Raw genomic sequence first — 57,671 nt, 5'->3', positions numbered from 1 at the left:
AAGATTGTGGAAAATTTCCGTTCCCATTTTTATTGCTTCTGAAAAGCTTTCAGCTTTTACCGGCATAATCATGAATTCCTGAAAAGCGATAGGAGCATCACTGTGAGATCCACCATTAATAATGTTCATCATTGGAACAGGAAGCGTGTTTGCACTTACACCACCAACATAACGATATAACGGAAGACCAAGTTCATTTGCAGCTGCTTTAGCAACAGCAAGGGAAACACCTAGAATTGCATTGGCCCCTAATTTAGATTTGTTTGAAGTCCCATCTAATTCGATCATTGTCTGGTCAATTAGATTTTGTTCAAAAACTGAATAGCCTAAAAGTTGCTCTGCAATCTTAGTATTTACATTTTCAACGGCAGTAAGAACGCCTTTACCCATAAAGTCATTTCCACCATCGCGAAGTTCTACAGCCTCATGCTCGCCTGTAGAAGCTCCAGAAGGAACAGCTGCCCTTCCTAATATTCCGTTCTCTGTGATTACATCTACTTCAACTGTTGGGTTACCTCTAGAGTCAAAAATTTGACGCGCATGAATATTTACTATAGCACTCATAGTCTGTATTATAATTTAATTAATTGATTAGTCTGCAAGATACGAATACAGCAATAAAAAAACGAGGAATAATTTATAATATAACAAGTATTTTACCTAAAACGTTTTCGAAAAAACATCATTCTTAATCTTATAATAGCAATCTATTAACGTCATAAAATTTGGCATCAATTTCCCAAAGAATACACCCAAACAGTATTTTAAATCAACAGATTTTTAAGTGCAAAAAGAGAGGAAATAAACTTTGAATATTTATCATTGGACGATCCTAAAATAAAAAAGCCGGAATTTTTCCGGCTTTAAATATAAATTAGGCTTTTGCCTGTTTGATACGATCTATAAATTCATCGAACAGATAACTTGCATCGTGCGGACCTGGACTGGCTTCAGGGTGGTATTGCACTGAAAAACAATTCTTGTTGGTCATTTGTAATCCACCTACAGTACCATCATTTAAACAAATATGGGTAATCTCTACATCTGGATGGGATTCTGTAGCTGTTTTATCTACAGCAAAACCGTGATTCTGCGAGGTAATCTCTCCTTTACCAGTCTTTAAATTTTTAACCGGGTGATTAATCCCCCTGTGACCGTGGTGCATTTTATAGGTAGGAATTCCATTGGCCAAAGCAATAATTTGGTGCCCCAGGCAAATACCAAATAATGGATGATCTTTCGCTATAATGTCTTTCGCTAATTGAATGGCGCCATTTAAAGGTTGCGGATCGCCCGGTCCATTAGATAAAAAATAGCCGTCTGGATTCCACTCACTCATTTCAGCATAAGTCGCATTATAAGGAAATACTTTTACGTAAACATCACGTTGTGCAAGGTTTCTTAAAATGTTTCTTTTAATGCCTACATCTAATGCAGCAACCTTATAAGTCGCATTTTCATCACCAAAATAATAAGCTTCTTTAGTGGAAACTTTAGAAGCTAGTTCCAGACCATTCATGTCTGGGACTTCGGCTAGCTGAGTCTTTAAAGATTCGATATTATCTACATCTGTAGAAATAATCGCATTCATTGCTCCATTTTCACGAATATAGGTCACTAAAGCCCGTGTATCGACATCTGAAATAGCAAATAAATTACTATCCTCTAAGAACTCTTCTAAAGTTTGATCTGCTGCCGGTCTGGATTGGTCGTAGCTAAAATTTTTACAAATTAAACCCGCGATTTTGGCTCCATCAGACTCATTTTCATCTTCACTTGTACCATAATTACCAATATGAGCGTTGGTGGTTACCATCAACTGGCCGAAATAAGATGGATCTGTAAAAATTTCTTGATAACCGGTCATCCCGGTATTAAAACATACCTCGCCAACAGCACTACCTTCTTTGGTTCCCACCAATTTGCCATGAAAAATAGTTCCGTCTGCTAATAGAATGATAGCTTTTTTTCTTGTTTGATATTTCATACTAAAAAAATAATACGACCTAAATTTAAGGAATATTAAAAAATGTATACTTATTAGATATAAAAAAAGGACAAACCCGGTGAGTTTATCCTTTTAAAAATTATTGATAGTAAAGAATCATTTATTCTTCTTTTTTATCGTCTTTTTCTTCTTGCTTTGTTTCTTCAGCTTTTGGAGCTTCGGTAGTTTCAGCAGTGCTTTTCTTACCAGCTCTACGAGTTGATTTCTTCTTAGCAGACTTATTAACGTTATAAGTTTCGTTAAAATCTACTAATTCGATCATCGCCATATCAGCGTTATCCCCTAAACGGTTACCTAATTTGATAATACGGGTATATCCACCTGGACGATCTCCTACTTTAGGAGCTACTTCACGAAACAATTCACTTACAGCATACTTATCACGTAGTTTACTGAAAACGATTCTTCTATTATGAGTAGTATCTTCTTTAGACTTAGTTACTAATGGCTCTATAAAAACTTTTAAAGCTTTTGCTTTAGCCACAGTAGTATTAATACGCTTATGCTCAATTAGTGAAGACCCCATATTTGCCAACATCGACTTACGATGAGCGGTCTTTCTACCTAAATGATTTATTTTCTTTCCGTGTCTCATTACTATTCTTTTTAGAGTAATTCACTAACGTGAATTAGTCCTTATCCAATTTATATTTTGAAAGATCCATACCAAAGTTCAATCCTTTGTTACTTACAAGCTCTTCAAGCTCCGTTAATGATTTCTTACCGAAGTTACGGAACTTCATAAGATCATTTTTATTATAAGAAACAAGATCCCCTAAGGTATCAACTTCAGCCGCTTTTAAACAATTTAGTGCTCTTACTGAAAGGTCCATATCTACTAATTTAGTTTTTAGTAGCTGTCTCATGTGAAGAGATTCTTCATCATAAGTTTCAGTTTGAGCTATTTCATCAGCCTCTAGCGTAATACGCTCATCAGAGAACAACATGAAATGGTGAATTAAAGTTTTGGCAGCTTCAGTTAATGCATCTTTAGGATGAATAGAACCGTCACTAATAATTTCGAAAACAAGTTTTTCGTAATCAGTTTTTTGTTCTACACGATAATTTTCGATACTATATTTTACATTCTTAATAGGAGTGTAAATAGAATCGGTAAAAATAGTTCCTAAAGGAGCATTGGCCTTTTTATTTTCTTCTGCCGGAACATAACCTCTACCCTTTTCAATAGTAATTTCCATGTTGATATTAACTTTACTATCAAGATGACATATCACCAACTCAGGATTTAAGACCTGAAAACCAGAAATAAATTTCTGGAAATGACCAGCGGTTAATTCTTCTTCACCAGAAACAGAAATTGTAACGGCTTCGTTATCTATTTCATCAATTTGCCTTTTGAATCTAACTTGTTTAAGATTCAATATTATTTCTGTTACATCTTCTACAACTCCAGGAATTGTTGAGAATTCGTGATCCACACCTTCGATACGAACCGAAGTGATCGCGAATCCCTCTAAAGATGATAACAGCACTCTTCTTAAAGCGTTACCAACGGTTAACCCATATCCAGGCTCCAAAGGACGAAATTCAAATTTCCCTTCGAAATCTGTAGAGTCAATCATTATAACTTTATCGGGCTTCTGAAAATTTAGTATTGCCATATTACGACTTCTGTGAATTATTATTTCGAATATAATTCGACGATGAATTGTTCATTTATGTTTTCTGGAATCTGAACTCTTCCAGGTACAGAAACAAAAGTTCCTTGTTTTGTTTCATTATTCCAAGTAATCCATTCGTAAACATTGCTATTGTTAGCTAATGCATCCTGAATTACTTGTAGAGATTTAGATTTCTCTCTTACTCCAACAACATCACCAGCTTTCAATTGGTAAGAAGGAATATTTACTAATTCTCCATTTACAGTAATATGTCTGTGAGAAACAAGCTGTCTAGCGGCTCTTCTTGATGGAGCAACACCTAATCTAAAAACAACATTATCTAATCTTGATTCACAAAGCTGAAGTAAAACCTCACCGGTAATCCCCTGAGATCTTGTAGCTTTTTCGAACATATTTCTAAACTGACGCTCTAAAATACCATAGGTATATTTCGCTTTTTGCTTCTCCATTAACTGGATAGCATATTCAGATTTTTTACCTCTACGACGGTTATTACCGTGTTGTCCCGGAGGATAATTTCTTTTTTCGAAAGATTTATCATCTCCGAATATAGCCTCGCCAAATTTACGAGCTATCTTAGTCTTAGGACCAGTATATCTTGCCATTTAAAATAGATTTATAGAGAGGGATTATGAATTAAGGCATACGTCCTTCGATAATCGTAATTTCCTCTCTTAATTATATAATTAATTATACTCTACGTCTTTTAGGAGGACGACATCCATTATGAGGTAGTGGAGTAACATCAACGATTTCGGTTACTTCGATACCACTATTGTGGATAGATCTGATAGCAGATTCTCTACCATTACCAGGTCCCTTTACATAAACTTTAACCTTACGAAGACCAGCTTCGTGCGCTACTTTAGAAGCATCTTCAGATGCTAACTGCGCAGCATAAGGAGTATTTTTCTTAGATCCTCTAAAGCCCATTTTACCGGCAGACGACCAAGAGATAACATCTCCTTTTTTGTTAGTCAAAGAAATGATAATATTGTTAAAAGAAGCAGTAACATGAGCTTCTCCAATAGACTCAACGTTTACTTTACGTTTCTTTTGAGCAGTTTTTGTTGACTTTGCCATATTACTTATTATTTAGTTGCCTTTTTCTTATTAGCAACAGTTTTTCTTCTTCCTTTTCTAGTTCTAGAGTTGTTTTTAGTTCTCTGACCTCTTAAAGGTAACCCAGATCTATGACGAATACCTCTGTAACATCCAATATCCATTAGACGTTTGATACTCATTTGAACTTCAGTACGTAATTCTCCTTCGATTGTGTAGTTACCTACAGCTTCACGGATACGACCAATTTCATCATCGTTCCAATCTGAAACTTTTTTACTCTCATCAACTTTAGCTTCAGCAAGTATTTCCTGAGCCCTGCTTTTGCCAATTCCGAAGATATAGGTCAATGCTATAACTCCTCGCTTTTGTTTAGGTATATCTACCCCTGCAATTCTTGCCATAATTAGCCTTGTCTTTGTTTAAATCTAGGATTCTTTTTGTTAATCACGTAAAGGCGCCCTTTTCTGCGAACTATCTTGCAGTCGGCACTTCTTTTCTTTATTGATGCTCTAACTTTCATCTTTCTAATTTTTTATAACGCCAGATGCAAAAATAAAATTCACATAAGGCTTTTTTGCCTAATAATTTTTTCAGTGTGCAAAAGTAATGAAAAAATTATTAATAGCTTAATTTACTTCTTAGTATCTGTAAGTTATGCGCGCCTTGCTTAAATCGTAAGGGCTCATTTCCAATTTCACCTTATCTCCAGGCAACAATTTTATATAATGCATACGCATCTTACCCGAGATATGAGCGGTCACCACGTGACCATTTTCTAACTCTACACGAAACATTGCATTAGATAATGCTTCGATAATCGTTCCATCTTGTTCAATTGCTGGTTGCTTTGCCATAATTAAGCTACTGCTTTTCTGTTTTTACCTGTTTTCATTAATCCGTCATAGTGTCTATTCAACAAGTAAGAATTTACCTGTTGCATAGTATCGATTGCAACTCCAACTAAAATTAATAGAGAGGTACCTCCAAAAAACAGTGCCCATCCTTGCTGAACTCCAAGTATAGAATAAACAAATGCAGGGAACACTGCAATTAAAGCTAAGAAAACAGATCCAGGAAGTGTAATTTGAGACATGATACGATCTAAATACTCAGCAGTTTCAGTTCCTGGACGAATACCAGGAATAAAACCTCCACTACGTTTAAGATCATCTGCCATTTTATTGGTTGGCACCGTAATCGCAGTATAGAAATAAGTAAATACTATAATTAATAAGGCGAATACTAAATTATACCAGAAACCAAAAATATTACTAAATGCAGCAGTCACACCTTGTGCCGCATCAGAATCTGAAAGACCAGCTAAAGCCACTGGAATAAACATAATAGCCTGAGCAAATATAATTGGCATTACTCCTGAAGCATTAAGCTTAAGAGGAATATATTGTCTTGATCCAAATACATTTTTCTCATAGCCTCCAGTAGCAGATCTTCTTGCATACTGCACCGGTATTTGGCGAACCGCCATTACCAACATTACAGCAGCCAGAATAATTGCAAACCAAATTGCCAACTCGATCAATACCATAATAAGTCCACCACTACCATCAAACCTAGAAGCAAATTCCTGAAGGAATGCCTTAGGTAGATTAGCAATAATACCTACCATAATTAATAGAGAAATACCATTACCTATACCCTTATCTGTAATCTTCTCTCCAAGCCACATAGCAAAGATCGTTCCTGTTGTAAGGATGATAACAGAAGATATAATAAAGGATAAGCTATCTCCTAAAAGAAAAGCACTTTGTGGCAAGGTATTAAACAGATTATAAATATAACCTGGACCCTGAACTAAGGTAATTGCTATGGTTAACCATCTGGTAATCTGATTTATCTTCTTACGCCCACTTTCACCTTCTTTTTGAAGCTTTTGCAAATAAGGAATTGCAATCCCCATAAGCTGAACAACAATAGAAGCCGAGATATAAGGCATAATACCTAACGCAAAAATAGAGGCATTAGAAAAAGCACCTCCGGTAAATGAGTTAAGCAAACCTAATAAACCACTATCTGTCTGATTAGCTAAGTTTGCTAACTGACTAGCATCTATCCCAGGAAGTACAACCTGAGTTCCAAAACGATAAACTAAAAGTAAACCGAGGGAAACTAAAATACGGTTTTTTAGTTCCTCGATTTTCCAAATATTTTTTATAGTATTGATGAATTTCATTTGGCTATCTATTATAAAGTAACAACTTCACCTCCTGCAGCTTCAATAGCTTCTTTGGCTGAGGCCGTAAATTTATGAACAGATACTTTTAATTTGGCCTTTAATTCACCTCTACCTAAAATTTTAACTAGCTCATTCTTTCCAGCTAAACCGTTTTCCACAAGTACACTTAGGTCTACCGTATCCTTTACTTTACCATTATCAACTAATGTTTGTAAAGTATCTAAGTTAATACCTTGGTATTCTTTACGGTTTCTGTTGTTAAAACCAAATTTTGGTACACGGCGTTGAAGGGGCATCTGCCCTCCTTCAAAACCTATTTTCTTAGAGTAACCAGAACGTGATTTAGCCCCTTTGTGACCACGAGTAGCGGTCCCACCTTTACCGGATCCTTCTCCACGGCCAACACGTTTATTGTTACTTTTAACTGAACCTTTTGCAGGTTTTAAGTTACTTAAATCCATGTAAACCTATTATTTTGTTTCCTCTACAGAAACTAAGTGTTTAACTTTATTTATCATACCAAGGATGTTTGGTGTATCCTGGTGCTCTACAGTATGTCCTATTTTTCTAAGACCTAGTGCTTCTAGAACTCTCTTTTGGTTCTGAGATCTATTAATCGCACTTTTTACTTTAGTTACCTTTATCTTTGCCATCTTATCCCTGATTTTATCCTTTGAAAAGTTTTTCCAACGTGATTCCTCTTTGTTTCGCTACTGTATCTGCACTTCTTAACTGTAATAGTGCATCAAAAGTAGCTTTAACAACGTTATGAGGGTTAGAAGAACCTTGGTTCTTAGAAAGTACATCATGTACTCCTACAGACTCTAGTACCGCACGGATCGCACCACCGGCAATAATCCCTGTACCAGTTGCAGCAGGTAAAAGTAAAACTCTCGCTCCACCATATTTACCTTTTTGCTCGTGTGGTAAAGTACCTTTATGTAAAGGAATACGTACCAAATTCTTTTTTGCATCTTCAACGGCTTTTGAAATAGCATCGGCAACCTCTTTAGATTTACCTAAACCATGTCCAACAACACCATTTTCGTCACCAACTACTACAATTGCAGAGAAACCAAATGCTCTACCACCTTTAGTAACTTTAGTAACACGTTGCACTCCTACCAAACGATCTTTAAGTTCAAGACCTCCTGGTTTTACATGTTCTACGTTTTTATAATCTTGATACATATCTTCTTAGAATTTTAGTCCTCCTTCACGAGCACCTTCTGCTAATGATTTAACTCTACCGTGATACAAGTAACCTCCTCTATCGAAAGAAACAGTTTCAACTCCGGCCTTTTTTGCTCTATCTGCCAAATTTTTACCTACCAACTCAGCAATATCACTTTTAGTACCTGAAGCATCTTTCACTTCCTTATCTCTAGAAGAAGCTGCAGCTAAAGTTTTTCCAGCTACATCGTCTATAATCTGAGCATAAATTTCTTTATTACTTCTATATACAGACAATCTTGGACGGCTTTCAGTTCCGCTAATATTCTTGCGAATACGCTTTCTTATCTTTAATCTTCTTTTTTCTTTTGAAAATGCCATAACTAAACTTTATTAAGCTGATTTACCTGCTTTTCTTCTAATTATTTCTCCTTTAAATTTAATACCTTTTCCTTTGTAAGGTTCAGGTACTCTGAAAGAACGAATCTTTGCAGCAACTTGTCCTAAAAGTTGTTTGTCATGAGAAGTAAGTTTAACAACTGGGTTCTTTCCTTTTTCTGATATTGTTTCAACTTTAACCTCTGGAGCTAAATCTATAACAATATTATGGGAGTACCCAACAGCCAAATCTAATTTTTGTCCCTGATTAGAAGCTCTATAACCTACACCTACTAACTCTAATTCTTTAGTAAATCCATTAGTTACACCTTCAATCATATTATTCACTAGTGCACGGTATAAACCATGCTTAGCTTTTTGATCACTTTTATCAGAAGAACGCTCAAAAGATATTACATTATCCTCTACATTAACATCTATATCGCTAATTTCTTGCTTAAGTTCTCCTAATTTTCCTTTTACCGTTACAAAACCATCTTTAAAGTCTACATTAACACCTTCTGGAATTGTAATTGGGCTTTTACCTATTCTTGACATTTCTTCTTATTTTAAGAATTAGTAAACGTAACACAATACTTCACCACCAACATTCTCTGCTCTGGCCTGCTTATCTGTCATTACTCCGTGAGAAGTACTGATAATAGCAATACCTAAACCATTTAATATACGTGGTAATTCTCCAGCACCGGCATATTTACGTAAACCAGGTTTACTTATTCTCTGGATATCTTTTATTACAGAGTCTTTAGTATCCTTATCATACTTAAGAGCAATCTTGATAGTACCTTGCGCAGTAGTATCTTCAAACTTGTAACTTAAGATATATCCCTGATCGAATAAAATCTTAGTAATTTCTTTTTTAACGTTAGAAGCCGGAATTTCAACAACTCTATGGTTTGCTGCTACCGCATTTCTAATACGCGTTAAAAAATCTGCAATTGGATCTGTATTCATTTATATTAATTTGCGATTATGGTTTTCCTATTTAATTTGGAACCTATAATCAATTTATAATTTACCAACTAGCCTTCTTAACTCCAGGAATAAGACCATTATTAGCCATTTCTCTAAACATTACACGAGAAACACCAAATTGTCTCATATATCCCTTTGGTCTACCAGTTAGCTTACAACGATTATGCAAACGTACCGGAGAAGAGTTTTTTGGTAATTTTTGCAATGCTTCATAATCACCAGCTTCTTTTAAAGCCTTTCTTTTTTCAGCATATTTTTCTACCAATTTCTGTCTCTTCACCTCACGGGCTTTCATTGATTCTTTAGCCATGTCTTAATTCTTTTTAAAGGGTAAACCTAGTTCAGTTAATAAAGATTTCGCTTCTTTATCAGTATCAGCAGTAGTAACGAAAGTAATATCCATACCTGCGATTCTGTTTACCGCATCGATATCAATCTCAGGGAAAATTATCTGCTCAGTAATTCCTAAGTTATAATTCCCTCTACCATCAAAACCGTTAGCTTTAATCCCATTAAAATCACGTACACGTGGAAGTGCAGAGGTAATTAATCTATCTAAAAATTCGTACATTCTGTAACCACGTAAAGTAACTTTTGCACCAATTGGCATTCCTTTACGAAGTTTAAATGTAGCAACATCTTTCTTTGAAATAGTTGCAACTGCCTTTTGACCAGTAATAGCTGTTAATTCATCTACTGCATGATCAATTAATTTCTTATCTGCAACAGCGCCTCCAACTCCTCGGCTTATAACGATTTTCTTAAGCTTAGGCACTTCCATTACATTGCTGTAACTATATTCTTCTATAAGAGATGATTTAATTTTATCATCATACTCTTTTCTAAGTCTTGGTACGTATGCCATAACTATAATACTTCATTTGATTTTTTAGAAAATCTCACCTTTTTCCCATCCTCTTCTTTAAAACCTACTCTGGTAGCCTTACCATCTTTGGTAGTTAAAGAAAGATTAGAAATATTTATTGGAGCTTCTTTCTTAGTAATTCCGCCTTGTGGATTAGAAGCACTAGGCTTCTCATGTTTAGAAATCGTATTGATTCCTTCCACAATAGCTTTATTCTTGTCTGGAAATACTTTTTGAACTTTACCTTGCTGACCTTTATGATCACCAGCAATAACTAGAACTGTATCTCCTGATTTTATTTTAAGCTTTGTCATTTTTTTAATGTATTAAAGCACTTCAGGTGCCAATGATACAATTTTCATGAATTGCTTATCACGAAGTTCTCTTGCTACAGGACCAAAAACACGTGTTCCACGCATCTCTCCAGCTGGGTTTAGAAGCACACACGCATTATCATCGAATCTAATATAAGATCCGTCTGGTCTGCGCACTTCTTTCTTGGTACGAACAACAACTGCTGTAGAAACCGCACCTTTTTTAATGTTTCCATTAGGTGTAGCTTCTTTAACGCTGACAACAATCTTGTCTCCAACAGAAGCGTATCTTTTCTTTGTACCTCCTAATACTCTAATAGCTAAAACTTCTTTAGCCCCAGTATTATCTGCTACTTTTAGTCTAGACTCTTGTTGTACCATAATTACTTCGCTCTTTCAATTATTTCTACTAATCTCCAACACTTAGATTTACTCATAGGTCTAGTTTCCATGATCCTTACAGTATCTCCTTCGTTGCAGTCGTTTTTTTCGTCGTGAGCTACGTACTTCTTAGTTTTCAATACGAACTTTCCGTACATAGGGTGTTTTACTTTTTTAACCTCAGAAACCACTATAGATTTCTGCATTTTATTACTGGTAACTACACCTATTCGCTCTTTTCTTAAATTTCTTTTTTCCATCTTTCAGCAGAATAACACTTATTGTTGTTCTCTTTTAGTTAACTCGGTAGCTAATCTCGCTATACTTCTCCTTACAGCTCTTAACTGTATTGGGTTCTCTAATGGCGAAACAGCATGAGCCATTTTTAAATCTGCATATGCCTTACGAGATTTATCAAGCTCTTCCTGCAATTCTGCAACAGACAATTCTTTTACTTCTGATTGTTTCATAATTCAAAAAATTATTCTTGATAATCTCTAGCTACGATAAATTTAGTTCTTACCGGAAGTTTTTGTGCTGCAAGACGTAGTGCCTCTTTAGCAGTTGCCATAGGCACACCACCAATTTCAAACATAATTCTTCCAGGTTTTACAACAGCAGCCCAATATTCTACTGCACCTTTACCTTTACCCATACGAACCTCAAGAGGCTTCTTAGTGATAGGCTTATCTGGAAATATTTTAATCCAGATAGAACCTTCTCTCTTCATATAACGGGTAGCAGCAATACGCGCAGCTTCGATTTGACGAGCTGTAATGAAACTTGAATCAAGAGACTTGATTCCAAATGTTCCATTTGAAAGACGGTGACCTCTTTGAGCCACACCTTTCATACGCCCCTTCTGTTGCTTACGATATTTCGTTCTTTTAGGTTGTAACATTTTTCTTTACTTTAAAATTACTTTCTACGACGTGATTTATTACCACCTCGTCCGGAATTTTTACCTCCTTGTTTCTTAGCTAGACCTACTAGCGGAGATAAATCTCTTTTTCCGTAAACTTCACCTTTCATGATCCATACTTTCACACCTAATCTACCATAAGTAGTATGTGCTTCAACTAAAGCATAATCAATATCGGCCCTAAAAGTAGACAAAGGAATTCTTCCATCTTTATATGCTTCAGAACGTGCCATCTCAGCTCCGTTTAAACGACCTGAAATTTCAATTTTAATTCCTTCAGCATTCATTCTCATTGCAGCCGCAATAGCCATTTTAATTGCACGACGATAAGAAATTCTATTCTCAATTTGTCTTGCAACACTAGCTGCTACTAAATGTGCATCTAGCTCTGGTCTTTTGATTTCAAAGATGTTAATCTGAACTTCTTTGTCCGTGATCTTCTTAAGCTCTTCTTTAAGCTTGTCTACCTCTTGACCACCTTTACCGATAATAATACCAGGTCTGGCAGTAGTGATAGTAACGGTCACAAGCTTAAGGGTACGCTCTATTATTACCCTGGATACACTCGCTTTAGAGAGGCGAGCATGGATGTACTTTCTAATCTTATCGTCTTCGGCTAATTTATCACCGTAGTCATTTCCTCCGTACCAGTTGGATTCCCATCCTCTAATGATACCAAGGCGATTCCCGATTGGATTTGTTTTCTGTCCCATACTCTTCTTAGCTTTGTGTATTATTGTTTTCGCCAAGCACTAATGTAACGTGATTGGATCTCTTTCTAATTCTATGTGCGCGACCCTGCGGAGCAGGACGAAGTCTTTTTAACATACTCCCTCCATCTACACGAATCTCCTTCACAAATAATTCAGCATCTTCAATACTTGCATCCTCATTTTTAGCTTGCCAATTTGCAATAGCAGATAACAATAATTTCTCTAAACGAGATGAAGCCTCTTTTTGGCTGAATTTTAAAATTTGAAGCGCTTTTTCTACTTTTTCACCTCTTACTAAATCCGCTACCAAACGCATTTTTCTTGGTGAAGTAGGGCAGTTATTCAACTTAGCAAAAGCCGTCTGCTTCTTAGCTTCTTTTATTTGCTCTGCTCTTTCTTTTTTACGAACTCCCATAGCTTCAATTATTTTCTTCCTTTATTTTTAGCACCTGCATGTCCTCTAAACGAACGTGTTGGTGAAAATTCTCCTAACTTATGACCTACCATATTCTCAGTAACATAAACGGGAACAAATTGTTTACCGTTATGAACAGCAATAGTCTGCCCAACAAAATCTGGAGTAATCATTGAAGCTCTAGACCAGGTTTTGATCACCGCTTTCTTTCCAGAATCTACATTATCTGCTACTTTCTTCTCTAGTTTATAGTGAACGAAAGGTCCTTTTTTTAATGAACGTGCCATACTCTATTATTTCTTTCTACGTTCTACAATATATTTATTACTCGCCTTTGTTCTTGTACGGGTTTTAAATCCTTTTGCAGGTAAACCTTTTCTAGAACGTGGATGACCTCCTGAAGCTCTACCTTCACCACCACCCATTGGGTGATCGATTGGGTTCATCGCTACCGGTCTAGTTCTTGGTCTGATACCTAACCAGCGTTTTCTACCAGCCTTACCAGAAATTTGTAACTGATGATCGCTATTAGACACAGCACCTATAGTTGCCAGACAAACAGAAAGAATTCTTCTAATTTCACCAGAAGGCAACTTCACAGTTGCATATTTTCCTTCTCTTGCCAACAATTGTGCAAATGCACCGGCACTTCTAGCCATAACAGCTCCCTGACCAGCTCTTAACTCTATACAAGAAACTATAGTACCCAATGGAATGTTTGCTAACGGCATAGCGTTACCAATTTCAGGAGCAACTGCTTCATTAGAAGAAACAATATTTTGACCTACCTGAAGTCCATTTTGAGCAATAACATACCTTTTCTCACCATCCTGATAATTCAATAAAGCAATAAAGGCCGTTCTGTTTGGATCATATTCAATAGAAGCTACAGTAGCAGGAACCCCGTGTTTATCACGCTTAAAATCTACAATTCTGTAACGTCTTTTATGACCACCACCTTTATAGCGCATGGTCATTTTTCCTTGACTGTTTCTACCGCCTGACTTTTTTAACGGAGCAAGTAAACTCTTCTCCGGCTTATCAGTAGTAATGGCGTCAAACCCATTAACTACTCTAAAACGCTGACCAGGAGTAATTGGTTTTAATTTTCTTACTGACATTTTTTAATCTTAAAGATTACTGTATAAATCAATAGTTTCACCTTCCGCCACCTGTACCATAGCTTTTTTATAAGCTTTAGTTTTACCAGTGATCATACCAGACTTTGTATATCTGGTTTTACGATCTGGACGGACGTTAATTGTACGAACAGAAGTTACTGAAACGCCATAAGCAGATTCTACTGCATCTTTAATTTCAATCTTATTCGCCTTATTACTTACCTCAAAAGAGAAACAGTTTTTAAGTTCGCTCTCTGCGGTAGCTTTTTCTGTAATAATTGGTTTTATTAAGATACTCATAACGCTTATTTAACTTAAATTCGACTCTAATCCTTCTAGAGACCCCTCCATAAACACAACACTATTTGCATTTAATATTTTATAAGTACTTAATTCTGAGATACTTATAACTTCAGAGCCTTTTAAATTACGTGACGACAAATATACGTTTTTATTTGACTCACCCAACACTATAAGAGATTTTTTCTCCTGAATACCAATGGCTTTCAAAACTTCGATGAAGTTTTTAGTCTTTGGAGTATCGAAAGAAAAATCTTCTACAACGGTAATAGCATTGTCATTTGCTTTAATCGATAAAGCAGATTTTCTTGCTAAACGCTTTAAGGCTTTATTTAATTTAAAACCATAGTTTCTTGGACGAGGACCAAAAATTCTACCACCACCTCTAAACACAGGCGACTTGATACTACCCGCACGAGCTGTACCAGTACCTTTTTGTTTTTTAAGTTTACGAGTAGAACCTGTTATTTCAGCACGCTCTTTTGCCTTATGAGTACCCTGTCTTTGATTAGCAAGATATTGCTTAACATCAAGATATACGGCATGCTCATTTGGCTCTATTCCGAAAACAGCATCAGAAAGACTCACCTTTCTACCTGTTTCTTTTCCTTTAATATCTAAAACTGCTACTTCCATTACTTTCTAATGATTACGTAAGAGTTCTTGTGCCCTGGAACACATCCTTTAACCACTAAAAGATTTTTCTCAGCCACTACTTTTAAAACTCTAAGGTTTTCTACTTTTACTTTTTCACCACCCATTCTTCCGGCCATACGCATACCTTTAAATACACGCGCAGGATAAGAGGCAGCACCAATAGAACCAGGAGCTCTTAAACGGTTATGCTGACCGTGAGTAGATTGCCCTACTCCACCAAAGCCATGTCTTTTCACAACCCCCTGGAAACCTTTCCCTTTAGAAGTACCAGAAATGTCTACAAATTCACCTTCTTTAAAGTGCTCCACATTAATGGTATCTCCTAATTTATAATCTCCTTCAAATCCCTGGAATTCAACGACTTTTTGTTGCGCAGCAACTCCTGCTTTCTTAGCATGCCCTGTAGCAGCTTTGTTTGCAGTCTTTTTGTCATCGAAACCAAGTTGAAGTGCTTCGTACCCGTCAACCTCATTGGTTCTGACTTGGGTAATTACACATGGACCAGCTTGTATAACGGTACAAGGAATATTTTTCCCATTCTCGTCGAAAATACTAGTCATGCCTATTTTTTTTCCTATTAACCCAGACATAATTATTAATTGTTATTACTTATTTATTAAAAAAAACAGGACAGAAAAATACTTCTGTCCTGAATGTATCTTTCCCGTTTTTCCCTCGCGAAACGCTCAGGACATTTTACCTGCTCAAATTCTAAACAGGTTTCTTTAAGATCACACTTTGATCTCTACTTCAACACCACTAGGAAGCTCTAATTTCATTAAAGCATCAATAGTTTTTGAAGAAGAACTGTAGATATCAAGTAATCTTTTGTAAGAACTAAGTTCAAACTGCTCTCTAGATTTCTTGTTTACGTGAGGAGACCTTAACACAGTAAATATTTTCTTATGTGTTGGAAGCGGGATTGGGCCCGTTACCACAGCACCTGTAGTTTTAACTGTCTTTACAATCTTCTCAGCAGATTTATCTACCAAATTATGATCGTAGGATTTTAATTTTATTCTGATTTTTTGACTCATTACCCTAAAATTATTCGTTAGATCCTTTAGCTGCTTTAATTACCTCTTCCGAAATATTAGAAGGAGTTTCAGCATAATGTGAGAATTCCATAGTTGAAGTTGCTCTACCAGAAGAAAGCGTTCTTAATGTAGTTACATATCCAAACATCTCTGCTAATGGCACATCAGCTTTCACGATTTTCGCTCCAGATCTGTCTGACATGTTGTTTACCTGACCTCTTCTACGGTTAAGATCCCCAACAATATCACCCATGTTCTCCTCTGGAGTTACAACTTCCATTTTCATTATTGGCTCAAGAATTACCGCTCCAGCTTTTTTAGCAGCAGCTTTGAATCCCATTTTTGCAGCCAATTCGAAAGATAACTGATCAGAATCCACAGGGTGAAAAGACCCATCTTTAAGAGTTACTTTTAAAGTATCTACCTGGAATCCTGCTAGAGGACCATTCTTCATCGCTTCTTTAAATCCTTTCTCTACTGAAGGAATAAATTCCTTAGGAATACGACCACCTTTAATCTCATCTACAAACTGAAGTCCTTTTCCTTCAAAACTATCATCTACAGGACCCATTTCGAATACAATATCCGCAAATTTACCACGTCCACCAGATTGTTTCTTATAAACTTCTCTGTGCTCAGCAGATTTCGTTACTGTTTCTTTATACTCAACCTGAGGCTGACCTTCATTAACCTCTACCTTAAATTCACGTTTTAAACGATCTACTAAAATCTCGATATGAAGCTCTCCCATACCAGAAATTACAGTTTGTCCTGAAACTTCATCGGTCTTAACCTGGAAAGTTGGATCTTCCTCAGCTAGTTTAGCTAAAGCCATACCCATTTTATCCACATCCGCTTTAGTTTTAGGCTCAACCGCAATACCAATTACAGGTTCTGGGAACGTCATAGACTCCAGAATAATAGGCTTATCAACATCAGTCAAGGTATCACCAGTCTTAATATCCTTAAAACCTACTGCAGCACCAATATCTCCAGCTTCAATTTTATCTATAGGTTCCTGTTTATTAGAGTGCATCTGATAAATTCTTGAAATACGTTCTTTCTTACCAGAACGCACGTTAAGAACATAAGATCCTGCATCCAAAGTACCAGAATAAACTCTAAAGAATGCTAAACGACCAACAAATGGATCTGTAGCAATTTTAAAAGCTAAAGCTGAAAAAGGAGATTCTACATTAGGCTTACGACTTTCTTCTTCTCCTGTATCAGGGTTTTCTCCAACAATAGCATCAACATCTACTGGTGAAGGCAAATATCTCATCACCGCATCAAGCATAGCCTGAACTCCTTTATTTTTAAAGGCAGAACCACACATCATTGGGATGATAGACATATCACAAGTCGCAGCTTTCAATGCAGCTATAATTTCATCTTCGGTGATAGAGTCTTCATCTTCAAAGAATTTCTCCATTAAAGCCTCATCATATTCTGCAACAGCCTCAACAAGCTCAGCTCTATATTTATTAACATCAGCCTGTAATTCTTCAGGAATATCGATAGTCTCGTAAGTCATACCCATATCCTCTTCATTCCAGATGATCGCCTTTTTGGAAATAAGATCAACAACACCTTTAAAATCCGCCTCTTCACCGATTGGCACCTGTAATGGAACAGGATTACCTCCAAGCATTTCTCTTACCTGACGACAAACATTAAAAAAGTCTGACCCCTGACGGTCCATCTTATTAACAAACCCTAGTCTGGGTACGCGATATTTATCTGCCTGCCTCCAAACTGTTTCGGATTGTGGCTCTACTCCATCAACTGCTGAAAACAATGCAACAACACCATCAAGAACGCGTAATGAACGCTCTACCTCTACCGTAAAATCAACGTGACCGGGAGTATCAATAATATTCACTGTATACTCATGACCGTTATATGGCCATGTACAATGTGTAGCAGCAGAAGTAATAGTAATACCTCTTTCCTGCTCTTGCTCCATCCAGTCCATAGTAGCAGCACCGTCATGAACTTCTCCAATCTTGTGACTAATACCAGTATAATAAAGTATACGCTCTGTTGTTGTTGTTTTACCAGCATCAATATGAGCAGCAATACCTATATTTCTTGTAAATTTTAAATCTCTTTGTGCCATTTTATCTTAGAATCTAAAGTGAGAGAATGCTTTATTCGCTTCTGCCATTTTATGAGTATCAACTCTCTTCTTAACAGCAGCACCTTCCTCCTTAGCCGCAGCTAAAACTTCTGCAGCAAGTTTCGCAGCCATAGTTTTCTCATTTCTTTTACGAGCAAAACTAATAAGCCATTTCATCGCAGTAGAAACCTTTCTATCTGGTCTAATTTGCATAGGAATTTGGAAAGTAGCACCTCCAACCCTTCTACTTCTAACCTCTACATGAGGCATAACGTTTGACAACGCATCTTTCCAGATTTCTAAAGCTGATTTCTCTTCATCTTGTTTCTTTTCTTCTACGATAGCAATTGCATCATAGAAAATTTTAAAGGCAATAGATTTTTTACCATCCCACATCATCATGTTTACAAAACGCGTAACAAGTTGATCATTAAACTTAGGATCCGGCAAAAGTGGTCTTTTCTTAGCCTGTCTTTTTCTCATTTCTTTACATTAAAAGTTTAATAAATTACTTCTTAGGGCGTTTTGCACCATACTTAGATCGACGTTGAGTTCTTCCCTCAACACCCGCGGTATCTAAAGCACCACGAACGATGTGATACCTTACACCTGGTAAATCTTTTACCCTTCCGCCTCTAACCAATACTATCGAGTGCTCTTGCAGATTGTGTCCCTCACCTGGTATATAGGCATTCACCTCTTTACCATTAGTCAACCTCACCCTTGCTACTTTACGCATAGCAGAGTTTGGCTTCTTAGGAGTAGTAGTGTACACACGTGTACAAACACCCCTTCTTTGAGGACACGAATCTAAAGCAGCCGATTTACTCTTCTTAGTTATCTTGGCTCTTCCTTTTCGTACTAATTGTGAAATTGTTGGCATAATTTCTTTTACACTAATTATTAATTTAAACCACCTTCTATTAAAAAGGTGCGCAAAGGTATAAATAAATTTCAAGTATTCAAATAGTTAGAATAAAAAATAAATATCAGAATTCATCTTCTCAATTTTATTCCATAATTAACCTCAAACGTTAGTACAAATGTTATAGAAATCTAAATATTAATCCAATAACTGTTAATTATAAAAAAAACACAAACTTTAACATTACAACGTTTACATCTAAAAACCAACAAGATAAACACATAAATTAACATAATATCGGCAAATAATAGCCTTTTAACAGATTTTCATGTTTGATTTCTTAACTATTTATTAGCACATTTGGTATGGCTAATTCAAACAAATTCAAAATGAAAGTAAAATTATGTAGTATTCTAACACTGCTCTTAGTGTTAGTTGCGCAAATTTCATTTGCGCAAGAAAAGACCGTAACGGGTAATGTTACGGACGGAGATGGTATTCCCCTACCAGGGGTTACAGTATTGGTAAAAGACACCAACAATGGAACCCAAACCGATTTTGATGGCAATTATTCCATTCAGGTCAGCACTGGCGATGTGCTTGAATTCAGTTTTATTGGATTACAAACAGTCAGGTACACCGTAGAAAACAATAACACCATCGACGTAGTGATGGAACCTGATGAATCACAGCTTGAAGAAGTAGTAGTTACCGCTCTTGGAATCTCAAGAGAAAAGAAATCACTAGCCTATGCAACACAAGAAGTATCCGGTGACCAAGTTAATACAGCTAAAGAAGCAAATTTCATCAACTCTTTATCTGGTAAAGTAGCAGGTCTGGATGTAAAGAAAAGTTCTAGCCTAGGAGGTTCATCCAATATTATATTACGTGGATATACTTCACTTACAGGAAATAATCAACCTCTTTTTGTGGTAGATGGCGTACCCATCAGTAACCAAAACACTAACGCAAGTGGACAAGCTTCTGGTGGCGGTGGTTATGATTACGGAAACGCAGCTATGGACATCAATCCCGATGACGTAGCTTCAATTAATGTTTTAAAAGGAGCCGCCGCCTCAGCACTATATGGTTCTAGAGCTGCAAATGGCGCCATCATTATAACTACTAAAACAGGAAAAAGAAACAAAGGAATTGGAGTTACGATAAATTCTGGTGTAACTTTTTCAAATTATGACAAATCTACATTTACCAAATATCAAAAAGAATACGGCTCTGGTTATGGAGCATATTATGGCGAAACAGGATATTTTGACGATGCAGATATTGACGGAGATGGCACACCCGATCTAGTAGTGCCAACATACGAAGACGCTTCCTTCGGAGGAAGATTTGATCCAAATTTACTAGTTTATCAATGGGATGCTTTTTACCCAGAGTCAGAAAATTATTTACAAGCTACACCGTGGACAGCTTCCAAAAATGATCCAGGGTCCATTTTTCGTACTGGAGCAGCTATAAATAACAGCGTTTCTGTATCAGGAGGAACTGAAAAAAGTTCATTCAGAACATCATTTACTCAATTTGAGCAAGAAGGTATTCTTCCTAATAGTAAAATCAAACGAAAAACTGTAGACTTTAATGGCAAGCACGATCTCACAGATAGATTAACTGTGGGTATTAACGGTACTTACACGAAGACCAACGGAAAAGGTAGATATGGTACTGGCTACGATTCTAGGAACATACTACAAAGTATGAGACAATGGAACCAGAACAATGTTGACTTCAAACAACAAAAAGAGGCTTATTTCTCGACAGGAAGAAATGTAACCTGGAATATGGCAGACCCTATTAATGGCAACGTAAAACCAAAATATACTGACAATCCATACTGGACATTATATGAAAATTACGAAACAGATGTAAGAGACAGGTTTTTTGGTAATGCCAATATAAATTATGAAGTAGCGGATTGGTTTAATATCACCGCAAGAGCATCTATGGATAATTACACTGATCTTCGCGAAGAAAGAATTAACGTAGGGAGCAATGGAGTGTCAGAATACAGTAGATATGACGGACATTATCGAGAAATGAATTATGATTTATTACTTAACTTTAATCATGACCTAACTGAAGATATTGATTTTACAGGAATTTTAGGTGCAACTCGCCGAAGTGTAAAAGAAAGAAGACTGAGATCAAAAACAGAAGGAGGATTAGTTGTTCCAGGCGAATATGCCTTAAGAAACTCGGTTAATTTACTCGTCCCTCCTTCGGAATATGCTTATGAACTTATCGCAGATGGATATTTTGCAAATGTTTCTTTTGGATTTAGAGATTTCTTATTCCTAGAAGCTACAGGAAGAATAGACAGATCTTCTACTCTACCGGAAGATGACAACACCTATTTCTACCCATCAATAAATGGAGGATTCGTTTTTTCAGAATTATTTGATTCCAATTTCATTAATTTCGGTAAATTAAGAGCCAACTATGCCGAAGTAGGAAATTATGCTCCTCCCTTAGCTGTATACGATGTTTATGACAGCCCTGTAAGTTTTTCGTCACCTCTTAGATCTGTTCAAAGGGTTAAAAACAATCCCAATTTGAAAAGTGAAACTCAAAAGAGTTATGAAATTGGCTTGGAGATGAATTTTTTCAATAAAAGGGCAGGTTTCGACATTGCAGCTTACAAAACAAATACAGTAGATCAAATTGTGAATTCAACGATAAGTGGAGCTACCGGATATACAAGCCAATATATTAATGCCGGTGAAATCGAAAACAAAGGTTTAGAAGTATCTGCTTTTGTGAGCCCTATAAAAACCGAAGATTTTGAATGGAGACTAGATGTCAATTGGTTTACCAATGAAAATACGGTAAAATCACTAAACGGTGACAATCAAAACCTAGTTCTAGCATCACTTCAAGGTGGTATTACTATAAACGGTACAGTAGGTGAATCTTATGGTAGTATATGGGGTACTAATTATACTTACCTAAATGGTGAAAAATTAATTAATGCAGAGAATGGTAGATATGTTGTTGATAATACACCGCAACCTATAGGGGATATTAATCCAGACTGGAAAGGCGGTATTAACAACACGCTTAAATACAAAAATTTAGCTTTAAGTTTTCTTGTAGATATTCAACAAGGAGGAGATGTATTTTCTCTAGATACATGGTATGGTTATGCAACTGGAGTAACTGAAAATACTGCTGGTTTAAACGAATTAGGAAATCCAGTTAGAGATCCTGTCTCAGAAGGAGGGGGAATTTTATTAAGCGGAGTTAACCAAGACGGATCTCCAAATGAAACGAGAGCGTCAATGACATCTTACGCAAATGCTTTAGGATATTATTATGCTCCTAACGCAGCACATGTGTATGATGCCAGCTATGTTAAGCTAAGAGAAGTAACTCTTTCTTATTCTTTACCTAAAGATTGGATTGAAAATGTTTCATTAACCGGTGTAACCTTCTCAGCTGTTGGGAGAAACTTATGGATCATACATAAAAATACACCGTATGCAGATCCTGAAGCAGGATTAAGCTCAGGTAATGTTCAAGGTTACCAATCGGGAGCGTATCCTTCAGTACGAGAATATGGATTAAACGTAAGATTACAATTCTAAAAACAGAACAATGAAAATTAATAGATATATATATTCATTCTTGCTTATTGTCATAATAGCTTCATGTTCCGATGATTTATCAGACATAAATGTAGATAGCAAGAACCCTTCTGAAGTTCCTCATGAAACTTTAGTTACTAGCGCTACAAAAAGCCTAGTAGACCAAATGGTGAATACAAACGTTAACAATAATATATTTCGTTTGTTAGCACAATATTGGACGGAAACCACCTATACTGATGAAGCGAACTTCAATCTTACAGAACGTTCAATACCTAAGAATCATTGGAATATTTTATATGCAGACGTTTTAAAGGATTTAGATCGTGCAAATGAATTAATAGACGAGAGAGAAGAAGAGTTACTTGTGGAAATGCCTCAAGAGCAAATCGATAATCAAAGAGCTATGATTGAAGTCCTAAAAGTTTATTCCTACCATATACTTGTAGATACTTTTGGCGACATTCCTTATAGCGAAGCTCTTGATATTGAAAATACCACTCCTGCTTATGATGATGACCAGACTATTTACAATGACCTCGCTGACAGATTAGATAGTGCGCTAGATATTTTGAATCCCTCATTTAATGGATTCAGAGATGGATCTGATTTGATTTATGACGGTAATACGGCACAGTGGATTAAATTCGCAAACTCACTAAAATTGAGGTTGGCATTGAGATTTGGTGGAGTGGATGATACAAAAGGAGCAGCCATGGCTACCGAAGCAATTAGTACAGGAGTCTTTACCTCTAATGATGATAATGCAACCATGCAGTATCTTCAATCTTCACCCAACACCAATCCACTTTGGGAAGACTTGGTTCAATCAGGAAGAACAGATTTCGTTGCAGCTAACACTATTGTGGATGCCATGAACGAAAGAAATGATCCAAGAAGGAATGATTTCTTTGCAGCTAATCTTGATGATCCAGATACTGAAGAAATTGAATATATTGGCGGCACTTACGCAGGAAGCGGTAATCAACACAGCAATAGTACCATATACAGTGAAAAATTCGAAAATCCGGTTTTAGAAGGAGTTCTTCTTGACTATTCAGAAGTTCAATTCCTTAAAGCAGAAGCTGCAGAAAGAGGCTTTATTAGTGGTGATGCTGAAGATTTCTACAATTCCGCAATCGAAGCGTCTATAGTTTACTGGGGAGGCACTTCGGAGGAAGCGGAGGAATATATTTCTCAATCTCAAGTAAATTACGCCACAGCTGGTGATTCGTGGCAAGAGAAAATTGGTATTCAAAAATGGATTTCTCTTTACAACCGCGGATTCGAGGGATGGTCCACATATAGAAAATTAGGATATCCTGAACTTCCTAATGCTGCAGTATCTGAATTACCTGTACCAAACCGCTTTACTTATCCTGTAATTGAAGCTAGTGCTAACGGAAGCAATTATACTGCTGCTGGTGAAGCAATGGGCGGAAATACTCAGCAAACAAAAGTCTTCTGGGATATAGATTGAAATTTAAAAAAATAAAGGAAAACAATCCTTTAGGTTGATGACAAAAAACCACCCATCTCCGGGTGGTTTTTTTTATTTCTGCAAAACAATGATATGTTTCGAATAAAAATTACTTTTGCCACATGAAAGATGCTACAACGATTTTTGGAATTAGAGCCGTTATTGAAGCTATTGAGAGCGGCGAAACCATAGATAAAATATTTATTCAAAAAGGGCTTTCTGGCGAGCTATTTTCAGAACTAAAAAGGACGTTATCTAAAGGGAATTTCAATATTTCTTACGTTCCACAAGAAAAACTATACAAACTAAGTAAAGGTAATCATCAGGGTGTTGTAGCTAAAATTAGCCCAATAGCGTTTAAGGGACTTGAAGAAACCGTAGAACCCATTTTAGCCAAAAAAGAAGCACCTTTTTTCCTTCTTTTAGATCAGGTAAACGACGTTCGTAATTTTGGCGCTATTATCAGAACGGCAGAGTGCTGTGGTGTAGATGCCATTATTATTCCAGAAAAAGGTGCTGCGCCCATAAATGCCGATACGGTAAAAACTTCAGCGGGAGCCGTATTTAAAATTCCTATTTGTAAAGTCAGTCACATTAAAGACGCCGTTTTTTATCTTCAGTCGAGTGGCATTCAAACCGTAGCAGCTACCGAAAAAACTAATGATCTAATCTACGATATCGACTTCAAAAAACCTTCTGCAATAATTATGGGCAATGAAGCAAAAGGAGTCTCCCATTCCATCTTAAAAACTATAGATTATAAAGCTAAATTACCTATGCACGGTGAAATCGCATCTTTAAATGTTTCGGTTGCCTGTGGAGCTTTTTTATATGAAGTTGTTCGGCAACGTATCTAAGTCGCATTACTTACTTAGATACAATTGATTTCGATTTTGCTTTAACCACTGAGTAATATCTCTTTGATATTCCTTTGTTCTTCATCACGCCCATTTCTTAAATATAATTTTGATACTATCCTAAGATATTTTGTTCTTTCACTAAAGCCTTTCAATAATTGTCTAAACAACTCTACAAGTCAGCCAGAAGGGCGATCTTCTCCGTAAATTTCAGAATTTACTACTTAATATACCTCAATACTGCTACAAAAATCTTTGCTCACTTTCAATACAAGCCTCTAAAATTAGATCAATTAGGAGATTAATATATCAAGTTACGAAAAGATTGACTCCAAAAACACATTTTAAGTTTTAATTATAATGAGTGTCCCAATAATTTTAAACCCTATCAAAAATTATTGGGATTTCATATTCTTCTAAAATATTCAAAATTAAAATCCAAGTCGGATTAACTATTTCTAAAAATAGCAATATAAAAATCTACACTTTTTTATAAGTACGGTTGCGATTAAAATTAAAATTAACTAAAAAACCAACGAAATTTAATTAACTAAAACGAATTAGCTTATAATTTTTATGATATTTTCATAAAAACACTAAAAACACTAAAAACATTATAAATCTAACTTCCAATTTCATTTAATTTCTTAAAAAATTAACCTTCAAAAAATGCACAAATCGCATAATTATTAAATAAAATTGAAAAAATTAGCTCTTTTTAACAGTTACAAAGAATAAACTATTGCATTGTTAACTTTTTATTATCATTTTTGAAACGGCTAATTCAAACAATTTTTTTAAAATGAAGAAAAAAACTACGATTCTAATAGCGTTACTTTTGGCGCTATGTTCACAGGTAGCTCTTGCGTACCAAACCACCATCACGGGAACGGTTAAAGACGCAAGTGGGCTGCCAATTCCTGGAGTAAATGTTCTCGTTAAAGGAACCTCTAATGGAGTACAAACCGATTTTGATGGAAACTACTCTATTGATGCAAAGGAAGGAGATGTTTTAATGTTCTCTTTTGTAGGGCTTAAAACAGCAGAGTACCCTGTTACCAGCATTAACACAATTAATGTTACTATGCAGGAAGATGCTTCTCAACTTAGTGAGGTTGTTGTTACTGCTTTAGGTATCAAAAGAGATAAACAGAGTTTAGGTTATGCACAACAAACCGTTGATGGAGGTAGCTTGGTTAAATCGAGAGAAACCAACGTTAACAATGCCCTAGCCGGTAAAGTAGCTGGGGTGCAATTTAAAGGGGCTCCTAGTTCCGGTTTTGGTAACTCTAACATTCGTTTAAGAGGTAATACCGGTGTTCTTTATATTGTAGATAACGTAAAAGTACAAAATCCTTCAGATATTATTACTGATGACATAGCAGATATGTCTGTTCTTAAAGGTGCTGCCGCTACAGCTCTTTACGGACCACAAGGAAGAAACGGTGTTATTATTATTACCACAAAAACTGCTAAAGATGGACAAAGCAGCATCACTATTAATCATAGTACGGCTATAGAAAATCTATATGTTTTACCTGATTATCAAAACGAATATGGTGGAGGTTACTCTCAAGAATTTAACACCTTTAACTACGATCCATCTAAACACCCTTCAGACTGGGCTTCTTTCGATGGCCAGCAAATGGTAGAGTACTATGCTGATGAAAGCTGGGGACCAAAAATGGAAGGACAAATGGTAAGACATTGGGATTCTTGGATCCCAAATACACCAGAATTTGGTAAATTAAGAGCTTTTTCACCTAATCCCGATAATGTTAAGGATTTCTTTGATACCGGAATAACTACAAACACCAACCTTACCTTTTCTAAAGGTGGAGAAGGCTATTCTGTAAGGGCTTCTTTAGCTAAAATTGACAGAACCGGAATCATTCCAAATTCAGAACGAAATACCGTTCAAGGATCTATTTCAGCTACTTTGGATATCACCGATAAGCTTACTGCTTTTACTAATGTAAACTATCAGGATAGAAGAACAAACAATTTTCCTAACAATGGTTATGGGAATATCGCTTCCAACTTTAATCAATGGTGGCAAAGACAATTAGATATTGACCGACTAAGAGATTATAGAAGAAATGGAGAAATTGTATCATGGAACATAAACGGACCAACAAATATTTCTCCTCTTTATTGGGACATGCCCTTCTTCGACACTGATGAGAATTTGAATCCCCAAGATAAAAATTCATTCTATGGAAGATTTGGCTTAAGCTATGAATTTACTGACGATTTAAATGCCAGTATAGAAGTAAGAAAAACATTAAACACCTACGAGAGCTCAGATAGATTTGCTTTTGGCGGGTTAGGAACTCCTTTTTATGCCGAAGGTGAAAGCACTAAAGGTACAGATGAACTTTTTGGTATTCTAAATTACGAAACAGATCTATCAGAAGATTTTGATATTAGTGCTAGTTTAGGTTTCGAAATTTACGACCAAAACTACAAAAGTATAAGTGCAAGTACTACTGGAGGATTAAACGCCGAAGGCTTTTATAGTCTTAATACCTCAACAGGTAGACCAAATGTATCTAGTTATGTAGAAGATTTTGCCAGAAAATCTACTTTTGCAAAAGCTTCTATTGGTTTTAGAGATATTCTTTATATAGATGGAACTGCTCGTTTTGACTGGCAATCTACGGCAGATTCAGATGCCAACAGAGTAGAAACTTATGGTGGATCTTTCAGTTTTATCTTCAGTAAATTATTAGAAAACAATGACTTCTTAACCTTTGGTAAATTAAGAGCAAGTGTTGCGGAAGCTCCACTTTTCCCAAATCCATACCAGCTTTCTGAAACCTTTGGTGTTGGCACACCTTATGGTACCTATGGTAAACTTTCTGTAAAATCACAGTTATTCAATCCAAATTTAGTTGGAGGTGTTAGGAAAGAATATGAATTTGGTACAGAGCTTAGATTCCTAAACAGTAGATTTGGATTAGATGTGACTTATTTCACGAAGAAAGATTCAGAACTACCCGTTGCAGTAACCTTAGACCCGGCAACTGGATACAACTCATTCCTAACAAACTCTGGTGAACAGACTTATAAAGGTTGGGAATTTGCTTTAAATGTAGTGCCTATTAAAACTGATAATTTCACATGGGACCTTACAGCAAACTTAGCTACTCTAGAAAGAACTGTAGACCAAATTGCTGATGGCACCGCCACTAATGTACTTGCTCAAACATGGCGTGGAATCCAATTACAAGAAAGAACAGGCGAAGAATGGGGCGCAATTTATGGTAGAGCATACCAAAGAGATGCCAATGGAAACATTCTTCTATCCTCTACAGGATCACCATTATATGATACAAATCAATATTTAGGTAACCTTCTTCCTGATTTCACAGGTGGAGCCTCAAGTTATATGACATATAAAAACTTTAGCTTAGGTTTAGATTTTGACTTCCAAAAAGGAGGAAAAGTTTTCTCTGTAACCAGAATGTTTAATGCATATTCCGGATTAGGTGCAGAGACTATAGGAAACAACGTTCTAGGAAATCCAGAAAGAGATCCTGTAACAGGTGGAGGTGCAGCAGTAGCTCTTGCTGATGCAGACTCAAACTCAGGTGGTATTCTTATTGAAGGTGTAGATAGCAGCACTGGGGAGCCAGTTTCTTATCTAGTAGAAGCACAAACCTATTGGGGAAGATTATTTGCATTACATGAAAGATGGCTATATGATGCATCTTACTTTAAATTAAGACAGGCAAGATTAGACTACACAATTCCTAAAAGTATTATTGAAAACACGTTTATCAAAAATGCAAACATAGGTGTTTTTGCCACTAACCTTTGGTTAATTTATACAGCTGTAGATGGAATTGACGTATCGGAATTAGAAGATAACCAAGGATCAGGTGAGTACGGGTGGACAGAAGGAGGTCAATCTCCTAATACAAGAACTATCGGACTAAACATTAGTCTAACATTTTAAAAAATTAAAAGCATGAAAACAAGAATAAAAAAATCGATAGTTATGCTTTCAGCAGCAGTCATGTCTCTTACTGCCTGCGAAACAGCAGAATTTGGATCATTGAATGAAAACCCAAATGAACCAACAAGTGCTTCTCCAAGTATTTTACTATCAAATGTAGAAGGTGCAGTATCAAATTATTTGGGAACTACAACACCAAATCTATATGTTCAATATTTATCAAACGGACAGTATGATGAAGAATCTAGATATCAAACATTAAACTGGTCATATGAATATTGGTACACTACTTTAACAGACCTAAAAAGAATAATTGCACTTAATACAAACGAAGAAACTAAAGATGAAGTTTCTGCAAGTGACGCATCAAATGCAAATCAAATAGCAGTAGCTACCATCTTAAGAGTTTACATTTTTCAAGGAATGACTAACCGCTGGGGTAGACTTCCTTACACGCAAGCCTTAGGTGGATTGGACAATCAATTTCCTGCTTATGACTCTCAGGAAGAAATCTACAATGGTCTCTTTTCAGAACTTGATTCTGCTTTAGGAATGATTGAATCTGGTATTGGCCCAAATGGAGATTATTTGTTCGGAGGAGATATGGCTAGATGGGAACAATTTGGACAAACTCTTAAAATGGTTATGGCCTTAAGACTTTCTGAGGCAGATCCTACTTTGGGAAAAACTAAATTCAACGAAGCTCTTGGAAATGTAATAACTTCTAATAGCGAAAACTTTTTTTACCCATACCTAGAAGATGAAAACAATGATAACCCTTGGGAAGACAGGTTTTATGCACCTAGTTTTCGTAGAGATTATTTAGTTAGTGATGTTTTTGTAAATGCCCTAATTGGATCTGGAAGTTCAGCTACTCCTGAGGATCCTAGACTTGCTGAAATGGCAGAGCCTGCATTAAACAGTGGTACCTTCGTTGGAGCGCCATACGGTCAATCTAATTCTGATACCGACAGTTATTCCTTTATTACCCAGAATGTAATCAATAATACTAAAGCTCCATTATATATGTTTACATATGCTGAGATCCTATTTGCAAGAGCTGAGGCCGCAGCACTAGGTTGGACTTCTGAAGATGCTTCTAGCCTATATGAAGATGCAATAACTGCTTCTATGGACCAATGGGGAGTATCGGATTCTGACGCAACAGCTTATATAGCTGCCAATCCTTATGTAGGTTTAGAGTCTATAGGATATGAAAAATGGGTTGCTCTTTACTTACAGGGATACGACTCTTGGGCGGAATGGAGAAGAATGTTAGCTGCTGGCTACGAAAAAGAACTAACTGCTCCCCAGGATTTATTGAGTAACGCAACAGATATTCCAGACAGAGATGGATATCCCGCGACAGCAGGAGCAGTAAATGAACAAAATTATAATGATGCTTTAGAAGCACAAGGTCCAGATTTATTGAATACTAAACTTTGGATTTTTAAATAATCATCATTTATTTAACAATTAAAACCCACCTAGTTAGGTGGGTTTTTTTTATTTTAGAAAATAATCATCACTAATCTCTAAATCATGAAAAAAATCAAAAATTTTGTAGTTAGCGCTATACTTATATTCTCACTTTCCTCTCTTGTAAATGCTCAAACAAGTCTTGGATCTTCTAACCTTGCCGATGGAGTAAAAGTAATGAGAAGCAATAGAAACTCCACTCCGTTTTTAATGAAAGAATTTAAAGTAGGTTACGGTGTTTATGAAAATGGAGAGATGACAACACCGCAAAAAATAAACTATGATGCATATGGCAATTCCTTAGTTTATAAAGATGCAGGATCAGGACAAACACTTAAAATGTTAGATTCACAATTTGTAGGATTCATAATTAAATCTGAAGAAGGTGATGTTATTTTTGCCAAAATTGAAGGCAATGAATTTGATAAGACCAAGGATGACCAAAGATATTACCAGTTGGCATCCCCACCATCTAAAGCGGTTATAATTGAATATAAAAAAGAATTCGATGATCCTAATGCAAATGGATGGACAAGTAGCCAAAATAATACTAAAACTGGCGAGTATGACATGGATACAAAATATTACATTTTAAATAAAAATAAGAAGTACGAAGAAGTAAAACTCAAAGAAAAATCTGTCATTAAAGTATACAAGGATAAAAAAGATAAAATAGAAAAATATATTGAAGATAATAATATTGATATTGAATCGCCTGCCGATATGGTTCCTGTAGTAGAATATTATTTATCATTGTAATTACATCTACTTCAAAGTAATAGAGGTAAAGGGAGAGTTAAAATACTCTTCCTTTCTTTTTATAAATGCAAATATAAAGGGACTATCGATCAGAAGGCTCGACTACCAATGTATGGCGAGATAGCATCCTTAAATGTATCTGTAGCTTGCGGGAATTTTTTATATGAAGTGTTTCGACAGCATATTTAATCTTCCTTATCCTCTGCCCTTTTATAGATATAATTGATCTCAATTTTATCTATTTCTTCATCTTCTTCAATTTCATCGGGTAATTTTTGGATAAAATTACCATGTTCATCAAAATGGCGCATAAACTCATCATCCTCTGCATTATAATCAGGACGTTCCCAGGCATATTTGGGTGCTTTAGCAATATTCTTTTTGAAGACAAATGCAAATAACAAGCCTACAAGCAAACCTGAAAGATGTCCCTCCCAGGAAATTTCAGGATCAATTGGTGTAACATACCATAATAATCCACCATATAGAAAAACAACGATAAGCGAAAGGGCAACCAGTCGATAATGCTTAGAAAATATTCCTTTAAAGAATAAAAACGAAGCCAGTAAATAAATAATTCCACTGGCTCCTATATGATAAGCAGGTCTTGCTATTAACCAGGTAATAAAGCCAGTGAATAAAAAACCATATCCTAAAACCTTCCAGCTAATACTTTTATAGAAATAAAAAAGTGCCATGGAAAGCACAAAAAGCGGTATAGTATTATTGAATAAATGTTTTATTCCGCTATGAATAAAAGGTGAAAAAACAATACCTAACAAGCCACTAAGCTTTCTGGGGAAAATCCCTAAATGATTAAAATTTGCCCCAAATCGAACTTCTATCCAAAAAACAATCCAGATGGCAAGAATAAAAAGCATAGGATATCCCACAACACCAGGAGTAAAATCAAAATCTTGTTTTCGCCTCACCATTATTATTTTTAAAATAATACTACAAAAAAATAACCAATATTACTTAGCAGAGATTTTGTCATTCTAATTTTTACATTTGCAAAATGAACGAGCCATTAGCAGAGAGACTACGACCAAAGACATTAGACCAATATTTAAGTCAGACGCACCTTATTGGTCAAAAGGGTGCTTTACGCCAACAAATCGAGAGAGGCATTATCCCTTCGATGATTTTTTGGGGACCTCCCGGGGTTGGCAAAACAACTCTAGCCAATATTATTGCTAACGAATCAGATCGCCCGTTTTTTACATTAAGCGCCATTAGTAGTGGTGTAAAAGATGTTAGGGAAGTTATTGACAAAGCAAAAAGAAGTGACGGCTTATTTACGACAAAAAGTCCGATTCTTTTTATCGATGAGATCCATCGCTTTAGCAAATCACAGCAAGATTCGCTTTTAGGTGCCGTTGAAAAAGGTTGGGTGACTTTGATTGGTGCCACTACCGAAAATCCAAGTTTCGAAGTCATTTCCGCTTTGCTTTCCAGATGCCAGGTGTATGTTTTAAAGCCATTTTCTAAAGACGATCTAATCGCATTGCTTAACAGGGCAATGAAGGAGGATAAGATAATTGCTTCTAAAAATATCATATTAAAGGAAACCGAAGCTATTTTAAGACTTAGTGGTGGTGATGCCCGAAAATTGCTAAACATTTTCGAATTACTCGTAAACTCCAGCGACGAAGGCACTGAAATTAGGAATGATCTGGTTTTTGAAAAAGTACAACAAAACACTGTGCTTTACGATAAAACCGGGGAACAGCATTATGATATCATTTCAGCGTTCATAAAATCTATTCGTGGCAGCGATCCTAACGGAGCGGTTTATTGGTTAGCCCGAATGATCGAAGGCGGTGAAGATGTGAAATTTATCGCAAGGAGAATGCTTATTTTAGCCAGTGAAGATATTGGCAACGCTAATCCCACTGCTCTGGTTATTGCCAACAACACCTTTCAGGCCGTTAACACCATTGGTTATCCCGAAGCCAGGATTATCTTAAGCCAATGTGCCACCTATCTAGCAACTTCTCCCAAAAGCAATGCAGCTTATCAGGCTATTGGAAAAGCCTTAAGCTTGGTCAAAAAGACAGGGAATTTACCGGTACCCCTAGAGATAAGAAATGCCCCTACAAAATTGATGAAAGATCTTGGTTACGGCGAAAATTATAAATACGCACATAATTACGAAGGCAATTTTGTAAAGGCAGATTTTTTACCTGATGAGATTAGAAATACCATCTTATACGAACCGGGAAACAATGCCCGAGAAAACTCTCAACGCGAATTTCTTCGGAAGCGTTGGTCTGGTAAGTACAATTACTAATGCTGAAGTTTATATGTAGTTTTAACTGTTTTACTGGTTTGGCGATCAAAAATCTCTATAATAAGATCGCCATTATCAGCAAAATAAGCCATTCCCTGCTTTGTTAACGAGTTATAGATAAAATTATCTGACCCATCAGAAGCTATAAGCATTGCAAAAGGCTCGGCCATTCCTTTTTGATAAAAACCATAACCTGCTTCGTTTTCTTTTAAAAAATATACCGCATTATCATTGGTATAAAATTTACCCTCAGTTGTAGCTATAGTAGCATCTTCCACATCCATTTCATTTTCTTCCACCGCTTCAACTTCCTCTTCTTCTGCATTAGAAACTTGGGTAGTAGTACTAGCAATCACTTTAGGTTCTTTTTTTGGAGTTTCAGCAACTATAGGATCTTCGTTATACGAATAATTTAAATCTTCTAAAGAAGTAAACGCATCCCTTAAAGCTTCATGATAGGCCGTCTTATAGTCTTTTTCCCTACTTCTTCCCTCGTCTGAAGCATACACAACATTGCCGTAGCAGTCTTTTAGCTGTAATACCATTTTGGTTACAAATAGTCCCGAATTATTCTGAACATCGGCTTCTAACGCCAGGCAATTATTAGATTGCAGTTCTGCTGGCTTTTCAGCGCTTTTCATTACTGTGGTGAACCCATATTTTTCTAATAAAAATTTGGTTAGCGCATTAAGCTGATATTGATTTTTCTCTTTAGAGAATTCATACTTTTCAGGAATAATCACATATTTATAATCGTTCACGGTTTTTTGTCCATAAGTGATTGCCGTAAATAATATTGCGAATAAAACGGATAGTTTTTTCATAATTATAATTTTAAAATCTGCCTAAAAATAACAAATATCGCTTGTATTTAGCGTATTCTATAGATACAGATTAATATTTTTTAAATTGTTTAAGCCTATAACATTATTGTATGCCGACTTATTGTAATAATCAAAATAAATCGTTTGCAAACCAAAATCGGCTGCCCCTACAATATCGGCTTCATAATTATCGCCAATCATTACCGATTTTTGAGGTATTGCATTTGCTTTTTTTAGCGAAATATCAAAAATATCGGGATGTGGCTTTTTTACGCCGGCTTCTTCAGAGGTTGTAACCGTATCAAAATAATTCAGGATATTAGAATTTTTTAATTTTTTATGCTGAACTTCTTCAAAACCATTAGTAATAATATGAAGTTTATATTTCTTAGAAAGATAAATTAATGCCTCTACTCCACCTTCTAAAAGGTTATTATATTCTGAAAGATAGAGAATATAATCATTCGATAATTTATTGATCATCCCATCTTCCACCCGGTAAGAAAGCGCCAAAAAAGAATCTTTTAACCTGCCGTAGCGTAATTTTTCTTTAGACACCAGGTTTTTGCGATAATTCTCCCAATACTCATAATTTATAGGAACATACACTTCTAAAAACCGGGAAAGCTCTACATCTATTTGATTCAGTTTAAAAATATATTCGAAAGTAAGAGCCGAGTTTTTATCAAAATCCCACAGCGTGTGATCCAAATCAAAAAAAACATGCTCTATGTTATTCAATTTCATGAATTTGCTTTAATAATGAGTAATATCTGTTTTTATTATAGTATTCAGAAAAATCTTCGTTCTTAAAAATCGCCCTAAAAGTTCCTCCAACACTTTTAACCCTTTCATGAATTTTAGCAATTTCCTTTTTCAATTCTTCGGAAGCATATTTTCTCCCCACATTAGAATTAAAGATGTAAGGATGAATATGAAGCGGACTGGTAATTTCTAAATTGATATCATAAAATAAATACGAAGAACAGGTTCCTGCCCTAAATCCCAAATCATCTGGATACCCCATAGAGTAATCGTTCTCGAATTCTAATTCTGCCAGCGTATTAAAATGCTCTGGAATCCCCAAATCATAACTGGCATTTAAAACATTGGCTAAGGGATAATGAATTATATCTTCTAAACGAAATTTTTCCTTCTTAAGTATTTTTAAAGTTTGTGAAGAATAATGCCCTAGTAATAGTCCAATTTTCGCATAATCTGAAACATATTTTATGTTGGCACGATACGGAATCCTGTTATAATTTATATTCCTATCGTACAAAGTAAAATCTGATACTTTAAACATGAAAATCGTTGAAAGCGAATGATTTTTTATAAGAAAAACCAAATCATCAAAAACATCAAAAGGATCTTTTTTTATTTTCATCCAGGATTTTACACGATCAAAGAACCGATGAAAATGCAGTTTAATAAGGTCGTTACCCCAACCAACCACACTTCTAATTATCCCTTTATTGTTAAACACAAAACCATGTGATACCGCGAAAATACTTTCTACCTGAAATTGGACATTTTTAAATTCCATTTCTGGAAACTTTTGCTTTAAAACCTGTTTAAACTTTTGTGCCCAGATATCTACAACCGGAGTTTTTAAAAAACTTTCTTTGTAGGCAAGACTTTCTGAAACCGGAAACCTCCCTGCTTCATCTTTCACATGTGGTAGATATTCTTCGTAGCGGGTAAGTAAATAAAAAGATGCAGCAAAAATATCGAAAGGCAAATCACTATTTTCGCTTACCGGAAAGAAACAAACCGTACTGCCCCATGGTTGTACCTTAATGTCTAATTCCCCAAAACCATGTTCTAATAAAATATCGGTATTCTGAATAAAAAATTCATTCCCCAAAGCTTGTTTTCCGTAAGACATTTTAAATCCGTCATGTGCTACAAACTCTTCTATTTTAGAAGTGAATTTTATCTGAATACCAAGCATATTTGTACAGATATGCTTAAAGATATAGATGATTCTTGGAGTAACTTTTTGGGTGTAGACCAGTAGCATTTAGGGTAATTTTATAAGATCGCTTCGTCTGCAAAGCTAAAATAGGACATTTCGGTTACAATTATGTGATCCAGCACTTTTATATCCAGACTTTCTGAAGCTGTCTTTAATTTTTGAGTTAAATTCTTATCAGCCATACTGGGTTTTAACGCCCCAGAAGGATGATTATGCGCCAGAATCAAAGAAACTGCCCCCAATTCTAAAGCCTTTTTCATCGTAAGCCTTACATCAACTAATGTTCCGGTAATCCCGCCTTTACTAAGTTGAAGTTTATCGATCACCTTATTGGAATTATTTAAATAGATAATCCAAAATTCCTCATGTGGTAATTCCCCAATTAAAGGCTGCATCAATTCAAAAACAGATCTACTAGAGGTGATTTTGATTTTTTCTAAGGCACTTTCCAACCGTCTTCTTCGACCAAGTTCTAAAGCCGCAATGATAGTAATTGCTTTGGCTTCCCCAATTCCTTTAAATTTACAAAGCTGGCCAACAGAAAGTTTTCCTAATTCGCTAAGGTTATTTTGGGTAGATGCCAAAATTCGCTTACTAAGTTCTACTGCGGTTTCTTTGCGGTTACCAGAACCTATTAAAATAGCTATTAATTCAGAATCACTTAAAGTAAGTTTCCCCTTTTTAAGTAATTTCTCACGGGGCCTATCATCGATCGCCCACTTTTTAATACTAAAACCTTGTGATTGCTCTTCCATAGCATTAAAATACAACAGATTATAAAAGCAATAAAGATTTTAACCATTTTTATAAATCACTAACAAATCGCTCTAAATCAATACCACCATAATTCCCGCTACTCATAAAAAGTAAAACTGAATTATCGAAATTCGATGTTTTAAGATGATTTTCTAAATCTGAAGTTTCAGTTATAATTTTTAGATCATCTCGTCCAAAAGTAGATGTTATAACTTCAGAAGAAATAGATTTTAGATTTTTATGTGCGACAGCTTCCGCTGAATAAAATACGATAGCTTTATCTGCTACATTCAGTGAATTTTTATATTCAGTAATAAAATTTTCATTTAAACTACTAAAGGTGTGAAGTTCTAAGCAGGCGATTACTTTTTTATCCTGAAATTGTTCCTTCACTGCCTTTACGCTGGCTTTCACTTTAGAAGGGCTATGGGCAAAATCTTTAAAAGCAATAAAATCACCAGATTCTTTAATTTTCTGAAGTCTTTTTGATGCACCTTTAAAGGTAGCTATAGCTTCATAGAAATCTTCTTCATCTACTCCCATGTGCTGGCAAACCCATTTGGCACCTGCAAGATTGCTAAGATTATGTTTTCCAAAAATTTCTAATGGCATATCTCCTTCAGGAGTCACTAAAATCGTCTCGCCATCTTCAATATAATATTCGGGAGTATGATAAGCATGTTTTCGAATAGGGTTTGTACTATTTTCAACCATCGTTTTTAATTCGGCATCCTCTTCATTATACACTAAGATACCACCGTTCACAATTTTATTCACAAAAATGCTAAACTGCTCAACATAATTCTCGAACGTAGGAAATACATTAATATGATCCCAGGCAATACCACTAAGCAAGGCGATATTAGGTTCATAAAGATGAAATTTTGGTCGGCGATCTATCGGAGAAGACAAATACTCATCCCCTTCAATAACGATAAAATCATTATCATCATTAAGCTGAATAGTATTTTCTAATCCTTCTAATTGTGCACCGACCATATAATCGACATCGCGATCATGATAATGCATAACATGCAAGATCATACTGGTAATAGTTGTTTTTCCATGCGAACCACCAATAACTACTCGGGTTTTGGTTTTGGATTGCTCAAAGATAAATTCTGGGTAGGAATATATCTTTATACCTAATTCCTGAGCTTTTAGTAATTCGGGATTATCTTTTCTGGCGTGCATTCCCAGAATTACAGCATCAAGATCATTCGTAATCTTATCTGGAAACCATCCAAACTGAGATGGTAAAATCCCACAATTTTTAAGGGCAGTTTTTGAAGGCTCAAAAATAGCATCATCGCTACCCGAAATTTTAAAACCTTTTTTATGTAGTGCTATCGCTAAAGCATGCATTGCGCTTCCGCCAATAGCTATAAAATGAATGTTCATTATATCAATTTTCAGCAAATGTAATTATTGCTTTATTAAAAGTGAAGTTATGCTTTACATATCCTGAATATCTTCCTGAAGTTCTAAAGCAATTTCGGCTTTAGCATCATATTCTAAAGATTTTGTGATATATTTTTTGGCGGCTGCCTTATTGCCTCGTTTTTCTGAAAGCTGTGCTAATTTAAGATATGCCTCGGCGGGTGTTTTAAGGTCCAGATAATTAAATCCTTTTACAAACTTTGCCATTAACGCATCAACTTCTGAAGAGGCAACCTGAAAACGTACAGCTTCCTGAGCTAATTCAAAATAAAGATAATTCCTAATAATCAAAGATGGTTTTTGCTGTGATTCCTGTATAGCCTTCTTTACAAGATTGCCCGCTATTTCACTACTATCTTTATAGGCATAAATAAAAGCCATAGCGATGCGATAATCCAACATACTTAAACCTTCTAATTTTTTCCCATGCGCTAAAGATTTCTCCAAGCTCCCGCCCAACATAGAAGGCAATTCAAGATATAGTTGCGACAAAGCTCTGTGACTTTCTACATGATTGGGATCTAAAGCCACAGCTTTTTCTAAATATTTTTTAATGTCGGAAATTAGAAAAGCGGCCTGAAATTTACTTATACTCATTGCTTTCATCCCAAGAGCTCCGCCTAATTTAAAATTATAAAGTGCGCAATTGGGTTTTAACTCTACCAATCCTTCATAATATCCTATCGCATTATCCCATTGTTTTAAATGGCTATTGATATCACCCAGATAGAGCCTCCCAACTTCGGAATCAATAAAATTTTCTTTTAAAATATCCTGAGCAAGATGAAATTTATTCTCATTCAATAATTCTTTTACCGTTTCTAATTTTTCCTGAGAAAAAAGAGAAAAACTCTTGCCAAATAGCAGTAGAAAAAACAGGGTTTTTACGTCCAAACGTTAATTTTTTTAAGAAATTGAATACTTTTTTTAAGATTTCCTTGAGCAAGATTTTAACACAATCCGCATTATTAGGGGAAAAATACTAATAAATAGCAAATAGCAACGATTTTACAACGCAGATATTAAAAATTATTTTAATATTTGTGCTATAAACAATTTAACTTTATTATTTATTATTCGAATTTAACACCTAGCCTATGCAAAATTTTACTTTGAGGATTAGGGGGACTAAGTTGTTCCTTCTGTCCTTTGTACTATTTATGGGTGGTTTATCGATGTACGGACAAACTGGTTGTCCTACTGCGGCGAACACACCTTCTAATCAGACTTTTTGCTACCTACAAACCGTAGGAGAAATAAGTACTGACGGAACTACCTTTTACAGGACAGAAACATCTACAACACCTATTCCTACCAACGAATTATTGGAAGACAATGGCGTTTATTATGTTGGAAATGCTGACGGATCTTGTACTACCAGAATTTCAGTAACAGCTACTGTAAATACTTCTCCAGCTCCAGTTAGCGGGTACGGAACTACTTTTTCTCCTGCGTTAGGTTCTTCTGCAGATTCTTACGACGTAGATGATTTAATTGCTACGCTACAAGAAGACAATCCAGGAGCAACACTTGTTGTTTTTTCTGAACAATATGGAGAAACTCCTTTAAACGGAAACACCGAACTGATCGCTGAAAACTCTTATTTTGTTGGAATCGATAATGCAGGTTGTCCATCTGAAAGATTGGCAATGCGTTATGATCCTATCGTTGCGGTAGCTCCTACCGGAGACGCAGCGCAAACCTTCTGTTCAGGAGCGACTGTTGCTGATTTGGTTGCCCAAGGGACTAGTGATAATACTCAGGCAATTCGTTGGTACAGCACAGCAACATCTAATCCAAACTTAGATGATGATGTGGAGTTAGTTGATGGAGAAACCTATTATGCTACTCAAATCATAAACAATGTGGGTTCTGCACTTCCTCCAACAGAAAGTGAAGATAGACTAGAGGTAACGGTGACAGTGATAGCACCGGTAAATGCTGGTGATGACTCTTCTGCCGATGTATGTTCTAATGATGCAGTTCTTGATTTATCAACACTTCTTTCTGGAGACGCTGATACTGATGGTACATTTACTTTAGAAGGGACAGATCTTAATGGTCAATTTGATCCTTCAAACTATACAGCTGGAACATACACTGTGACTTATACGGTAGAAGACGAGTGTACTACAGATGAAGCTACTTTTACAATTACACTTACAGATCAACCTGATGCTCCTACTGTTGCTGATCAGGAATTTTGTGAAACTGACAACGCGACTGTAGCAGACCTAGGAACTGCCGCTGATGTAGAGATTTATGATGATGCTTCTTTAACTACGGCACTTGATCCTACAACTACTTTAGCAACTGGAACATATTACGCTGTTGCTACCAGTGGCCCTTGTACTTCTGTTTCAACAGAATTCGAAGTAACTATTTCTGAGCAACCAGACGCCCCAGTAATCACAGATCAAGAGTTTTGTGAAACTGAAAATGCTACTGTTGCAGACTTAGGAACTGCCGCAGCTGTAGAGGTTTATGATGATGCTTCTTTAACTACGGCACTTGATCCTACAACTGCTTTAGTAACCGGAACATACTACGCTGCAGCAACTAATGGTTCTTGTGTTTCAGATGCTACCCAATTTGAGGTAACTATAACACCTGCAGTAACACCTGAAGCTGGTGACGATATGAACATCACTTCATGTACTACTGAAACTTTAGAGCTTACTGATTATCTAAGCGATGATGCATTATTAACCGGTGAATTCTCTGGTGATGGTGTGACAGGAACTTCTTTTTCTGCTACTACAGCAGGAACATACATCGTAACTTTCACTGTTAATGCCAATAATAGTTGTGTAACGACAGGAACTTCTGACTCCGCTACATTTACGATCACTGTAAATGCTCCTGCTGATGCAAATGCTGGAGATGATATGGCTTTTGATGCTTGTGTTAATGAGACCATTGACCTTACTGCCTATCTTTCTGACGATGCTATCACTTCTGGTGAGTTCACTGGTGACGGTGTGACTGGAACTTCTTTCACCGCTACTACAGCTGGAACGTATACGGTAACTTATACGGTAGATGAAAACGATACATGTGTAAATGCAGGTACTTCAGATTCGGCTACCTTTACCATCACTGTAAACGCTCCTACTAATGCCAACGCAGGAGATGATATGGCTTTAGATGCCTGTACAAATGAAACTATTGATCTTCTTTCTTATTTAAGTGCTGATGCTAATGATTCGGGAGAATTTACTGGTAACGGCGTGACTGGAACTTCTTTCACTGCTACCACTGCTGGAACTTATACGGTAACTTATATAGTAGATGATCAAGATAACTGTGTTACTTCAGGAACTTCAGATTCTGCTACCTTCACGATCACAGTAAACAATCCTGCCGATGCTAATGCAGGTGAAGATGCTGAAATTACAGCTTGTCTTAATGAAAATATAGATCTTGCTACATATCTGTCTGATGATGCAAGCACTTCTGGTGAATTCACAGGCGACATGGTTACAAATGGTATGTTCATGGGAACTGCTGCTGGAACGTATACCGTAACGTATACCGTAGACGAAAATGATACTTGCGTGAATGCAGGTACTTCAGATTCTGCTACCTTTACGATCACAGTAAACAATCCTGCCGATGCTAATGCAGGTGAAGATGCTGAAATTACAGCTTGTGTTAATGAAAATATCGACCTTACCGAATTTATAAGTGCTGATGCTAATGATTCGGGAGAATTTACTGGAGAAGGTGTTTCCGGAACTTCTTTCACTGCTGCAACTGCGGGAACTTACACGGTAACTTATTCAGTTGATGATCAAGACTATTGTGTTACTCCAGGAACTTCAGATTCTGCTACCTTTACGATCACAGTAAATGAGCCATCTGAAGCTGAAGCTGGTGACGACAATGCATTCGCTCTATGTGTTGGAGAAAGTGTTGACTTATTTACATACTTAAGCGATGATGCTATCACTTCTGGTGAATTCTCTGGTGATGGTGTGACCAATAATGGTATGTTCATGGCAACTGTTGCTGACACGTATACCGTAATTTATACCTTAGATGAAGATGACACTTGTGTTACAGCGGGTACTTCAGATACTGCTACCTTCACAATTACTGTGAATGCTAATGCTAATGCAGGTACAGATGCTTCTGAAAATGTTTGTGTAGCGAACACTACAATAGATTTAAAAACATTCTTGATCGGAGCAGACGACAATGGTACCTTCTCAATGGGTGGAACTGACTTAACAGATACTAACTTTGATATTAGTACTGTGGGTGTATATGAATTCACTTATACAGTAACCAACAACTGTGGGACAGATTCTTCAAGTTTAACAATTACTGTAAATGAAATTCCTAGTGCTCCTTCAGCAACAGACGCTGTATTTTGTGCTGTTGAAGGCAATACTTTAGCTGAGCTAAACATTACTGGTAATAACATAACATTCTATTCAACTGCAAATGCCGATCCAGCTAACATGTTGGACGCTACAGATGTTCTAGCTACAGGAACTTACTATGCTACTCAAACTAATGCTGCAGGATGTGAATCTGCTACTGTTGCAATTAATGTAACAGTGAATGACCCAGGGACTCCAACTATCGATGCTAGTGAATTCCAAATCTGTGAGTATGACGAAAGAACAGTAGCATATCTTACTGCAGGAATCACAAGTGGTGGAGATATCACTTGGTATGATGCTGCAGAAGGCGGAAGCGCAATAAGTGAAAGTGCAAAGTTAGTAGATGGAATGACATATTATGCTAGTAATTATAACAGTGCTACAGGATGTGAAAGTGCTATTAGATTACCATACACTGTAAACTTTACGGAGTGTGCATTGGTATTCCAGGAGGGTATTTCTCCAAACGGAGATAATATTAATGACACTTTTGATATCAAATATCTGGAAGATGAATATCCAAATTACAAGATAGAGATCTATAACAGGTGGGGTAACATGGTGTATAAAGGAAATGCGAGTACTCCAAACTGGGATGGTACTCCGACCGAATCTTCTCTTGGAGATGATATTCTACCTGTGGGAGTATACTTCTACGTGATTGAGTTTAATGACGGGGCAACTCCTGCTAGACAAGGAAAAGTATACTTAAGCAGATAATTAGGATAAACACTAGAAAGAAATGAAAAATACAATCACAAAATATCTAATATTTATAGGCATTATCCTTTTCTCTGTAAAAGGTATGTCTCAACAAGATCCAGTGTTCACACAATACATGTACAACATGAGCGTAGTGAATCCTGCGTATGCGACAGATGATCCAGGGATATTAAATCTTGGAGGTATCTATAGAGCTCAATGGGTAAATGTTGACGGTGCACCTCGCACCGCCAACTTCTTCGCCCACACTCCTATTAGTGAGCGAATAGAACTTGGTTTAACCGTGGTTCACGATGAAGTAGGAGATTGGATTAAAGAAAATAATATCACTGCAGATTTTGCCTATGTTTTACCATTAAGCGAAAAAAGCAAATTATCTCTTGGTGCAAAAGCAGGGGTTACCACTTTCGATTCTAACACAAACGGTATCGTGCTTCCTAACCCAATCGATCCAGCTTTCGAAAATTACAGTGAAGCATTTCCTGTATTTGGTGTTGGTGCCTTCTGGTTTAGTGACAACTATTATTTAGGTGTTTCTGCTCCTAACTTGTTCACCTCTACTTACCTTGAAAATTCTCAGGGGATTAAAGGAATTGGTGAAGAAGAAATTCATTACTATGTAACTGGGGGATATGTATTTGATCTTAGCCAAAATGTAAAGTTAAAACCTGCATTTATGGCCAGAGGTGTAAAAAACTCTCCGTTATCGGTAGACGTTACTGCAAATGTTCTTTTATACAATCGCTTAGAAGCTGGTCTTGGATATAGATTCGACGAATCTGTTACAGGATTAGTGAACTTTAAGATCACTCCTCAACTTCGTATAGGATATGCTTACGACTATACTACTACGAATTTTGGAAACTACAACGACGGTACTCATGAGATCATGGTATTGTTCGATATAGATTTATTCGGTTTAAACAAAGGATACGACAAGTCTCCTAGATTCTTCTAAAAAAGATTAATATGAAAAACATTTATAGCACATTAATAATACTTCTTGTAAGCATCACAGCTTTCGGTCAAAAAGCCGAAATTAAGAAAGCAGACAAGCTTTTCTCTCAGCGTGCTTACATAGATGCTGCCTCGGCCTATGAAGGCGTGGTAGATAAGAACCAGGAAGTTCTTCAGAATCTTGGAGACTCTTATTTCTACACGAATCAAATGCAAAACGCAGCTGAAGTGTACGGTACATTGTTATCTAGACACGAAGCTACCGTAGCGCCTGAATACGAATTCAGATATGCTCATTCACTTCGTGCTACAGGCCAGAATGACGAAGCCGATAAATATTTCGCTTCTTACTACGACAAAGATGTTGATCTTAAAGAGTTTGAAGAAAGTATTGTAGACTCTAGTAATCTTTACATTTACGAGCCTGAAATGTTGCCAGCAGAAAATGCTGCATCTTCAGATTTTGGAATCTCTTATTTTGGTGAAGATAAAATCACTTTTGCTTCTACAAGAAATACGGCACGTCCTATTTATCCTTGGAACAAAAAACCTGCATTAGATCTATATACAGGTGAAATTTCTGAAGAAGGTGAGATTAGCAATATTGTTCTTTTCTCTGATGCAATTAATACCGACGAACACGAAAGTTCTGCGGCATTTAACAAAGAAGGAACAATAATGTATTTTGACAGAACCAATGAAAAGCGTTTTAAAACTGAAGAAGGCTTAAGAGTAGCTAACATCAGAATTTATAAAGCTGAGCTAGTTGATGGAGAATGGACAAATGTTGAAGCGCTTCCTTTTACCAGTGAAGAATATTCGACAGAACATCCTGCATTAAGCCCTGATGGTTCTACACTTTTCTTTGCTAGTGATATGCCAGGAGGACAAGGATCTTTTGACCTTTACAAAGTTGCAATCAACGAAGATGGCACTTACGGTACTCCAGAGAACTTAGGCCCCGGAATTAACACCGAGCATAGAGAGCAGTTTCCTTTTGTTAGTGAAGACAATGTTCTTTACTTTGCTTCAGACGGTCACATGGGATTTGGTAACTTAGACGTTTACAAATCTGAAGGAGATTACACTGAGGCTGAAAACCTTGGAAGTTCTATTAACAGTGGTTATGATGATTTTGCTTTCATCATTAACGAAAAAGATAAAAAAGGTTTCCTAACTTCTAACCGAAGTGGTAACGATAACCTATATTCTTTCACTAGAACTAAGTATGTTAAGAAAACAAGACAAATTGATATTCCTCACGAAAACAGAATTTACTTTGAATTCGATAAATCTAAAGTTACCGAAGAATATCAAAAAGTGTTAGATAAAGTTATCGATATCCTTAAAGGCAGTGAAGCTACTGAAATTAGAATCGCTTCTCACGCTGATGCCAGAGGTACTGAAGAGTATAACCTTAAACTTTCACAAAGAAGAGCTGATGCTACAAAAGAATACTTAGTACAACATGGTATTTCTGCTGAAAACATCACTACTAAAGGTTACGGTGAATCTCAACCAGTAAACGACTGTACTGAAGAGAGAGGATGTACTGAAGCTGAATACGCTAAAAACCGTAGAAGTGTCATTACATTTACTACAATGGAAATTGTAGAAGACTAATTAAAAAACACTTATTATGAAATTAAAGCTCCGGGGTTACCGGAGCTTTTTTTATTTCAAGACTTTCCGTAAATTACGAAGGACTTCCCTACTTGTCATCAAAGCATCAATCATGAAAAAACTTATAGCGTTTCTGATTATTACTATTTTCAGTTTAAATACCATTATCGCCCAGGATTTCTACAAAAATCAATGGAGCAAAGTTGAAGAACAGGAAATAGTAGGAAACACCAAAACTGCTAATAAACTGGTAGAGGCGATTGCTAAAAAAGCCAGGGAAGACAAAAATGACATTCAATCTATTAAAAGTCTTTTTTATCTTTCAAAATTCGCTTTGGACTTACAGGAAGATTCGGCTACCCTAATCATTCAAAAGATTCAGCAAAAAATAGAAAGTGCAGATCCTATTTCAACATTTATATTACGTTCTATTCTTGCCGATTTTCAATCGCAATATCTTCAGAAAAATGCCTACAGAATTCGCGATCGCACCAACACTGAAAATGACACTTCTAACTTTCAATTTTGGAGCGTAGAAAAATTCAATTCTGAAATAATAACAAACTATCAAAAATCGCTCAAACAAAAAGAGGTACTAAAAAACACCAATATTGCCGATTATTCCTATTTACTGGACACGGTTGATATTCCTACAATCCCCTTCAGCAACACCTATCAGCTTCTTGCCAATCGCGCCCTGAACTACGCTAAGTCTACTAATTATTACCTCACAAAAAGTTCAGAATCGTTTAAGATCACAAAAAAATACCTGGTTCCTGCCAACAAGTTTATAGCAATTGATTTAGACTCTTCTTCTCCTTTCAATAAAGACTATTTCGCTTTAAAGCTTTACCAAGAACTTGAAAAGTCACTCTTCCAAAATAAAGAATATGAGCTATTGGCCTATTTTGGTTTAGATCGATATAAATTCTTAAAATCGAAAATTGATATTTCTGAAAGCCAATTTCTAGAAGCTATAGAAGACCTGCAAAACAGATTCGAAAATCCCCTTGCAAAAGATCTCATATCGCTTGAAAAAGCATTGAGCTTAAAGCGACGAGCCAGTAAACAGGAATATCCGCTGGATAATAATAAAGCCATAGCTATTGCTAACAAAATCATAGAGAATAACTTAAATCCTCTTCTGGTAAATAATGCAAAAAATATCATTTCTGAGATCTCCAGTAAAGAACTTAGCGTTCAGGTAAACCCTTACCAAAGCCCAAATAAAAACTTTCCGATTTTTATCTCCTATAATAATCTGGACTCACTAGAATTTCAAATTTATAAAATTAGTAAAGCTGATTTTAGCTTTTTAAGCAGGGATAATTTTTATTCCGAAGAGCAACATAAAAAACGTCAAAATCTTCTAAAAAACTTAAGTTCAGGTGAGGCGGAATATTCCAATTCCATTAAATTACCCAATAAAAAACAACATTTAAAAAGAACTACAATAACAATTGCGCCACAACTTGAAATTGGGAAATATGCAATTCTTTTACTCGACAAAAATTTAGACCATTTATACGCGCTAAAACCAATACAGGTAAGCCAGTTAAGCTTAATATCTAATCAGGATGATAACATTAGCTTAAAGGTAGTTGATCGTGAAACAGGCGAGCCCATTGCCAATGCTTTGGTTAAAGCTACCTTCTCTTCGCATAATAACACTAATTCTTATAAAAAAACATCAGATAAAAACGGAGATTTAAGCTTTCCTTCTATTTCTGATCGTTTACGAAATATTAAATATCATATCAAAAAGGATAAAGATGAAATTGTTCTAAACGATCGCTATTCTTATTATCGAAACAATCATGAACCTGATGATGCAGAACGTGGTTTCTTGTTCACCGATCGTGGTATTTACAGACCTGGACAAACCGTCTACTTTAAAGGAATATTAGTTTCTAGAAAAGACGATGTTACCCAGGTGCTTAGCGACAAAAAAATTAGGATCGATTTCTTAGATGCCAATGGAAATGAAATTGAAAAAAAACACTTCAAAACCAACAATTTCGGCAGTGTTTCTGGAAGTTTCGCAATTCCAACAGGCTTAAAAACCGGACAGTTTACAATTCAACTTAAAGAAGATAGCACTAATGAACCGCAATATTACACCACTAAAAGTGTCTCTGTCGAAGAATATAAAAGGCCCAAATTTAAAATAGAATTTAAACCAATCATAGAGTCCTTTGCCGTAAATGACTCGGCAGTTGTTGAAGGATTTGCTGAAAGTTTTTCCGGAGCTCGGTTAAGTAACGCCGACGTGAATTATCGCATCTTAAGATTTGAAGATTATGGTTACGATTTTAGATTTCCCAGAATGAACCCGGAAGAAATTGCCAATGGAGCACTAAAAACAGATGAGAATGGAGATTTTAAGATAGAATTCATAGCAAAACCGCAAACCTCACCGATACAACAAAAACACCAGGTTTTCTCGTATCGTATTGAAATTTCGGTAACCGATATTAATGGCGAAACGCAATCTGGAGAAACTACTGTACATGCCGCAAACCATTTAAATATACTTCGGTTTTCAGGACCCGCCGATCATTACAAAGAAAAAGGCATAAAATTCAAGCCGAAAGTCACCAATATTAATAATGAAAAAGTTGATTTACCGGTGACTGTAGCAATCTACAAACTACAAGCGCCAGACAGAGTTCTTAATTTCGGAAATAATATGCCTTCGCCAGATACTTTGGCCATAAGCAAAGATGAATATCATCAATTATTACCTCATACTGCATTCTTAGATGAAGATGATACATCCCACTGGAAAAATGGGAAACTTTGGTATAAGGACACCAAATCCTCAAATCGGGAAATTGAGCTCAAAAACCTTAAAAAATGGCCTGCCGGAAGTTACCGAATAGTCTTAAAGACAAAAGATAAAAAAGGAAATGAAATCGCTCAAGAAAGCATTATCAATCTGCAAGATAAAAAAGCTAAAGTAGCTTCAGACCATCAGCTTTTTCAATATCATATCATCAATAAGGATTTTACTGAAGATGGCTTTGTTAAAGTCTCTTTATTAACGGCAGCCAAAGAGTTATTCATTAATCTAGAAGCCTTTATTGAAGACAAATCAATATTTCAAGAGTACGTTCATCTAAAAAAAGGAGTTGAAACTATTAAGATTCCGGCGAAAAATTATGAAGGTAAAGTATTAACATTACGATTTAGTAGTATTAAATACAACTCTTCGTTTACAACTACTAAAAGACTTACTCTTGAAACCAAAAAGCCAAAACCTGAAATCATTTTAAGCACCTTTAGAGATAAGATTGAACCGGGAAGCCGTGAAAAATGGACGTTAAAAATTACCTCTAAAAATAAGCAAGATCAATTTGAAGTCCTTGCCGGAATGTACGACGCTTCTTTAGATCAATTTAGAAAACACTCATGGCCAGAGAGTATTAACATTGACGGGCGATATCACCAACTTCCTAATTTAGACCTTCTCGAATTTTCCCCAGTCAATTTTAGTTTACATAATCGAGACTATTTCTATTTTTCGTATGAGGTACCTAAGCTACCTAAACTAGACTACTTTGGATTCAGCTATTCTCAGCCTTACCAAGCAAACCGGGAATACCTACTAAAATTACTGTTTAGAGGTAAGGATTTTACCAGAGATTATATTTCTAAAGGCGGAATCATAAAAGGTAAGGTAATAGCCATCTCAGATCGACTGCCATTGCCAGGCGCCACGATTACTATTAAAGGTTCAAATACTGGGACAAAAGCTAATTTTGATGGTGAATTTGAAATTGAAACTGAAAAAGGCGACCAATTAGACGCATCTTTTGTGGGATTTCAAGAAGCCTATTTTATAGAAAATAAAGATCACAGCCTGACTATTTTAATGGCTGAATCTAGAGAAGCTCTAGAAGAAGTGGTGACTATTGGCTATGGAAGCAATGTTAGAATAAGAGGCGTAAGTAGCGTACAGGACGAAGCAGTAGAAAGCATCCCTTTCGCTGTAGTTAATGATAGTGCTGAAATGAAATTAACAGAATCGGACCTGAAGGTTAAAGCTCGGCAAAATTTGAATGAAACCGCATTCTTTTATCCAAACTTAAAAACCGATACTAAAGGAAATATCAATTTAGAGTTTACTTCTCCCGAAGCCTTAACGCAATGGCGATTAATGTTGTTTGGACATAATCAGCACACTGAATCTGTCTATAAAGAAGCTTACACAGTTACCCAGAAAAAGTTAATGCTTACGCCCAATGCTCCGCGATTTTTAAGGGAAAAAGATAGCATCGTTATTTCGGCTAAGATTAGCAATTTGAGTGATGAATTGTTATCTGGTGATGCTCAATTAAAATTATTTAATGTAGAAGATGAATCCAGAATCGATATCGACCTCAGCAATACCAAAGCCATTAAGGAATTTACTGTAGCAAAAAATGGAAACACTCAGCTAAGCTGGAAACTTTACATTCCTGAAGGCTTTAACCTGATTCGCTATGAAGTTATTGCCAAAACCAAACAATTTGAAGATGGTGAAACCAACATATTACCCGTGCTTAAAAATAGAATGCTGGTGACTAAGACCATCCCCATTTGGCTTCAGGGACAAGAAGAAAAAGAATTCCGTTTAAAGAAAAATGATTCCGAAACTCTACAAAATCACCAGATCACTTTAGAATATACGGCTAACCCGGCATGGACAGTACTCCAGGCGTTACCCTATCTTATCGATTATCCTTACGACTGTAGTGAGCAGACCTTCTCCAAGTATTTCGCAAAGGCTATTTCAGAAAAAATACTGAAAGAAAATCCGAAAATCGTAGCAGCACTAAAAGACTGGAATAAAAATTCAGCAACCAGCAAATTAGCGAAGAACGAGGAACTAAAAAGCATTCTTTTACAGGAAACACCCTGGGTAAATGATGCTAAATCTGAAGCCGAAAACATCCAAAACCTATCAAAATTATTAGATACCAAAAACCTGCAATCTTATCTTTTAAAATTGCAGAATATGCAAAATAGCGATGGTGGTTTCCCCTGGTTTAAAGAAGGCCGCTCTAATTTTTACATCACCAGCCATATCCTTGGTGGTTTTGCGTATTTGCTTCAGAACAACTCGATCGAATTAAATAAAACTTCTGAAGAAATCATCGAAAATGGACTCAGATTCTTAAAAGAGTACATGCTAAAACATTACGCCGACAAGTTTAACAACAACCTTACCGGCGCAAGCTTCTCTCCTAACGAAATTATATATCTCTACATCAAAACCATCCTGGCAGATGAATTTTACCTTGAGGAAAAAGAAGAAGAATTTATCGAGAAAATGATAGAAAATCTTAAACAAAACTGGCTTAACCTTAGCCTGCAATCTAAGGCAATGCTAGCCGTAAGTTTCCAAAATTATGATGAAGAAGCGGAAGCTGCAAAAATTGTGAACTGGTTTAAGCAAAATAGTATCAAAGACGATAAAGGAGGCATGTATTTTAAAAACAATACTACCGGAAGGTTTTGGTACCACCACCCTATCGAAACACAGGCAAAAATCATCGAAGCTTTTGCTGCTGTAAATCCAAAAGATGATGACATCGATAAACTAAAAAACTGGTTATTGCAGCACAAACGTAAAAATAGTTGGGCTACTACAAAATCGACTACGATCGCGGTAAATGCATTTCTTTCTTATGGAAAAAACTGGCTTCAGGAAAGTAATCAACCTAATATAATGATGAATAACGAGCCTATTCCTCTCGATTCCATTTTTTCCAATAGGAACAACTTAGGCTACCTTAAGAAAACATGGAATGATAAAAATGAACTTCAAAAAATAGCGAATTTCACCATAAAAAATAACAATAACACACCGGCTTACGGCGGTATTTACCATCAATATTTTGAAGATTTGGATAAAATTGAGCGATCTAAAGGTGAAGAAATCATCATTAATAAGACGTTATTCCTGAAAGAAAATACTAGTGCTGGGCCACAGTTAAAATCCCTACCAAAAGTACTAAAAGTTGGCGAATTAATCACCGTTCGTGTAACTATTGAAGTAAAATCTGATTTTGAATTTGTGCATTTAAAAGACATGCGTGCCAGCGGACTTGAACCAACAAATGTGCTTTCTAAACATCATTATAAAGATGGCTTAAGCTATTATCAAAGCACTAAAGATGCAGCTACACATTTCTTCTTTGATTATTTACCAAAAGGAACGTATGTATTTGAATACGATTTACGGGTAAACAACGCAGGAGATTTTTCTAACGGGATTACGCAAATGGAAAGTATGTATGCACCGGAGTTCTCCAGTTTTTCTAAAGGCAGAAGAATTAAAATCGAAAATTAATCTTTAGGCGGATACCCTTCTAAAGCTTTGGCAAAAACTTTATCGAATAAAGCCTGACGCTGATCTGGCTCGGCATTATAGTTGAATTTTACCTCAACTTCTGCTTTCCAGACTAAGGCATCCTTTTTAACATCGATAAAATCGATAATAAAACGTACATAGTCTTTTGGGCCGCCAAGCGGAATTCCGCCAGAGACTCCTACCCCAACATTTCCACCTCCGCTGCCTACCCCTACACCCAACGTATTATTACTTTGTTCCTGAAATTTCTCAGTATACACGTTGATGTACAGGTCTGGATTTTCCTCAGCTAAAGCTAAATTCTCCTGACGCATAAAATGATCGATACTATTGATGATCCTTTTTTCGTCTAACTGACTCATATCAGTTCTAAAATCCGGGAATAACTTATAGGTTTTGTACTGTTCAAAATTAGTTTGTGCATCGTAATCGAACGTTGTTCTTGGCGTATTGCAGGAACTAATGATCAAACAAAATAAAACGAGTTTGACGAGTAACTTCATATTGCATAATTTTAGACTACTTTTTAAAAGTACACAAAAATCATCCCACTTATAGTCGCACACAAAAATTAGCCAAAAGAAGCTTTAAAAATCAACAATATCGACAAAAGCAGTTTACTCGACAATCGATATTAAGTCTTCTGAAGTAGTTTATTTCTTATCCTCTGGATCTTTATTAAGCATTTCCCAAAGCTTATCTTTAAGCTCGGTTAATCCTTGTTGCGCTACTGAAGATATAAACAGATAAGGCACCGGTAGATTCTCGTCTAATTCGGCTTTCAATTCGGCTTTTAGCTCATCATCCAACATATCGGTTTTAGAAACAGCTATTAAACGATCTTTATCCAGCATTTCTGGATTGTATCGTCTAAGCTCATCTAATAAGATTTCATATTCCTTCGCGACATCTTCAGCATCGGCAGGAACCAAAAACAATAGGGTAGAATTTCGTTCAATATGCCTTAAGAAACGATATCCAAGGCCTTTTCCTTCCGCAGCCCCTTCAATAATTCCGGGAATATCTGCCACTACAAAAGATTTAAAGTCACGATATTTTACAATCCCAAGATTGGGTTTTAGTGTAGTAAATTCATAATCGGCAATTTTAGGTTTTGCCGAGGTGATCACCGATAGTAAAGTAGATTTCCCTGCATTAGGAAAACCTACTAAACCTACATCGGCCAAAACTTTAAGCTCTAGCGTAATATCCAATTCCTGCCCATCGATCCCCGGCTGGGAATAACGGGGTGTTTGATTGGTAGAGGTTTTAAAATGCCAGTTCCCACGGCCACCCATACCGCCTTCAGCAATAATGATTTCCTGGCCATCTTCGGTAACCTCATCGATAATCTCCTGGGTTTCGGTATCTCTAATAACCGTTCCCAAAGGAACATCTACAATTTCGTCCTGACCATCGGCGCCAGAACTTCTTTGCTTACCGCCATTCTCCCCATGCTCGGCACGAATATGTCTTCTAAAGCTAAATTCGAATAACGTCCAAAGGTTTTTATTTCCACGTAAGATCACGTGACCTCCACGACCTCCATCTCCTCCATCCGGGCCACCTTTTGCCACATATTTTTCACGGTGTAAATGCGAAGATCCAGATCCTCCATTTCCCGAAGACACATGTAACTTTACGTAGTCTATAAAATTCCCTTCTCTCATTATCTGATTTCGAATTATAATTTATCGATTACGTTGCTAATTCTATCGGTAATTTCTTCTACAGAACCTACCCCGTCAACACCGTAATATTTGTCTTGTTTTTTATAATATTCTTTTAAGATGGCAGTTTCTTCGTAATACACCGTAATTCGGTTTCTAATCACCGCTTCGTCTGCATCATCTTTTCTCCCAGAAGTTTTCCCTCTTTCTAACAAACGCTTCACCAATACTTCATCTTCTACTTCTAAAGCGATCATTGCTTTCACTTCAGTTCCTTTAGCTTTCAGCGATTCTGCTAACGCATCTGCCTGCTTTTCGGTTCTTGGGAAACCATCAAAAATAAACCCTTTAGCTTCAGGATTTTTTTCAACTTCAGCATTAAGCATATTTATGGTCACCTCATCTGGCACTAACTGTCCCTTATCGATAAACGACTTTGCGGTTAAACCTAATCCTGTTTGATTTTTGATGTTATATCTAAAAACATCTCCGGTAGAAATATGTACTAACTGATATTTCTCTTTAAGAATATCTGCCTGTGTTCCTTTGCCCGCTCCCGGAGGGCCAAAGAGTACCAAATTTGTCATGTGTATTTATGATTTACGTTTGTATACAGAAGTAAGATTACGGCCAAGACCATCGTAGTCTAATCCATAACCTACAATAAATTCATTTGGAATTTCAATACCTGTATAATCTAATTTGAATTTTTCGCGATATATCGAAGGTTTGTAAAAAAGTGTCGCTATTTTATAGTCTGCAACATTTTTCTCTTTTAAAATTTTATCCAGCTCTTTTAGGGTACCACCAGTATCCACGATATCTTCCAAAATCACCACTCTCTTCCCTGCTAAAGATTTTGTTAGTCCGATTAAGGTTTTCACTTCCCCGGTAGATCCGGTTCCTTCATAAGAGCCAAGCTTTACAAAATGTATTTCACATTCCCCTTTAAATTTCTTCATCACTTCAGAAGAAAACATAAAAGAACCATTAAGCACGCTTAAAAAAATGGGGCATTCATCCTTATAATCAGCATTCAATTTTTCAGCAATAGCATCTATCGCTTTATTGATATCCTCACCACTTATGTAAGGTTCAAATATAAGATCGTGTAGTTTTACCAAAACTTTCGAATTTTAAAGAGGCAAAGATAAGGAATCTCATTTACACCGCTCTACCAATTTCTATAAGAATAAATAGGGCAATCTGGGGTAAAAATTTATTTTTGCACAAACAGCACGACTATGATTAATTATTTTTCTTCAGATTTTAAACTAGGAATCCTTGGTGGCGGCCAGTTAGGAAAAATGATGCTTTACGATACCCGTAAATACGACATTCAAACATACGTTTTAGATCCTAGCGACGAGGCTCCCTGTAAAATTGCCTGTAATCATTTTGAACAAGGCGATCTTATGGATTATGAAACTGTTTTAAACTTCGGAAGAAAAGTAGATGTATTAACTTTTGAGATTGAAGGCGTAAATGTTGAAGCTTTAAAAAAGCTGGAAGCTGAAGGTATTAAAACTTATCCAAGTGCTGCTACGCTAGAGAAAATTCAGAATAAAGCCATACAAAAGCAGTTTTATACCGAAAAACAAATCCCTACCGCCCCATTTAAAACCTATCAGAAAATCGCGAATCTTATCGCAGATGTGGAGTCTGGCGACAGATCCTTACCCTTCGTTTGGAAAAGCGCCACTGGTGGTTATGACGGAAAAGGAGTTTCGGTAATCAAAAACATTGATGATTTAAAAGAATTACCGGATGCCGAGTGTATTGCGGAAAAAATGATCCCTTTTAAAAACGAACTTGCAGTAATCGTTGCCAGAACACCGAGTGGTGAAGTTAAAACCTATCCGGTTGTTGAAATGGAATTTCATCCAACGGCCAACCAGGTGGAATATGTGATTTGCCCAGCGAGAATTGAAGATCATGTAGCTGAAAAAGCCAGAGCGGTTGCACAGAAAGTATCTGAATCTTTTGAGCATGTTGGCCTTTTAGCAGTTGAAATGTTCCAGACCAAAGAGGATGAAATCCTGGTGAACGAGGTAGCGCCAAGACCTCACAACAGCGGCCATTACAGTATCGAAGCCAGTTACACCAATCAATTTGAGCAGCATTTACGCGCTATTTTAGATTTACCACTAGGTAATACTGATAGTAAAGTAGGAGGAATTATGGTGAATCTTGTTGGTGATAAAGATTATGAAGGTGAAGTAATTTACCAAAACATCGATAAGATCATGAAAATGGATGGGGTTACTCCGCATATATACGGAAAAAAGATCACACGTCCTTTTAGAAAAATGGGCCATGTCACCATCGTAAACGAAAATATCGACGAAGCCAGAAAAGTGGCCGAGCAGGTTAAAGGAGAAATTAAAGTAATAAGCAAAAGTTAGAAGTTAGAAGTTAGAAGTTAGAAGTTAGAAGTTAGAAGTTAGAAGTTAGAAAAGTATCAAATCGATTTTTGCCTCAATTTCTTATTTCCTAAACTTATAAATAAATTAACCTTAACAATAAATTACACGTCACCCTGAACCTGTCCGTCCGGCAGGCGGGCTTGTTTCAGGGTCTCACTCGATTTTTTAACCAGGATGAGATTCCGTGTCAGGCACGGAATGACGAATACAAGAGATACTATAAATTAAATGTTTAGTAGCTAAAAAATATAAACTATGAGCAAAGTAGGAATTATAATGGGAAGTACAAGCGACCTGCCGGTAATGCAGGAAGCGGTAGATATTTTACAAGGATTTGATATCGAAGTTGAAGTAGATATTGTTTCAGCGCATCGAACTCCAGAGAAATTATTCGACTACGGAAAAAATGCTCATACGCGCGGCATTAGCGTAATTATTGCTGGTGCCGGTGGTGCCGCTCACCTACCGGGAATGATCGCTTCTCTTTCTCCTCTACCCGTTATTGGAGTACCGGTAAAATCAAGAAACTCGATCGATGGATGGGATTCTGTATTATCGATCCTTCAAATGCCAGGCGGTGTTCCCGTAGCGACCGTTGCTTTAGACGGAGCTAAAAACGCCGGAATTTTAGCGGCACAAATAATCGGTGCTGCCGATAAATGCGTTCAGGATAAAGTTTTGGTGTATAAAGAAGGCCTTAAAGAAAAAGTAATAAAAGGCGCTGAAGAGGTTAGAAAAAAGTAGAAGTTAGAACGCTGCGCTTTTAGTAGTTAGAAAATAGACGGGAGAATCAAGAGCCAAGAATCATGAACATCCCTAATTAGTGTTGACCGTTTTTAAATTTACATTTCATTATTAAAAATAGTGATTGATTGATTCTGAAAAGTACTTTTCAGAATCAATTTCTTTTCATAGGCTATCGGACTAA

The 57,671-nt window shown here is 36.3% G+C and carries 58 protein-coding genes and 1 pseudogene (1 of these 59 running past the window's edge); 14 read left to right on the top strand and 45 right to left on the bottom strand.

Going from position 1 to position 57,671, the window contains the following annotated elements:
• From eno to rpsL, 34 genes are all read right to left on the bottom strand, one after another.
• Positions 1-564, bottom strand: partial view of a phosphopyruvate hydratase gene (gene eno, locus L1967_RS08680; protein WP_249601269.1) — the 5' end (the start) only. Its footprint begins 726 nt before the window's first position; the window shows 564 of its 1,290 coding nt (coding positions 1-564); the start codon lies at positions 562-564; its stop codon lies beyond the left edge, outside the window.
• Between the two features lie 310 nt (positions 565-874).
• The gene (carA, locus tag L1967_RS08675) at positions 875-1,987 is read right to left on the bottom strand and encodes a glutamine-hydrolyzing carbamoyl-phosphate synthase small subunit (RefSeq protein ID WP_249601268.1); all 1,113 of its coding nucleotides are present in this window, start codon (positions 1,985-1,987) and stop codon (positions 875-877) included.
• 121 nt (positions 1,988-2,108) lie between these two features.
• A complete protein-coding gene (rplQ, locus tag L1967_RS08670; RefSeq protein WP_249601267.1) occupies positions 2,109-2,603 on the bottom strand; it encodes a 50S ribosomal protein L17 in 495 nt (164 codons plus the stop codon).
• Positions 2,604-2,637: 34 nt separating this feature from the next.
• The gene (locus L1967_RS08665; RefSeq protein ID WP_013073240.1) at positions 2,638-3,630 is read right to left on the bottom strand and encodes a DNA-directed RNA polymerase subunit alpha; all 993 of its coding nucleotides are present in this window, start codon (positions 3,628-3,630) and stop codon (positions 2,638-2,640) included.
• A 20-nt stretch (positions 3,631-3,650) separates the two neighbouring features.
• Positions 3,651-4,256, bottom strand: coding sequence for a 30S ribosomal protein S4 (gene rpsD, locus L1967_RS08660; protein ID WP_249601266.1), 606 nt, complete (start codon positions 4,254-4,256; stop codon positions 3,651-3,653).
• Between the two features lie 85 nt (positions 4,257-4,341).
• Positions 4,342-4,734, bottom strand: coding sequence for a 30S ribosomal protein S11 (gene rpsK, locus L1967_RS08655; RefSeq protein WP_013073242.1), 393 nt, complete (start codon positions 4,732-4,734; stop codon positions 4,342-4,344).
• An 8-nt stretch (positions 4,735-4,742) separates the two neighbouring features.
• Complete coding sequence (rpsM, locus tag L1967_RS08650; protein ID WP_013073243.1) at positions 4,743-5,117, bottom strand: 30S ribosomal protein S13; 375 nt, start codon at positions 5,115-5,117, stop codon at positions 4,743-4,745.
• A gap of 2 nt (positions 5,118-5,119) precedes the next feature.
• Positions 5,120-5,236, bottom strand: coding sequence for a type B 50S ribosomal protein L36 (ykgO, locus tag L1967_RS08645; RefSeq protein WP_010519235.1), 117 nt, complete (start codon positions 5,234-5,236; stop codon positions 5,120-5,122).
• A 118-nt stretch (positions 5,237-5,354) separates the two neighbouring features.
• Positions 5,355-5,570, bottom strand: coding sequence for a translation initiation factor IF-1 (gene infA, locus L1967_RS08640; protein ID WP_013073244.1), 216 nt, complete (start codon positions 5,568-5,570; stop codon positions 5,355-5,357).
• Positions 5,571-5,572: 2 nt separating this feature from the next.
• Positions 5,573-6,907 (bottom strand): preprotein translocase subunit SecY, encoded by a 1,335-nt coding sequence (gene secY, locus L1967_RS08635; protein WP_249601265.1) that lies wholly within the window; start codon positions 6,905-6,907, stop codon positions 5,573-5,575.
• 11 nt (positions 6,908-6,918) lie between these two features.
• Complete coding sequence (gene rplO / locus L1967_RS08630; RefSeq protein ID WP_092543148.1) at positions 6,919-7,371, bottom strand: 50S ribosomal protein L15; 453 nt, start codon at positions 7,369-7,371, stop codon at positions 6,919-6,921.
• 9 nt (positions 7,372-7,380) lie between these two features.
• Positions 7,381-7,563, bottom strand: coding sequence for a 50S ribosomal protein L30 (rpmD, locus tag L1967_RS08625; RefSeq protein WP_249601264.1), 183 nt, complete (start codon positions 7,561-7,563; stop codon positions 7,381-7,383).
• Positions 7,564-7,576: 13 nt separating this feature from the next.
• Positions 7,577-8,101, bottom strand: coding sequence for a 30S ribosomal protein S5 (gene rpsE, locus L1967_RS08620; RefSeq protein ID WP_249601263.1), 525 nt, complete (start codon positions 8,099-8,101; stop codon positions 7,577-7,579).
• A 6-nt stretch (positions 8,102-8,107) separates the two neighbouring features.
• Positions 8,108-8,464 carry a 50S ribosomal protein L18 gene (gene rplR, locus L1967_RS08615; protein ID WP_249601262.1) on the bottom strand — a complete coding sequence of 119 codons (357 nt, stop codon included), beginning with the start codon at positions 8,462-8,464 and terminating at the stop codon, positions 8,108-8,110.
• A 12-nt stretch (positions 8,465-8,476) separates the two neighbouring features.
• Positions 8,477-9,019, bottom strand: a complete 543-nt coding sequence (gene rplF / locus L1967_RS08610; RefSeq protein WP_249601261.1) for a 50S ribosomal protein L6 — start codon at positions 9,017-9,019, stop codon at positions 8,477-8,479.
• A gap of 18 nt (positions 9,020-9,037) precedes the next feature.
• Positions 9,038-9,436, bottom strand: coding sequence for a 30S ribosomal protein S8 (rpsH, locus tag L1967_RS08605; protein ID WP_249601260.1), 399 nt, complete (start codon positions 9,434-9,436; stop codon positions 9,038-9,040).
• A gap of 61 nt (positions 9,437-9,497) precedes the next feature.
• Positions 9,498-9,767 carry a 30S ribosomal protein S14 gene (gene rpsN, locus L1967_RS08600; RefSeq protein ID WP_249601259.1) on the bottom strand — a complete coding sequence of 90 codons (270 nt, stop codon included), beginning with the start codon at positions 9,765-9,767 and terminating at the stop codon, positions 9,498-9,500.
• A 3-nt stretch (positions 9,768-9,770) separates the two neighbouring features.
• On the bottom strand, positions 9,771-10,322 hold the full coding sequence (gene rplE, locus L1967_RS08595; RefSeq protein ID WP_249601258.1) for a 50S ribosomal protein L5: 552 nt from the start codon (positions 10,320-10,322) through the stop codon (positions 9,771-9,773).
• Positions 10,323-10,324: 2 nt separating this feature from the next.
• Positions 10,325-10,636 carry a 50S ribosomal protein L24 gene (rplX, locus tag L1967_RS08590; RefSeq protein WP_249601257.1) on the bottom strand — a complete coding sequence of 104 codons (312 nt, stop codon included), beginning with the start codon at positions 10,634-10,636 and terminating at the stop codon, positions 10,325-10,327.
• A 12-nt stretch (positions 10,637-10,648) separates the two neighbouring features.
• On the bottom strand, positions 10,649-11,017 hold the full coding sequence (gene rplN, locus L1967_RS08585) for a 50S ribosomal protein L14 (protein WP_013073255.1): 369 nt from the start codon (positions 11,015-11,017) through the stop codon (positions 10,649-10,651).
• A 2-nt stretch (positions 11,018-11,019) separates the two neighbouring features.
• Complete coding sequence (gene rpsQ / locus L1967_RS08580; protein WP_013073256.1) at positions 11,020-11,277, bottom strand: 30S ribosomal protein S17; 258 nt, start codon at positions 11,275-11,277, stop codon at positions 11,020-11,022.
• An 18-nt stretch (positions 11,278-11,295) separates the two neighbouring features.
• Positions 11,296-11,487, bottom strand: coding sequence for a 50S ribosomal protein L29 (gene rpmC, locus L1967_RS08575; RefSeq protein ID WP_249601256.1), 192 nt, complete (start codon positions 11,485-11,487; stop codon positions 11,296-11,298).
• Between the two features lie 11 nt (positions 11,488-11,498).
• Positions 11,499-11,918 (bottom strand): 50S ribosomal protein L16, encoded by a 420-nt coding sequence (gene rplP / locus L1967_RS08570; protein ID WP_249601255.1) that lies wholly within the window; start codon positions 11,916-11,918, stop codon positions 11,499-11,501.
• A gap of 17 nt (positions 11,919-11,935) precedes the next feature.
• Positions 11,936-12,652, bottom strand: coding sequence for a 30S ribosomal protein S3 (gene rpsC, locus L1967_RS08565; protein ID WP_249601254.1), 717 nt, complete (start codon positions 12,650-12,652; stop codon positions 11,936-11,938).
• Between the two features lie 7 nt (positions 12,653-12,659).
• A complete protein-coding gene (rplV, locus tag L1967_RS08560; protein ID WP_013073260.1) occupies positions 12,660-13,067 on the bottom strand; it encodes a 50S ribosomal protein L22 in 408 nt (135 codons plus the stop codon).
• Positions 13,068-13,075: 8 nt separating this feature from the next.
• Positions 13,076-13,354, bottom strand: coding sequence for a 30S ribosomal protein S19 (gene rpsS, locus L1967_RS08555; protein ID WP_013073261.1), 279 nt, complete (start codon positions 13,352-13,354; stop codon positions 13,076-13,078).
• Between the two features lie 6 nt (positions 13,355-13,360).
• Positions 13,361-14,188 carry a 50S ribosomal protein L2 gene (gene rplB, locus L1967_RS08550; protein WP_249601253.1) on the bottom strand — a complete coding sequence of 276 codons (828 nt, stop codon included), beginning with the start codon at positions 14,186-14,188 and terminating at the stop codon, positions 13,361-13,363.
• Between the two features lie 9 nt (positions 14,189-14,197).
• Positions 14,198-14,488 carry a 50S ribosomal protein L23 gene (gene rplW / locus L1967_RS08545; protein ID WP_013073263.1) on the bottom strand — a complete coding sequence of 97 codons (291 nt, stop codon included), beginning with the start codon at positions 14,486-14,488 and terminating at the stop codon, positions 14,198-14,200.
• A gap of 9 nt (positions 14,489-14,497) precedes the next feature.
• A complete protein-coding gene (gene rplD, locus L1967_RS08540; protein ID WP_249601252.1) occupies positions 14,498-15,124 on the bottom strand; it encodes a 50S ribosomal protein L4 in 627 nt (208 codons plus the stop codon).
• Positions 15,124-15,735 (bottom strand): 50S ribosomal protein L3, encoded by a 612-nt coding sequence (rplC, locus tag L1967_RS08535; protein WP_249601251.1) that lies wholly within the window; start codon positions 15,733-15,735, stop codon positions 15,124-15,126. The genes rplD and rplC overlap by 1 nt, the downstream gene beginning before the upstream one ends.
• Before the next feature lie 141 nt (positions 15,736-15,876).
• Complete coding sequence (rpsJ, locus tag L1967_RS08530) at positions 15,877-16,182, bottom strand: 30S ribosomal protein S10 (RefSeq protein WP_013073266.1); 306 nt, start codon at positions 16,180-16,182, stop codon at positions 15,877-15,879.
• Positions 16,183-16,192: 10 nt separating this feature from the next.
• The gene (gene fusA / locus L1967_RS08525; protein WP_249601250.1) at positions 16,193-18,301 is read right to left on the bottom strand and encodes an elongation factor G; all 2,109 of its coding nucleotides are present in this window, start codon (positions 18,299-18,301) and stop codon (positions 16,193-16,195) included.
• Between the two features lie 6 nt (positions 18,302-18,307).
• A complete protein-coding gene (gene rpsG / locus L1967_RS08520) occupies positions 18,308-18,784 on the bottom strand; it encodes a 30S ribosomal protein S7 (protein ID WP_249601249.1) in 477 nt (158 codons plus the stop codon).
• Between the two features lie 25 nt (positions 18,785-18,809).
• Positions 18,810-19,184, bottom strand: coding sequence for a 30S ribosomal protein S12 (gene rpsL, locus L1967_RS08515; RefSeq protein WP_010230128.1), 375 nt, complete (start codon positions 19,182-19,184; stop codon positions 18,810-18,812).
• Positions 19,185-19,555: 371 nt separating this feature from the next.
• On the opposite strand from rpsL, the gene L1967_RS08510 reads away from it, so the two are divergent.
• The 7 genes and pseudogenes from L1967_RS08510 to L1967_RS08480 form a co-directional block, all read left to right on the top strand.
• A complete protein-coding gene (locus tag L1967_RS08510) occupies positions 19,556-22,768 on the top strand; it encodes a SusC/RagA family TonB-linked outer membrane protein (protein WP_249601248.1) in 3,213 nt (1,070 codons plus the stop codon).
• A gap of 10 nt (positions 22,769-22,778) precedes the next feature.
• A complete protein-coding gene (locus L1967_RS08505; RefSeq protein WP_249601247.1) occupies positions 22,779-24,248 on the top strand; it encodes a SusD/RagB family nutrient-binding outer membrane lipoprotein in 1,470 nt (489 codons plus the stop codon).
• A 122-nt stretch (positions 24,249-24,370) separates the two neighbouring features.
• Positions 24,371-25,105: a 23S rRNA (guanosine(2251)-2'-O)-methyltransferase RlmB gene (gene rlmB, locus L1967_RS08500; RefSeq protein WP_249601246.1), complete on the top strand. Its 735-nt coding sequence runs from the start codon at positions 24,371-24,373 to the stop codon at positions 25,103-25,105.
• Between the two features lie 802 nt (positions 25,106-25,907).
• Positions 25,908-29,066 carry a SusC/RagA family TonB-linked outer membrane protein gene (locus tag L1967_RS08495; RefSeq protein ID WP_249601245.1) on the top strand — a complete coding sequence of 1,053 codons (3,159 nt, stop codon included), beginning with the start codon at positions 25,908-25,910 and terminating at the stop codon, positions 29,064-29,066.
• A 12-nt stretch (positions 29,067-29,078) separates the two neighbouring features.
• Positions 29,079-30,524, top strand: a complete 1,446-nt coding sequence (locus L1967_RS08490; RefSeq protein WP_249601244.1) for a SusD/RagB family nutrient-binding outer membrane lipoprotein — start codon at positions 29,079-29,081, stop codon at positions 30,522-30,524.
• A gap of 84 nt (positions 30,525-30,608) precedes the next feature.
• Positions 30,609-31,304, top strand: a complete 696-nt coding sequence (locus L1967_RS08485; protein ID WP_249601243.1) for a hypothetical protein — start codon at positions 30,609-30,611, stop codon at positions 31,302-31,304.
• A gap of 84 nt (positions 31,305-31,388) precedes the next feature.
• Positions 31,389-31,493, top strand: a pseudogene (locus L1967_RS08480) (23S rRNA (guanosine(2251)-2'-O)-methyltransferase RlmB); the annotation flags it as partial.
• On the opposite strand, the gene L1967_RS08475 reads toward L1967_RS08480, so the two are convergent.
• Entirely contained in the window at positions 31,490-32,236 is a 747-nt protein-coding gene (locus L1967_RS08475) for a rhomboid family intramembrane serine protease (RefSeq protein WP_249601347.1), read from the bottom strand. The pseudogene L1967_RS08480 and the gene L1967_RS08475 sit on opposite strands and share 4 nt — an antisense overlap.
• Before the next feature lie 86 nt (positions 32,237-32,322).
• Between L1967_RS08475 and L1967_RS08470 the strand changes: the two genes are divergently transcribed.
• Positions 32,323-33,597 carry a replication-associated recombination protein A gene (locus tag L1967_RS08470; protein ID WP_249601242.1) on the top strand — a complete coding sequence of 425 codons (1,275 nt, stop codon included), beginning with the start codon at positions 32,323-32,325 and terminating at the stop codon, positions 33,595-33,597.
• On the opposite strand, the gene L1967_RS08465 is transcribed toward L1967_RS08470, so the two are convergent.
• From L1967_RS08465 to L1967_RS08440, 6 genes are read right to left on the bottom strand one after another with little or no spacing between them, the layout of a single operon-like run.
• Positions 33,594-34,421, bottom strand: coding sequence for a hypothetical protein (locus tag L1967_RS08465; RefSeq protein WP_249601241.1), 828 nt, complete (start codon positions 34,419-34,421; stop codon positions 33,594-33,596). The two genes, L1967_RS08470 and L1967_RS08465, sit on opposite strands and share 4 nt — an antisense overlap.
• A 57-nt stretch (positions 34,422-34,478) precedes the next feature.
• Positions 34,479-35,168: a YjjG family noncanonical pyrimidine nucleotidase gene (locus tag L1967_RS08460; RefSeq protein WP_249601240.1), complete on the bottom strand. Its 690-nt coding sequence runs from the start codon at positions 35,166-35,168 to the stop codon at positions 34,479-34,481.
• Positions 35,155-36,444 carry a polysaccharide deacetylase family protein gene (locus tag L1967_RS08455; protein WP_249601239.1) on the bottom strand — a complete coding sequence of 430 codons (1,290 nt, stop codon included), beginning with the start codon at positions 36,442-36,444 and terminating at the stop codon, positions 35,155-35,157. Before L1967_RS08455 ends, L1967_RS08460 begins: the two co-directional genes overlap by 14 nt.
• Before the next feature lie 11 nt (positions 36,445-36,455).
• On the bottom strand, positions 36,456-37,154 hold the full coding sequence (gene radC, locus L1967_RS08450; RefSeq protein ID WP_249601238.1) for a RadC family protein: 699 nt from the start codon (positions 37,152-37,154) through the stop codon (positions 36,456-36,458).
• 49 nt (positions 37,155-37,203) lie between these two features.
• A complete protein-coding gene (locus tag L1967_RS08445) occupies positions 37,204-38,556 on the bottom strand; it encodes a UDP-N-acetylmuramate--L-alanine ligase (protein WP_249601237.1) in 1,353 nt (450 codons plus the stop codon).
• 54 nt (positions 38,557-38,610) lie between these two features.
• On the bottom strand, positions 38,611-39,489 hold the full coding sequence (locus tag L1967_RS08440; RefSeq protein ID WP_249601236.1) for a tetratricopeptide repeat protein: 879 nt from the start codon (positions 39,487-39,489) through the stop codon (positions 38,611-38,613).
• 203 nt (positions 39,490-39,692) lie between these two features.
• Here L1967_RS08440 and L1967_RS08435 point away from each other — a divergent pair, with 203 nt between their 5' ends.
• From L1967_RS08435 to L1967_RS08420, 4 genes are all read left to right on the top strand, one after another.
• Positions 39,693-43,706: a T9SS type B sorting domain-containing protein gene (locus L1967_RS08435; protein ID WP_249601235.1), complete on the top strand. Its 4,014-nt coding sequence runs from the start codon at positions 39,693-39,695 to the stop codon at positions 43,704-43,706.
• A 22-nt stretch (positions 43,707-43,728) separates the two neighbouring features.
• Complete coding sequence (locus tag L1967_RS08430) at positions 43,729-44,667, top strand: PorP/SprF family type IX secretion system membrane protein (RefSeq protein WP_249601234.1); 939 nt, start codon at positions 43,729-43,731, stop codon at positions 44,665-44,667.
• Positions 44,668-44,678: 11 nt separating this feature from the next.
• Positions 44,679-46,289 carry an OmpA family protein gene (locus L1967_RS08425; protein WP_249601233.1) on the top strand — a complete coding sequence of 537 codons (1,611 nt, stop codon included), beginning with the start codon at positions 44,679-44,681 and terminating at the stop codon, positions 46,287-46,289.
• Between the two features lie 112 nt (positions 46,290-46,401).
• Positions 46,402-52,626, top strand: a complete 6,225-nt coding sequence (locus tag L1967_RS08420) for an alpha-2-macroglobulin family protein (protein ID WP_249601232.1) — start codon at positions 46,402-46,404, stop codon at positions 52,624-52,626.
• On the opposite strand, the gene L1967_RS08415 is transcribed toward L1967_RS08420, so the two are convergent.
• The 4 genes from L1967_RS08415 to L1967_RS22380 all read right to left on the bottom strand — a co-directional run bounded on the left by L1967_RS08415 (position 52,623) and on the right by L1967_RS22380 (position 55,441).
• Complete coding sequence (locus tag L1967_RS08415) at positions 52,623-53,150, bottom strand: DUF4136 domain-containing protein (protein ID WP_249601231.1); 528 nt, start codon at positions 53,148-53,150, stop codon at positions 52,623-52,625. The two genes, L1967_RS08420 and L1967_RS08415, sit on opposite strands and share 4 nt — an antisense overlap.
• A 150-nt stretch (positions 53,151-53,300) precedes the next feature.
• Positions 53,301-54,317, bottom strand: a complete 1,017-nt coding sequence (gene obgE, locus L1967_RS08410) for a GTPase ObgE (RefSeq protein WP_249601230.1) — start codon at positions 54,315-54,317, stop codon at positions 53,301-53,303.
• A 14-nt stretch (positions 54,318-54,331) separates the two neighbouring features.
• Positions 54,332-54,904 carry an adenylate kinase gene (locus L1967_RS22385; RefSeq protein ID WP_338063526.1) on the bottom strand — a complete coding sequence of 191 codons (573 nt, stop codon included), beginning with the start codon at positions 54,902-54,904 and terminating at the stop codon, positions 54,332-54,334.
• 6 nt (positions 54,905-54,910) lie between these two features.
• The gene (locus L1967_RS22380) at positions 54,911-55,441 is read right to left on the bottom strand and encodes a phosphoribosyltransferase (protein WP_338063525.1); all 531 of its coding nucleotides are present in this window, start codon (positions 55,439-55,441) and stop codon (positions 54,911-54,913) included.
• Between the two features lie 120 nt (positions 55,442-55,561).
• Between L1967_RS22380 and L1967_RS08400 the strand changes: the two genes are divergently transcribed.
• Together L1967_RS08400 and purE are read left to right on the top strand one after the other, a co-directional pair.
• Positions 55,562-56,722 carry a 5-(carboxyamino)imidazole ribonucleotide synthase gene (locus tag L1967_RS08400; protein ID WP_249601229.1) on the top strand — a complete coding sequence of 387 codons (1,161 nt, stop codon included), beginning with the start codon at positions 55,562-55,564 and terminating at the stop codon, positions 56,720-56,722.
• 276 nt (positions 56,723-56,998) lie between these two features.
• On the top strand, positions 56,999-57,487 hold the full coding sequence (gene purE / locus L1967_RS08395) for a 5-(carboxyamino)imidazole ribonucleotide mutase (protein ID WP_249601228.1): 489 nt from the start codon (positions 56,999-57,001) through the stop codon (positions 57,485-57,487).
• Positions 57,488-57,671 lie beyond the last annotated feature (184 nt).

Source organism: Zunongwangia pacifica, from assembly GCF_023499215.1.
GTDB lineage: Bacteria > Bacteroidota > Bacteroidia > Flavobacteriales > Flavobacteriaceae > Zunongwangia > Zunongwangia pacifica.
Note: the sequence above shows the minus strand (reverse complement) of the source record. Positions and strands in the feature narration are given on the sequence as shown.

Coding starts and splice junctions, on each gene's coding strand:
- L1967_RS08435 (WP_249601235.1), top strand. CDS start 39,693: ATGCAAAATTTTACTTTGAGGATTAGGGGGACTAAGTTGTTCCTTCTG.
- rplE (WP_249601258.1), bottom strand. CDS start 10,322: ATGGCATACGTACCAAGACTTAGAAAAGAGTATGATGATAAAATTAAA.
- rplN (WP_013073255.1), bottom strand. CDS start 11,017: ATGGTACAACAAGAGTCTAGACTAAAAGTAGCAGATAATACTGGGGCT.
- rplX (WP_249601257.1), bottom strand. CDS start 10,636: ATGACAAAGCTTAAAATAAAATCAGGAGATACAGTTCTAGTTATTGCT.
- rplD (WP_249601252.1), bottom strand. CDS start 15,124: ATGGAAGTAGCAGTTTTAGATATTAAAGGAAAAGAAACAGGTAGAAAG.
- rpsM (WP_013073243.1), bottom strand. CDS start 5,117: ATGGCAAGAATTGCAGGGGTAGATATACCTAAACAAAAGCGAGGAGTT.
- rpsN (WP_249601259.1), bottom strand. CDS start 9,767: ATGGCTAAAGAATCAATGAAAGCCCGTGAGGTGAAGAGACAGAAATTG.
- infA (WP_013073244.1), bottom strand. CDS start 5,570: ATGGCAAAGCAACCAGCAATTGAACAAGATGGAACGATTATCGAAGCA.
- L1967_RS08490 (WP_249601244.1), top strand. CDS start 29,079: ATGAAAACAAGAATAAAAAAATCGATAGTTATGCTTTCAGCAGCAGTC.
- rplB (WP_249601253.1), bottom strand. CDS start 14,188: ATGTCAGTAAGAAAATTAAAACCAATTACTCCTGGTCAGCGTTTTAGA.
- L1967_RS22385 (WP_338063526.1), bottom strand. CDS start 54,904: ATGACAAATTTGGTACTCTTTGGCCCTCCGGGAGCGGGCAAAGGAACA.
- rpmC (WP_249601256.1), bottom strand. CDS start 11,487: ATGAAACAATCAGAAGTAAAAGAATTGTCTGTTGCAGAATTGCAGGAA.
- rplV (WP_013073260.1), bottom strand. CDS start 13,067: ATGGGAGTTCGTAAAAAAGAAAGAGCAGAGCAAATAAAAGAAGCTAAG.
- rplO (WP_092543148.1), bottom strand. CDS start 7,371: ATGGATTTAAGTAACTTAAAACCTGCAAAAGGTTCAGTTAAAAGTAAC.
- L1967_RS08665 (WP_013073240.1), bottom strand. CDS start 3,630: ATGGCAATACTAAATTTTCAGAAGCCCGATAAAGTTATAATGATTGAC.
- fusA (WP_249601250.1), bottom strand. CDS start 18,301: ATGGCACAAAGAGATTTAAAATTTACAAGAAATATAGGTATTGCTGCT.
- carA (WP_249601268.1), bottom strand. CDS start 1,987: ATGAAATATCAAACAAGAAAAAAAGCTATCATTCTATTAGCAGACGGA.
- L1967_RS08420 (WP_249601232.1), top strand. CDS start 46,402: ATGAAAAAACTTATAGCGTTTCTGATTATTACTATTTTCAGTTTAAAT.
- rpsG (WP_249601249.1), bottom strand. CDS start 18,784: ATGAGAAAAAGACAGGCTAAGAAAAGACCACTTTTGCCGGATCCTAAG.
- rplW (WP_013073263.1), bottom strand. CDS start 14,488: ATGAGTATCTTAATAAAACCAATTATTACAGAAAAAGCTACCGCAGAG.
- purE (WP_249601228.1), top strand. CDS start 56,999: ATGAGCAAAGTAGGAATTATAATGGGAAGTACAAGCGACCTGCCGGTA.
- L1967_RS08445 (WP_249601237.1), bottom strand. CDS start 38,556: ATGAACATTCATTTTATAGCTATTGGCGGAAGCGCAATGCATGCTTTA.
- secY (WP_249601265.1), bottom strand. CDS start 6,907: ATGAAATTCATCAATACTATAAAAAATATTTGGAAAATCGAGGAACTA.
- rplC (WP_249601251.1), bottom strand. CDS start 15,735: ATGTCTGGGTTAATAGGAAAAAAAATAGGCATGACTAGTATTTTCGAC.
- rpsE (WP_249601263.1), bottom strand. CDS start 8,101: ATGTATCAAGATTATAAAAACGTAGAACATGTAAAACCAGGAGGTCTT.
- L1967_RS08465 (WP_249601241.1), bottom strand. CDS start 34,421: ATGAAAAAACTATCCGTTTTATTCGCAATATTATTTACGGCAATCACT.
- L1967_RS08415 (WP_249601231.1), bottom strand. CDS start 53,150: ATGAAGTTACTCGTCAAACTCGTTTTATTTTGTTTGATCATTAGTTCC.
- rpsS (WP_013073261.1), bottom strand. CDS start 13,354: ATGGCACGTTCATTAAAAAAAGGACCTTTCGTTCACTATAAACTAGAG.
- rlmB (WP_249601246.1), top strand. CDS start 24,371: ATGAAAGATGCTACAACGATTTTTGGAATTAGAGCCGTTATTGAAGCT.
- L1967_RS08425 (WP_249601233.1), top strand. CDS start 44,679: ATGAAAAACATTTATAGCACATTAATAATACTTCTTGTAAGCATCACA.
- L1967_RS08430 (WP_249601234.1), top strand. CDS start 43,729: ATGAAAAATACAATCACAAAATATCTAATATTTATAGGCATTATCCTT.
- rpsH (WP_249601260.1), bottom strand. CDS start 9,436: ATGAATACAGATCCAATTGCAGATTTTTTAACGCGTATTAGAAATGCG.
- obgE (WP_249601230.1), bottom strand. CDS start 54,317: ATGAGAGAAGGGAATTTTATAGACTACGTAAAGTTACATGTGTCTTCG.
- ykgO (WP_010519235.1), bottom strand. CDS start 5,236: ATGAAAGTTAGAGCATCAATAAAGAAAAGAAGTGCCGACTGCAAGATA.
- L1967_RS08460 (WP_249601240.1), bottom strand. CDS start 35,168: ATGAAATTGAATAACATAGAGCATGTTTTTTTTGATTTGGATCACACG.
- L1967_RS08495 (WP_249601245.1), top strand. CDS start 25,908: ATGAAGAAAAAAACTACGATTCTAATAGCGTTACTTTTGGCGCTATGT.
- L1967_RS08505 (WP_249601247.1), top strand. CDS start 22,779: ATGAAAATTAATAGATATATATATTCATTCTTGCTTATTGTCATAATA.
- L1967_RS08400 (WP_249601229.1), top strand. CDS start 55,562: ATGATTAATTATTTTTCTTCAGATTTTAAACTAGGAATCCTTGGTGGC.
- rpsQ (WP_013073256.1), bottom strand. CDS start 11,277: ATGGAAAAAAGAAATTTAAGAAAAGAGCGAATAGGTGTAGTTACCAGT.
- rpmD (WP_249601264.1), bottom strand. CDS start 7,563: ATGGCAAAGATAAAGGTAACTAAAGTAAAAAGTGCGATTAATAGATCT.
- radC (WP_249601238.1), bottom strand. CDS start 37,154: ATGGAAGAGCAATCACAAGGTTTTAGTATTAAAAAGTGGGCGATCGAT.
- L1967_RS08470 (WP_249601242.1), top strand. CDS start 32,323: ATGAACGAGCCATTAGCAGAGAGACTACGACCAAAGACATTAGACCAA.
- rplQ (WP_249601267.1), bottom strand. CDS start 2,603: ATGAGACACGGAAAGAAAATAAATCATTTAGGTAGAAAGACCGCTCAT.
- L1967_RS08455 (WP_249601239.1), bottom strand. CDS start 36,444: ATGCTACTGGTCTACACCCAAAAAGTTACTCCAAGAATCATCTATATC.
- rpsK (WP_013073242.1), bottom strand. CDS start 4,734: ATGGCAAAGTCAACAAAAACTGCTCAAAAGAAACGTAAAGTAAACGTT.
- rpsL (WP_010230128.1), bottom strand. CDS start 19,184: ATGCCAACAATTTCACAATTAGTACGAAAAGGAAGAGCCAAGATAACT.
- rplR (WP_249601262.1), bottom strand. CDS start 8,464: ATGGCATTTTCAAAAGAAAAAAGAAGATTAAAGATAAGAAAGCGTATT.
- rplP (WP_249601255.1), bottom strand. CDS start 11,918: ATGTTACAACCTAAAAGAACGAAATATCGTAAGCAACAGAAGGGGCGT.
- L1967_RS08485 (WP_249601243.1), top strand. CDS start 30,609: ATGAAAAAAATCAAAAATTTTGTAGTTAGCGCTATACTTATATTCTCA.
- rplF (WP_249601261.1), bottom strand. CDS start 9,019: ATGTCAAGAATAGGTAAAAGCCCAATTACAATTCCAGAAGGTGTTAAT.
- rpsJ (WP_013073266.1), bottom strand. CDS start 16,182: ATGAGTCAAAAAATCAGAATAAAATTAAAATCCTACGATCATAATTTG.
- rpsC (WP_249601254.1), bottom strand. CDS start 12,652: ATGGGACAGAAAACAAATCCAATCGGGAATCGCCTTGGTATCATTAGA.
- L1967_RS08510 (WP_249601248.1), top strand. CDS start 19,556: ATGAAAGTAAAATTATGTAGTATTCTAACACTGCTCTTAGTGTTAGTT.
- rpsD (WP_249601266.1), bottom strand. CDS start 4,256: ATGGCAAGATATACTGGTCCTAAGACTAAGATAGCTCGTAAATTTGGC.